Source organism: Rhizobium nepotum 39/7 (assembly GCF_000949865.1).
In the GTDB taxonomy this organism is placed as follows: domain Bacteria; phylum Pseudomonadota; class Alphaproteobacteria; order Rhizobiales; family Rhizobiaceae; genus Agrobacterium; species Agrobacterium nepotum.
On record NZ_JWJH01000017.1, the window covers coordinates 57,672 to 113,551 of the forward strand.

The 55,880-nt window shown below is 58.6% G+C and carries 59 protein-coding genes (2 of these 59 cut by a window edge); 37 read left to right on the plus strand and 22 right to left on the minus strand.

Annotated elements, in window-relative coordinates; translation table 11 throughout:
• The 8 genes from RS75_RS17445 to RS75_RS17480 form a co-directional block, all read left to right on the plus strand.
• A protein-coding gene (locus RS75_RS17445) for a DUF58 domain-containing protein (RefSeq protein ID WP_045022577.1) crosses the window boundary here: on the plus strand, window positions 1-255 show its end. The gene continues 687 nt to the left of window position 1, outside the view; the window shows 255 of its 942 coding nt (coding positions 688-942); the start codon falls outside the window, past its left edge; its stop codon occupies window positions 253-255.
• Window positions 255-770 carry a DUF4381 domain-containing protein gene (locus RS75_RS17450; protein ID WP_045022578.1) on the plus strand — a complete coding sequence of 172 codons (516 nt, stop codon included), beginning with the start codon at window positions 255-257 and terminating at the stop codon, window positions 768-770. Before RS75_RS17445 ends, RS75_RS17450 begins: the two co-directional genes overlap by 1 nt.
• Window positions 757-1,746, plus strand: a complete 990-nt coding sequence (locus RS75_RS17455; protein ID WP_045022579.1) for a vWA domain-containing protein — start codon at window positions 757-759, stop codon at window positions 1,744-1,746. Before RS75_RS17450 ends, RS75_RS17455 begins: the two co-directional genes overlap by 14 nt.
• Complete coding sequence (locus RS75_RS17460; RefSeq protein WP_045022581.1) at window positions 1,743-3,305, plus strand: VWA domain-containing protein; 1,563 nt, start codon at window positions 1,743-1,745, stop codon at window positions 3,303-3,305. Before RS75_RS17455 ends, RS75_RS17460 begins: the two co-directional genes overlap by 4 nt.
• Complete coding sequence (locus RS75_RS17465) at window positions 3,292-4,614, plus strand: BatD family protein (RefSeq protein ID WP_045022583.1); 1,323 nt, start codon at window positions 3,292-3,294, stop codon at window positions 4,612-4,614. Before RS75_RS17460 ends, RS75_RS17465 begins: the two co-directional genes overlap by 14 nt.
• Window positions 4,615-4,678: 64 nt before the next feature.
• On the plus strand, window positions 4,679-5,656 hold the full coding sequence (locus RS75_RS17470) for a formylglycine-generating enzyme family protein (protein WP_045022585.1): 978 nt from the start codon (window positions 4,679-4,681) through the stop codon (window positions 5,654-5,656).
• Entirely contained in the window at window positions 5,653-6,666 is a 1,014-nt protein-coding gene (locus RS75_RS17475) for an HAD family hydrolase (RefSeq protein WP_045022587.1), read from the plus strand. The genes RS75_RS17470 and RS75_RS17475 overlap by 4 nt, the downstream gene beginning before the upstream one ends.
• Before the next feature lie 55 nt (window positions 6,667-6,721).
• On the plus strand, window positions 6,722-8,599 hold the full coding sequence (locus tag RS75_RS17480; RefSeq protein ID WP_045023165.1) for a mechanosensitive ion channel family protein: 1,878 nt from the start codon (window positions 6,722-6,724) through the stop codon (window positions 8,597-8,599).
• 198 nt (window positions 8,600-8,797) lie between these two features.
• Here the strand turns inward: RS75_RS17480 and RS75_RS26670 are convergent, their stop codons facing one another.
• The 5 genes from RS75_RS26670 to RS75_RS17500 form a co-directional block, all read right to left on the minus strand.
• Window positions 8,798-8,938 carry a hypothetical protein gene (locus RS75_RS26670; RefSeq protein WP_162484812.1) on the minus strand — a complete coding sequence of 47 codons (141 nt, stop codon included), beginning with the start codon at window positions 8,936-8,938 and terminating at the stop codon, window positions 8,798-8,800.
• A gap of 64 nt (window positions 8,939-9,002) precedes the next feature.
• Window positions 9,003-9,149 (minus strand): autotransporter domain-containing protein, encoded by a 147-nt coding sequence (locus RS75_RS25765; RefSeq protein WP_084687067.1) that lies wholly within the window; start codon window positions 9,147-9,149, stop codon window positions 9,003-9,005.
• Between the two features lie 306 nt (window positions 9,150-9,455).
• Window positions 9,456-11,324: an AAA family ATPase gene (locus RS75_RS17490; protein WP_045022590.1), complete on the minus strand. Its 1,869-nt coding sequence runs from the start codon at window positions 11,322-11,324 to the stop codon at window positions 9,456-9,458.
• Between the two features lie 10 nt (window positions 11,325-11,334).
• A complete protein-coding gene (locus RS75_RS17495) occupies window positions 11,335-11,961 on the minus strand; it encodes a hypothetical protein (RefSeq protein ID WP_045022591.1) in 627 nt (208 codons plus the stop codon).
• Between the two features lie 359 nt (window positions 11,962-12,320).
• A complete protein-coding gene (locus tag RS75_RS17500) occupies window positions 12,321-12,524 on the minus strand; it encodes a hypothetical protein (protein ID WP_045022592.1) in 204 nt (67 codons plus the stop codon).
• A gap of 110 nt (window positions 12,525-12,634) precedes the next feature.
• On the opposite strand from RS75_RS17500, the gene RS75_RS17505 reads away from it, so the two are divergent.
• From RS75_RS17505 to RS75_RS17530, 6 genes are all read left to right on the plus strand, one after another.
• Window positions 12,635-13,231: a type II toxin-antitoxin system VapC family toxin gene (locus RS75_RS17505; RefSeq protein WP_162484813.1), complete on the plus strand. Its 597-nt coding sequence runs from the start codon at window positions 12,635-12,637 to the stop codon at window positions 13,229-13,231.
• A 442-nt stretch (window positions 13,232-13,673) separates the two neighbouring features.
• Complete coding sequence (locus tag RS75_RS17510) at window positions 13,674-14,495, plus strand: DUF3800 domain-containing protein (RefSeq protein ID WP_045022593.1); 822 nt, start codon at window positions 13,674-13,676, stop codon at window positions 14,493-14,495.
• 591 nt (window positions 14,496-15,086) lie between these two features.
• Window positions 15,087-15,506: an IS66-like element accessory protein TnpA gene (gene tnpA / locus RS75_RS17515; RefSeq protein ID WP_084687069.1), complete on the plus strand. Its 420-nt coding sequence runs from the start codon at window positions 15,087-15,089 to the stop codon at window positions 15,504-15,506.
• On the plus strand, window positions 15,487-15,840 hold the full coding sequence (tnpB, locus tag RS75_RS17520) for an IS66 family insertion sequence element accessory protein TnpB (RefSeq protein WP_045022594.1): 354 nt from the start codon (window positions 15,487-15,489) through the stop codon (window positions 15,838-15,840). Before tnpA ends, tnpB begins: the two co-directional genes overlap by 20 nt.
• Before the next feature lie 53 nt (window positions 15,841-15,893).
• A complete protein-coding gene (tnpC, locus tag RS75_RS17525; protein ID WP_045022595.1) occupies window positions 15,894-17,483 on the plus strand; it encodes an IS66 family transposase in 1,590 nt (529 codons plus the stop codon).
• A 53-nt stretch (window positions 17,484-17,536) separates the two neighbouring features.
• Window positions 17,537-19,726: a DNA cytosine methyltransferase gene (locus RS75_RS17530; RefSeq protein WP_045022597.1), complete on the plus strand. Its 2,190-nt coding sequence runs from the start codon at window positions 17,537-17,539 to the stop codon at window positions 19,724-19,726.
• Here the strand turns inward: RS75_RS17530 and RS75_RS17535 are convergent.
• Entirely contained in the window at window positions 19,680-20,399 is a 720-nt protein-coding gene (locus RS75_RS17535; RefSeq protein WP_045022598.1) for a hypothetical protein, read from the minus strand. The two genes, RS75_RS17530 and RS75_RS17535, sit on opposite strands and share 47 nt — an antisense overlap.
• Window positions 20,400-20,915: 516 nt before the next feature.
• Here RS75_RS17535 and RS75_RS17540 point away from each other — a divergent pair.
• The 10 genes from RS75_RS17540 (at window position 20,916) to RS75_RS17585 (ending at window position 30,098) form a co-directional block, all read left to right on the plus strand.
• Window positions 20,916-21,308, plus strand: a complete 393-nt coding sequence (locus tag RS75_RS17540) for a hypothetical protein (RefSeq protein WP_045022600.1) — start codon at window positions 20,916-20,918, stop codon at window positions 21,306-21,308.
• A 10-nt stretch (window positions 21,309-21,318) separates the two neighbouring features.
• The gene (locus tag RS75_RS17545) at window positions 21,319-21,630 is read left to right on the plus strand and encodes a hypothetical protein (protein ID WP_045022602.1); all 312 of its coding nucleotides are present in this window, start codon (window positions 21,319-21,321) and stop codon (window positions 21,628-21,630) included.
• 138 nt (window positions 21,631-21,768) lie between these two features.
• Complete coding sequence (locus RS75_RS17550; protein WP_045022604.1) at window positions 21,769-22,128, plus strand: hypothetical protein; 360 nt, start codon at window positions 21,769-21,771, stop codon at window positions 22,126-22,128.
• Between the two features lie 27 nt (window positions 22,129-22,155).
• On the plus strand, window positions 22,156-22,404 hold the full coding sequence (locus tag RS75_RS17555) for a hypothetical protein (protein WP_152643152.1): 249 nt from the start codon (window positions 22,156-22,158) through the stop codon (window positions 22,402-22,404).
• A gap of 22 nt (window positions 22,405-22,426) precedes the next feature.
• Window positions 22,427-23,173, plus strand: coding sequence for a Tn7 transposase TnsA N-terminal domain-containing protein (locus RS75_RS17560; protein WP_234704296.1), 747 nt, complete (start codon window positions 22,427-22,429; stop codon window positions 23,171-23,173).
• Window positions 23,170-25,407, plus strand: a complete 2,238-nt coding sequence (locus RS75_RS17565; RefSeq protein WP_045022610.1) for a DDE-type integrase/transposase/recombinase — start codon at window positions 23,170-23,172, stop codon at window positions 25,405-25,407. Before RS75_RS17560 ends, RS75_RS17565 begins: the two co-directional genes overlap by 4 nt.
• A gap of 15 nt (window positions 25,408-25,422) precedes the next feature.
• A complete protein-coding gene (locus RS75_RS17570) occupies window positions 25,423-26,496 on the plus strand; it encodes an ATP-binding protein (RefSeq protein WP_045022611.1) in 1,074 nt (357 codons plus the stop codon).
• Between the two features lie 11 nt (window positions 26,497-26,507).
• A complete protein-coding gene (locus RS75_RS17575) occupies window positions 26,508-28,412 on the plus strand; it encodes a TniQ family protein (RefSeq protein ID WP_045022612.1) in 1,905 nt (634 codons plus the stop codon).
• Between the two features lie 316 nt (window positions 28,413-28,728).
• The gene (locus RS75_RS17580; RefSeq protein WP_045022613.1) at window positions 28,729-29,736 is read left to right on the plus strand and encodes a DUF4238 domain-containing protein; all 1,008 of its coding nucleotides are present in this window, start codon (window positions 28,729-28,731) and stop codon (window positions 29,734-29,736) included.
• A 74-nt stretch (window positions 29,737-29,810) separates the two neighbouring features.
• Entirely contained in the window at window positions 29,811-30,098 is a 288-nt protein-coding gene (locus RS75_RS17585; protein WP_045023169.1) for a helix-turn-helix domain-containing protein, read from the plus strand.
• Window positions 30,099-30,106: 8 nt separating this feature from the next.
• On the opposite strand, the gene RS75_RS17590 is transcribed toward RS75_RS17585, so the two are convergent.
• Complete coding sequence (locus tag RS75_RS17590; RefSeq protein ID WP_045022614.1) at window positions 30,107-31,432, minus strand: Nramp family divalent metal transporter; 1,326 nt, start codon at window positions 31,430-31,432, stop codon at window positions 30,107-30,109.
• A 301-nt stretch (window positions 31,433-31,733) separates the two neighbouring features.
• Here RS75_RS17590 and RS75_RS17595 point away from each other — a divergent pair, with 301 nt between their 5' ends.
• Entirely contained in the window at window positions 31,734-31,961 is a 228-nt protein-coding gene (locus RS75_RS17595) for a hypothetical protein (protein ID WP_045023171.1), read from the plus strand.
• A gap of 25 nt (window positions 31,962-31,986) precedes the next feature.
• Here the strand turns inward: RS75_RS17595 and RS75_RS17600 are convergent, their stop codons facing one another.
• Entirely contained in the window at window positions 31,987-33,720 is a 1,734-nt protein-coding gene (locus tag RS75_RS17600; RefSeq protein WP_045022615.1) for an ABC transporter ATP-binding protein, read from the minus strand.
• 229 nt (window positions 33,721-33,949) lie between these two features.
• On the opposite strand from RS75_RS17600, the gene RS75_RS17605 reads away from it, so the two are divergent.
• Window positions 33,950-35,191: an AI-2E family transporter gene (locus RS75_RS17605; RefSeq protein WP_045022616.1), complete on the plus strand. Its 1,242-nt coding sequence runs from the start codon at window positions 33,950-33,952 to the stop codon at window positions 35,189-35,191.
• A gap of 254 nt (window positions 35,192-35,445) precedes the next feature.
• On the opposite strand, the gene RS75_RS17610 is transcribed toward RS75_RS17605, so the two are convergent.
• Complete coding sequence (locus RS75_RS17610) at window positions 35,446-35,901, minus strand: GNAT family N-acetyltransferase (RefSeq protein WP_045022623.1); 456 nt, start codon at window positions 35,899-35,901, stop codon at window positions 35,446-35,448.
• Window positions 35,902-36,008: 107 nt separating this feature from the next.
• Here RS75_RS17610 and RS75_RS17615 point away from each other — a divergent pair, with 107 nt between their 5' ends.
• On the plus strand, window positions 36,009-36,434 hold the full coding sequence (locus RS75_RS17615) for a hypothetical protein (protein WP_045022624.1): 426 nt from the start codon (window positions 36,009-36,011) through the stop codon (window positions 36,432-36,434).
• Between the two features lie 3 nt (window positions 36,435-36,437).
• Here RS75_RS17615 and RS75_RS17620 read toward each other — a convergent pair whose 3' ends face one another.
• From RS75_RS17620 to RS75_RS17630, 3 genes are all read right to left on the minus strand, one after another.
• A complete protein-coding gene (locus tag RS75_RS17620) occupies window positions 36,438-37,592 on the minus strand; it encodes a DUF2336 domain-containing protein (protein ID WP_045022625.1) in 1,155 nt (384 codons plus the stop codon).
• 106 nt (window positions 37,593-37,698) lie between these two features.
• On the minus strand, window positions 37,699-38,316 hold the full coding sequence (locus RS75_RS17625; protein WP_045022626.1) for a flavin reductase family protein: 618 nt from the start codon (window positions 38,314-38,316) through the stop codon (window positions 37,699-37,701).
• Window positions 38,316-38,897 (minus strand): nitroreductase family protein, encoded by a 582-nt coding sequence (locus tag RS75_RS17630; RefSeq protein ID WP_045022628.1) that lies wholly within the window; start codon window positions 38,895-38,897, stop codon window positions 38,316-38,318. Before RS75_RS17630 ends, RS75_RS17625 begins: the two co-directional genes overlap by 1 nt.
• Before the next feature lie 110 nt (window positions 38,898-39,007).
• On the opposite strand from RS75_RS17630, the gene RS75_RS17635 reads away from it, so the two are divergent.
• Window positions 39,008-39,988 (plus strand): hypothetical protein, encoded by a 981-nt coding sequence (locus RS75_RS17635; protein WP_045022630.1) that lies wholly within the window; start codon window positions 39,008-39,010, stop codon window positions 39,986-39,988.
• 207 nt (window positions 39,989-40,195) lie between these two features.
• Here the strand turns inward: RS75_RS17635 and thrS are convergent, their stop codons facing one another.
• The 4 genes from thrS to RS75_RS17655 all read right to left on the minus strand — a co-directional run bounded on the left by thrS (window position 40,196) and on the right by RS75_RS17655 (window position 43,658).
• On the minus strand, window positions 40,196-42,199 hold the full coding sequence (gene thrS, locus RS75_RS17640) for a threonine--tRNA ligase (RefSeq protein WP_045022632.1): 2,004 nt from the start codon (window positions 42,197-42,199) through the stop codon (window positions 40,196-40,198).
• A gap of 131 nt (window positions 42,200-42,330) precedes the next feature.
• Complete coding sequence (locus RS75_RS17645) at window positions 42,331-42,852, minus strand: DUF1697 domain-containing protein (protein WP_045022634.1); 522 nt, start codon at window positions 42,850-42,852, stop codon at window positions 42,331-42,333.
• Entirely contained in the window at window positions 42,849-43,208 is a 360-nt protein-coding gene (yidD, locus tag RS75_RS17650; protein WP_045022636.1) for a membrane protein insertion efficiency factor YidD, read from the minus strand. Before yidD ends, RS75_RS17645 begins: the two co-directional genes overlap by 4 nt.
• A 3-nt stretch (window positions 43,209-43,211) precedes the next feature.
• A complete protein-coding gene (locus RS75_RS17655) occupies window positions 43,212-43,658 on the minus strand; it encodes an iron-sulfur cluster assembly scaffold protein (protein WP_045023173.1) in 447 nt (148 codons plus the stop codon).
• A gap of 285 nt (window positions 43,659-43,943) precedes the next feature.
• Between RS75_RS17655 and folE the strand changes: the two genes are divergently transcribed.
• From folE to RS75_RS17670, 3 genes are all read left to right on the plus strand, one after another.
• Window positions 43,944-44,570 carry a GTP cyclohydrolase I FolE gene (folE, locus tag RS75_RS17660; RefSeq protein WP_003515674.1) on the plus strand — a complete coding sequence of 209 codons (627 nt, stop codon included), beginning with the start codon at window positions 43,944-43,946 and terminating at the stop codon, window positions 44,568-44,570.
• Between the two features lie 25 nt (window positions 44,571-44,595).
• Window positions 44,596-45,048 carry a phosphoribosyl-AMP cyclohydrolase gene (gene hisI, locus RS75_RS17665; protein WP_045022638.1) on the plus strand — a complete coding sequence of 151 codons (453 nt, stop codon included), beginning with the start codon at window positions 44,596-44,598 and terminating at the stop codon, window positions 45,046-45,048.
• Window positions 45,049-45,146: 98 nt separating this feature from the next.
• Window positions 45,147-46,073: a patatin-like phospholipase family protein gene (locus tag RS75_RS17670; protein WP_045022639.1), complete on the plus strand. Its 927-nt coding sequence runs from the start codon at window positions 45,147-45,149 to the stop codon at window positions 46,071-46,073.
• Window positions 46,074-46,207: 134 nt separating this feature from the next.
• On the opposite strand, the gene RS75_RS17675 is transcribed toward RS75_RS17670, so the two are convergent.
• Entirely contained in the window at window positions 46,208-46,642 is a 435-nt protein-coding gene (locus RS75_RS17675; protein ID WP_045022640.1) for a CBS domain-containing protein, read from the minus strand.
• Between the two features lie 154 nt (window positions 46,643-46,796).
• Window positions 46,797-47,570 (minus strand): rhomboid family intramembrane serine protease, encoded by a 774-nt coding sequence (locus RS75_RS17680; protein WP_045022642.1) that lies wholly within the window; start codon window positions 47,568-47,570, stop codon window positions 46,797-46,799.
• A 358-nt stretch (window positions 47,571-47,928) separates the two neighbouring features.
• Between RS75_RS17680 and RS75_RS17685 the strand changes: the two genes are divergently transcribed.
• The 3 genes from RS75_RS17685 (at window position 47,929) to RS75_RS17695 (ending at window position 50,649) form a co-directional block, all read left to right on the plus strand.
• Entirely contained in the window at window positions 47,929-48,477 is a 549-nt protein-coding gene (locus RS75_RS17685; RefSeq protein ID WP_045023175.1) for a PAS domain-containing protein, read from the plus strand.
• 194 nt (window positions 48,478-48,671) lie between these two features.
• Window positions 48,672-49,289, plus strand: a complete 618-nt coding sequence (locus RS75_RS17690; protein WP_045022643.1) for a PilZ domain-containing protein — start codon at window positions 48,672-48,674, stop codon at window positions 49,287-49,289.
• Between the two features lie 751 nt (window positions 49,290-50,040).
• Window positions 50,041-50,649 carry a transglutaminase-like cysteine peptidase gene (locus RS75_RS17695; protein ID WP_045022645.1) on the plus strand — a complete coding sequence of 203 codons (609 nt, stop codon included), beginning with the start codon at window positions 50,041-50,043 and terminating at the stop codon, window positions 50,647-50,649.
• Window positions 50,650-50,745: 96 nt separating this feature from the next.
• Here RS75_RS17695 and RS75_RS17700 read toward each other — a convergent pair whose 3' ends face one another.
• Together RS75_RS17700 and RS75_RS17705 are read right to left on the minus strand one after the other, a co-directional pair.
• A complete protein-coding gene (locus RS75_RS17700; protein WP_045022646.1) occupies window positions 50,746-51,183 on the minus strand; it encodes a DUF1489 family protein in 438 nt (145 codons plus the stop codon).
• Between the two features lie 65 nt (window positions 51,184-51,248).
• Complete coding sequence (locus tag RS75_RS17705) at window positions 51,249-52,652, minus strand: L-serine ammonia-lyase (RefSeq protein WP_045022648.1); 1,404 nt, start codon at window positions 52,650-52,652, stop codon at window positions 51,249-51,251.
• 655 nt (window positions 52,653-53,307) lie between these two features.
• Here RS75_RS17705 and RS75_RS17710 point away from each other — a divergent pair.
• Window positions 53,308-53,658 (plus strand): hypothetical protein, encoded by a 351-nt coding sequence (locus RS75_RS17710; protein ID WP_045022650.1) that lies wholly within the window; start codon window positions 53,308-53,310, stop codon window positions 53,656-53,658.
• Between the two features lies 1 nt (window position 53,659).
• Here RS75_RS17710 and RS75_RS17715 read toward each other — a convergent pair whose 3' ends face one another.
• Window positions 53,660-54,412, minus strand: a complete 753-nt coding sequence (locus tag RS75_RS17715) for a phosphodiester glycosidase family protein (protein ID WP_200893648.1) — start codon at window positions 54,410-54,412, stop codon at window positions 53,660-53,662.
• Between the two features lie 135 nt (window positions 54,413-54,547).
• Window positions 54,548-54,709 carry an entericidin domain-containing protein gene (locus RS75_RS17720; protein WP_045022653.1) on the minus strand — a complete coding sequence of 54 codons (162 nt, stop codon included), beginning with the start codon at window positions 54,707-54,709 and terminating at the stop codon, window positions 54,548-54,550.
• Between the two features lie 191 nt (window positions 54,710-54,900).
• On the opposite strand from RS75_RS17720, the gene RS75_RS17725 reads away from it, so the two are divergent.
• Window positions 54,901-55,677 (plus strand): formyl transferase, encoded by a 777-nt coding sequence (locus tag RS75_RS17725; RefSeq protein ID WP_045023177.1) that lies wholly within the window; start codon window positions 54,901-54,903, stop codon window positions 55,675-55,677.
• A 131-nt stretch (window positions 55,678-55,808) separates the two neighbouring features.
• A protein-coding gene (locus RS75_RS17730; protein ID WP_045022654.1) for a methylenetetrahydrofolate reductase crosses the window boundary here: on the plus strand, window positions 55,809-55,880 show its beginning. The gene runs 822 nt beyond the window's last position; 72 of the gene's 894 nt are visible here — the first part of the coding sequence; it begins with the start codon at window positions 55,809-55,811; its stop codon lies off the right edge, out of view.

Below are 55,880 nucleotides of genomic sequence, written 5' to 3' on the forward strand. Positions count from 1 at the left end.
GATCCTTTCCTGCTCGAACTGCCGACCTCGGGCGACATCATTGTCAGTGGCGGAGGGCCACAGGCGGAGCTTGCCCTCCGATCGGCAAGCATCCGCTCGTCGGTCGATGCGTTCGCGCGTAACCGGGGACGGGAGTTACGGGCATGGCAGAGCGAACTCGGGCTGCCGATGCTGCCGATCTCGACCGCTGAAGAGACCGCTCCGCAGCTTCGTCGCCTTCTCGAACAATCGGCCTGGCGGCAAAGGAGACGCTGATGGATCCGACCGTAAAGCTCGATCCGATGACGGAGGCGGCGCTGCAAACAATGCGCGACATAGCAATGCCTCCCCAGGTGTCCTGGATGCCTCAGACCTGGGGATGGAGTGTTCTTGCCGGCGCCTTGCTGATCATGTTGGCTGTCGTCGGGATCCGGTGGTTTTTGCGCTATCGTGCGAACGCCTACAGGCGCGAGGCGGTGGCCCTTGTGAATGTCATCGAGGAACAGCTTCGTGATCCTGCAGCACGGCGGGATGGCCTTCGAAGCATCGCGGAAATCCTGAAACGCACGGCGCTGGCGGCATGGCCTCGTTCAGAAGTCGCTTCGCTTTCCGGCAATGCCTGGGTGCGCTTCCTCGAAGAGCATGACGACGGCGGACGCATGCTCCAGCGGCTTGTCGACGACTTCGAATATCGCGGAGCCGGGCTCGACACCGATTTGCCTTCGGACGTTTGCAGCGAGCTGGTGGTCGCCGCCCGCAACTGGATCGAGCGTCACCATGTATCAGCTTGATCTCCCGTGGCTTCTGATCGCCCTTCCCGTTCCGCTGCTTGTCTGGTGGCTGCTTCCGGCGCACAGGGAGACGTCCGCCTCGATCAGGTTGCCCTTCTTCACGCAGGTCGCCGAAGCGGCCGGCGTCCGGCCGACGGAAGGCTCGGTAATCGCCCGCAGGACATTGCCACAGGTGGCGTGCGAGGGCGTCGCCTGGTGTCTGGTGGTGCTGGCCCTTGCCCGCCCTCAATTCGTCGAGCCGCCGATCGAAAAAGTTCAGCCGCAGCGCGACATCCTGCTCGCGCTCGACCTGTCGCAGTCGATGGATGCGAAGGACTTTCCCGGCGACGACGGCAAGCCGCTGGCACGCGTCGACGCGGTCAAGCAGGTCGTCGCGGACTTTGTGAGCAGGAGGCCAAGCGACCGAATCGGCCTAGTCGCCTTCGGCGATGCGCCCTACCCGCTCTCACCCTTCACCATGGATCACGGACTGGTCGAGACACTGATTGCCGACGCCGTACCGGGCATGGCAGGACCGAGAACGTCGCTCGGTGACGCGGTGGGACTGGCCATCAAGATGTTCGAAAAGACGACCATGCCGGAAAAAGTACTCATCGTGCTGACGGACGGCAACGACACGGCGAGCCGGATGCCGCCGCTGAAGGCAGCAGAGATCGCCAAGTCGAAAGGCGTCATCGTCCACGCCGTCGGCATCGGCGACCCGCTAGCGACCGGCGAGGACAAGCTCGACACGGTGACGCTGCAAAAAATCGCGGAGAAAACAGGCGGACGCTACTTCTTCGGCGGCAACAGGGTTGAACTTGCGTCGATCTACCAGGTGCTCGATCAGATCACGCCGGAAGATCAGAAGAACCTGTCGTGGCGGCCGCGCGTCGAACTGTTCCATTGGCCGTTGCTGGCGGCCGTGCTGGTGCTCGCAGGTTTCCATGCGTTTGCCGGAGCGGTCGGGTTCCTGCGCCGGAGGGCCGTCGCATGATCGCCGACTTCCATTTCATTCGTCCGTGGCTAGTTGTCTTGCTGGTGCTCCCGATCCTGATCCTGTGGCTGGCATCACGTTCGGGCGACGTCCGCTCGCAATGGAAGGGCATGATCGCGCCGCATCTGCTCGACAACCTCGTCGTCGACGGGTCGCCAGGATCGAAGATCCGTCCGTCCTGGTTGCTGGCTGCAATTCTGGTCGCCGGGATCGTCGGTGCTGCCGGACCGACATGGCAGCGCGAGCCGCCTCCCTTCGTCGAGGACACCGCGCCACTGGTCATAGCGGTTGACCTGTCGCAGACGATGGACGCCATCGACGTAACCCCGTCAAGGATCGAACGCGCCAAGCTGAAAATCAAAGACATCCTCGCCGCTCGCCAGGGCGGGCATACGGCCATTGTCGCCTATGCCGGGAGCGCCCACCTCGTTCTGCCGCCGACAGAGGACGCGACATTGCTCGAAAGCTATTCGGATGCGCTGTCGACGCGGATTATGCCGAAACCGGGAAAGGACACTGTTGCCGCCCTGGCGATCGCCCACGGCCTCCTCGATAAGGAAGGATCGACGGGCACGATACTGCTTCTGACCGACGGCGTCGAGGAGACGGCAACGAACGCCATCAAGTCAAGTGCGAACGGGATCGTCATTCTCGGTGTTGGCACGTCGGCAGGCGGTCCGGTGAAGACACCGGATGGAGGATTTACATCCGATCTCTCCGGATCCCGTCTGTTCGCGAAGCTCGACGTGGCGAAGCTGGAGGAGATTGGAAAGGAGACCGGAGCCGCCGTCGCGACGGTGACCGACGACGACACGGACGTCCGGTGGATCGCGCAACGGGTTCGTTCGAATTTCGCGCAGAAGACGGCATCGGACGGCGACCGCTGGCGCGACCTGGGCTGGTGGCTGACCGCTCCTATGGCGATCGCCATGGCGTTCTCCTTCCGCAAGGGCTGGGTGGTCCGTACGAGCGCGCTGCTGCTGGCGCTTAACCTCTCACTGCCGGGAAATGCACATGCAAACGGACTGGTCGACATGTGGCTGACTGCCGACCAGCAGGGGCGGATTGCATTCGAGCGAGGCGACTACCCGGCGGCGGCGGACGCGTTTTCCGACCCCATGTGGAAGGGTGCCGCCCTGTATCGTGCCGGAAAGTTCCAGGAGGCGGTGGACACCCTCGCCGCCGTCGATACGCCAGAAAGCTGGTACGATCAGGGAAACGCCCTTCTGCATCTCGGGAAGTACGACGAGGCTGTCGCTGCCTATACGAAAGCGCTCGAAAAGCGGAAGAACTGGCCCGATGCGACAGCGAACCTCGCGATCGCACAAAAGCTTCTCAAAGTTCAGGAGGAGAAGCAGGAAGAACAGCCTGAGCAGCCGAGCGAGGCTCCGGACAGCGTCCAGTTCGACGACAAGGGGAAGCAGGGTAAGGAAGGTACAATCAACGTTGCCGAGCAAACATCCGAAATGTGGATGAAGAACATCTCCGTGAGTCCGGCGGATCTGATGGCTCGCAAATTCTCGATCGAAGCCGGGAGGACGTCGAATGATCGCCTTTAGATTTCTCACCGGCCTGGTCGGTCTCCTTGCATGTGCGCAGGCCTTCGCGGCCGAGCCGTTCGGGCGGGCGTCGATCGAAGACGCCGAAGGAATCGTTCCGGGCCAGCAGGTTCATGTCGTCGTTGATGTCTTCGCGCCAGACTTTTTTACGTCACCGCCGCAGTTTTCTCTGTTCGACATGCCGGACACTCTCGTCACGCTCTCGGACGACCGCGCTCAGAACCTGGTGCAGACGATCGAGGGCGTTCAGTATTCCGGGATTCGGCGAACCTATGCGGTCGTTCCGGAGAAGCCCGGATCCTTTGACCTTCCTTCGATCGAAGTCGACCTCGGTTACTCGGCCAATGGAAGTCCGGTGAAGGCAACGGTGAAAGTCGCCCTTCCCTCATTCGAGGTCGCAGCCGATACTCGCCAGGACGCGACGCCCTTCGCGGCCCGCAATCTCACCGTCACCCAGTCCTTCGACAGGGATCCTTCCAGCCTCGAGGTTGGAGATGCGGTGGTGAGGACAATCGTCATCTTTGCAGAAGATACACAGGCAATGCTGATGCCACCCGTGGACCCTGGCGACGCTGGAGGGATTGCTCGATACATGAAGCCAGCAGTGCTTGCGGACGGCGTGGAGGAGCGCGGGATAGGCCGCAGTGTCGAGACCGGAAGCACAAGAACGGAAACTATCGTCTACACGACGTCCAGCGAGGGACGTTTTTCTCTACCGGCCATCTCCTATCCCTGGTTCGACGTCGACGGCCACGACGGTGCTTCCGCGATACTTCCGGCGATCACCCTGGTCGTCGCGCAGGCGGCGGCGGGCCAGCGTCTTCCTCCAGCACTGGAAGACCAGTCCGCCCATTCGAACGGAACAAGAAAAGGCTTGCTGGCTATGCTGTTGCCCGCCGCGGTGGCTCTCGCGGCAACCTTGTGCGCGTGGTGGCGATATGCGGATATCCGCGCAGGGATGAGAAGCTTGCGCGAGCAACACCGGAATTCCTCGCATCGGAGGTTGCGCCGGATGCGGACAGTGATCAAGGCAGCGCCAGAAGAAGCCATCTATCGCACGCTTCAGGACTGGAGCCTGAATCTTGGCTTCAGGACCGTCTCGGCATGGGTAGACGCGCAAGAAAACCCGAAGCTGGCGGCGCAGGTCGCCATTCTCGAACGGCGGCTCTTCCGGTCGCGCGACGCACCGTTGGATCGGACGGCGCTGGTATCTGCAATCGAACTGCCGAGAGCAAAGCGCAAGGCGGCAAAAAGTGCGCTGCCGGATCTTAATCCTGCTGCCGCAAGGCCGTTGTTACCCCCATTGTAACCGTAACAATCTTCCCTCGCGCGTTGCGGAAGCTAAGGTTGAGGCATCAGTTCCGGAGGTGGCTATGGGAATGGCATTCGAGCGCGCGACGGGCGCCCGTCGGGAGGAGGGCCTGGTCTGGATCCCCGGCCGGACGTTCACGATGGGATCGGACGACCACTATCCGGAAGAGGCTCCGGCCCATCCCGTGAAGGTAGACGGCTTCTGGATCTCGGAAACGCCGGTCACCAACCGACAGTTCAAGCAGTTCGTCGAGGCGACGGGGCATGTCACCGTCGCCGAGAAGGCACCCAATCCCAAGGATTATCCGGGCGCGAAATCAGAGATGCTCAGGGCGGGGTCGCTCGTCTTCGTTCAGCCAAAGTCGGTCGACGGGCCGGACATCTCGCAATGGTGGACGTTCAAGTTCGGCGCGACATGGCGGCGGCCACTCGGGGGGATCAGTGACCTGCGCGGCAAGCTCGACCATCCTGTCGTGCACGTCGCTTATGCCGACGCGCTCGCCTATGCCACATGGGCCGGTATGAGCCTTCCGACCGAAGCGGAATGGGAACTGGCCGCACGGGGAGGATATGGCGATACGGAATTTGCCTGGGGGGATGAGTTCATGCCCGGCGGTATCGCGATGGCGAACACGTGGAGCGGCACGTTTCCGACCCATTCCACCAAACCAAGGGGTCAGGAGCGGACCTCGCCTGTCCGGTCATTCCCGCCGAACGCGCTCGGCCTCTACGACATGATCGGCAACGTCTGGGAATGGACGAGCGACTACTGGTCCACCCGCCATCCGGAACCCGTAAGACATTCGTGCTGCATTCCGGTCAATCCGCGCGGCGACCTGATCGAGGCCAGCTACGACCCGCGGCAGCCTGCGATCCGAATTGCGAGGCGGGTGCTCAAGGGAGGCTCCCATCTCTGTGCGCCGAACTACTGCCGCCGCTATCGCCCCGCCGCCCGCCATGCGGAACCGGAAGACACCTCAACCAGTCACGTCGGATTCCGCTGCGTGATGCGGCCGATCCACGAAGGAGAGACGAGATGAGAAGAACAATATTTTCAGGAGAGCCAGTTGTCGCCGCGGTCGCGGTCGCCATCGTCCTGCTGTTGAGCGGTCTGATACGTCCCGCGTTTGCGCAGGAGGTTCTCCCCTCGTGGAACGACACTGCTGCAAAGACCCGCATCGTGGAATTCGTCAAGGCGACTGTAACCGAGGGTGGAAACGGCTACGTCGCTCCGTATGACCGTATCGCCGTGTTCGACAACGACGGGACGCTCTGGTCGGAACAACCGATCTATTTCCAGTTCGGCTTCATGCTCGATCGCGTCAAGACGCTTGCCCCGCAGCACCCGGAATGGAAGAGCAAGGAACCGTTCAAATCAATTCTCGCCGGGGATCCGATGGGAGCACTCAAGAGCGGTGAAAAAGGAATCGTTGATCTGGCCATGACTACGCACGCGGGAATGACAAGCGACCAGTTCTCCAGGATCGTGACCGACTGGTTTGCCTCCGCCAGACATCCCAAGACGGGCAAACCCTATGACGAAATGACCTATCTGCCGATGCGCGAACTTCTCGACTATCTCCGTTCCAATGGTTTCAAGACCTATATTGTCTCGGGCGGCGGCGTAGAGTTCATGCGGCCGATGACCGAGAAGATGTACGGCATTCCACCCGAACAGGTCGTCGGCAGCACAATCCTGACGGAATATGCGATCGTCGGCGACGTACCTGTATTGAGACGTTTGCCGAAGATAGATTTCGTGGATGATGGCAAAGGCAAGCCTTCCGGCATCAACAAATTCATCGGCAGAAAGCCGATCTTCGTCGCTGGCAATTCCGATGGTGACTACGAGATGCTGCGCTGGGTCACGGCTGCCAAGGGCCCCGGGTTCGCGATGATCGTCCATCACACCGACGACGTGCGGGAGGTCGCATACGACCGCAAGAGCCCGATTGGCAAGCTGGACAAGGCTCTGAACGAGGCTGAAAGGCGGAACTGGCTGGTCGTCGACATGAAGGCGGACTGGAAGAAGGTGTTCGCCTTTGAATAGTCGGTGGAGACGCGCATGCGGGAGCTGGATCGGCGCCTTGATCCTGCTCCTTGCAATGTCGGCGACGGCCTTCGCACAGGATGCTCTCCGGCCGCAGAAGATCGACGACCTCGTGCGTCTTTTGCAGGACCCGGAGGTGCGCTCCTGGCTGGAGAAGGCGCCTGCGGCACCGCCCGCGCCAGAAGCCGACGGCGGACTGGCGGCATGGGAGGCGTCGACCCGAGGAAGAATCCGTGCCGTAACCACGGCGATTCCCCGGATTCCAAGCGAGGTCGCGGCCGCAGCCTCTCGCATCAGGGCGGATGCCACATCTCAGGGCGGGCTGCCGGTTTTCATCGTCTTCATTGCGCTGACGGCCATCGGGCTTCTCGCCGAACGTCTGTTTGCGCGCTCCAAGCTACGCGGCGGCGGCCTGCAGGGGCGCCTTCTGGCGATCGGAGCCTTCGCGACAGCCATGGGCGCGGCGTTCTTTGCGTTCGACTGGCCGCCTCTCCCGCGCATCGTTCTCCTCGTATCGCTGGTGGCGCTTATAGCCTATCGGGCAATCGCCACGCTACTGGATGCAGCCGTCCCAACTGCTTCAACGCGTAGACGCACGAAAAGCGTCCTAAGAGTGTTCGTAGTCGCCATAGCGGCTGCAAGCCTCGGTCGTCCGGTATCGGTCGAACCGGCGGTGACACAGGCGATATCTTTCTGTTTCTCCATCGTACTCCTCGCTCTGGCGATGGAAGGCGTCGTCTCTTCGACGCACAGATCCCGCCGTTCGCGTATCGCACTCTGCCTCGCCCTCGTCCTCTTGTGGATGCTTTGGTGTGTCGGCCTGCAGGGGCTGTTCTGGCTGGGAATCTACGCCATCGCTCTTCCTTCGGTGTTACGCTTCACCGCTCGCGCTGCGGCCGAAGCCTATCCTGCCGCGCCCAACAGTACGCAACGTGTCCTTGTTGTTCGCGGTGCCCGCGCGATAGTGGTCGCGGCCGCGGCTGCGTGGCTGGCGCTTGTGTGGCGTCTCGATCCGAATTCACTGGTTCACATCAGTCCCGCCGTCGAAGCGCTGTCCTACGGGCTCCTGAAAGGAGTCGTCATAATTTTGCTGGCAGACCTCGTTTGGCATCTGGCAAAGTCCTGGATCGACCGCGAACTGTCGTCGTCGGATAATTTCTCCGATCCGGCGCAGGTCGCGCGGCAGGCCCGTCTGCGCACCCTGCTGCCGATCTTCAGGAACGTCCTGGCAGTCGCAGTAGCTGTCTTTGCCGGGCTGATCGTGCTGGCGGAACTCGGAGTAGAGATCGGCCCGCTGCTGGCGGGAGCCGGAATTTTCGGGGTTGCTCTTGGCTTCGGATCACAGACCCTGGTGAAGGACGTGATCGGCGGCGTCTTCTACATGCTGGACGACGCGTTCCGCGTGGGTGAGTACATTCAGGCAAAGAGCTACAAGGGCACAGTGGAAGGATTCAGTCTGCGCTCCGTGCGCCTGCGCCATCATCGCGGTCCCGTCTACACCGTCCCTTTCGGTGAACTCGGCGCCGTCGAGAACATGAGCCGCGACTGGGGCGTGGTGAAGTTCCGCGTTTCTGTGACCTACGACGCGGACCTGGAGAAGGCACGAAAGCTGACAAAGAAGATCGGTGCAGCCTTGCAGGAGGATCCTGAACTGGGACCGATCTTCATTGAGCCGCTGAAGATGAAGGGCATTGAGGAATTCGGCGACTATGGCGTTGTCATCAGCTTCGGCATGACGCTCCGTCCCTCTCCGCTTCAATCAATGATACGCCGGAGGGCGAACCTGCTGATCCGCGAGGCCTTCCAGGCCAACGGGATCGAGTTTGCTACGCCCTCGGTTCAGGTCGGTGGCGACGACCGAGGTGGAGCAGCCGCGGCCGCAACCGCCATCCGGGCGCAGCAGGTGAAGACGGCTGCATCCACAGAGGTATGAAATGGCCGACGTGGAAAAAGACGACGTCCACCTCCGCTTGATGCATGGCGGTCCCTTCCGAAAGCTGATGGTATTGGTCGGGCTCCGTCGACTCCGGCGAAGGGCGTTCGTATTCGCTTGGCTCTGCTGGGGTCTGCTGTGTTGGGCGATGCTTGGAGGCGATGGCGAAATTCATTACTTTCCATTCTTCGATGAGTTTCAAGCTCTCTCAACAACGATCGTGCCAGCACTCAAATACTTCGCATTCGTGTTACGCGACAACCCGGTGCGCCGGTTGATCTCGCGGATTGACTGCTTCTCGTGCAGCGCCATCCGGCGAATGATGTTTAAAAGTCCCATGTGGATCACTCCATTGCCCCCCGTCGCTCGCCGCGTTGGAGGGAAGGTTCACATGGCTCAATTCTCAATGGAAATTATGCGCCGGCTCAGTTCCGTGCGGAAACCAACACGTGCCGCCACAAACACCGAGATGGTAGCTGTCGACCGAGGCGGAAGACGACCGGCTGTCAACCTTGAAAGTCGAGTGGCTGTAGCCGGCGAGGACGCCCATCCTCTAGTCGTCTGTAACAAGACCATCCAAGCCTGTAATGAAGCTAATGGCGCTCTAGGCATCCGATGCGGGCAAAGTGGCGTCTTGAGGTTGCGGCATGCTGGATGGCTTAGAACGGGCGATCTCGGAGTCGGGCGCGATCTCACCATCGTCTCGCCGCAGGCTCGAGGCTGGCGATGATTTCGTCCTTAAGATGAGAGGACTCGCACGTGAAGCCCTGGACGGCTCGCCGCCGGAGGTGAACGAGTCGCTGTTACGCAGACCTGATTGCACCGGGTTGGGGTCGGCTTTCTGGAAAATACCGCTCTACCTACCTTCTTTTGGCTTGGAAACGATATCCATCACCTCACATCCGCTCATCAAACCGCGGTTTGCGATAGTTCGTGCGATCTCTTTCGCCTCCGGCCTCCGTGCTTGGATGATTGTCTTCGCTCTCAACAGCTCCGCCTCCAGCAATCGTTCAACCCGACGACGCAGAACAGGATCATTACGCCGCAATTCGTCCAGCTCCCTGGAACTTGAGACGTCGCAGTATTGAAGTGACTCCAGCCCCAGACTTGCAAGCATGATCGTGGCAATATCCGAAGCTCGCTGAAGATCGGATCCAGCGACGCCGCCGGAGCCATCGAACACATCCCCGAGGATGACCTCCTCGGCCGCCATTCCGCCCAGCAGCATCGCAATCTCGTCCAGATAGGACTGGCGGCTTCGATTTGGTGTGTAGCTCCGCCGCCATTGCACGTGCCCGATACTCGCGTCTCGGTGGCTGGCCTCCCTCACCACGACAATCATCTCGATCTCGGCCACGGATAGAACGGCGCCGACGATCGCGTGGCCGGCTTCATGTACAGACGCTGACCAAAGCTCATCGTCGCCAATCGGTGCGGCCGCTGGCACAACTGAAAGCACATCCGACATTCGGACTTCCCTACCCTGGCGACGGGCCAACCGACGAGCATCCTTCGCGACCTGCGCAATGTCTGCGCCGGAATACCCACTTGTTGCCAGAGCAGCTTTGGTGAGGTCCTCCGGAGCGCTGGCTGTGCCCAGATGCATTGCGAGCATGCGCTCGCGAGCCGCTTGATCGGGCAGATCGATCGCGACGTGGCGGTCAAGGCGGCCAGGTCGACGCAATGCCGGATCGATATCGTTCGGGAAATTCGATGCAGCGATGACGATCACGCCTTCCCTGCCTGCGGATCCATCGAGCAACTCAAGCAGGGCGTTTACGACTTGCAGGTTATAGCCCGCATTGTCACCTCTGAACGTTCGCCTGTCGCCGATGCTGTCGAACTCATCAATGAGGAGCACCGACGGAGCTGCGGCGACGGCGTCGCGGAAACTCTTCCGCATTGCGCCCAGCATGTCGCCGAGATGTCCCTTGGACTGCCATTGCGCGCTTGACGTACCGATGAACGTCGCCCCGCAGGAGCGCGCAAGCGCCGATGCGAAGAGCGTCTTGCCGGTCCCGGGAGGGCCGCTGAGGAGAAGCCCTGCATCCACGTCGCGCCATGCAATCTTGCCAGCACTCCAGTCAGCGAGATCAACAATCAGGTTCTCCGCCCAGTCACGCGCCTCGCTGTACCCTTCGAGCTCCTCCACCAAAGGCTCCCAGGCCGTAGTTGCGGGAGCCTTCGATGCATCAGCAAGCTTCTCCAAGACGATTTCGATCGGCCGGCCTTTTCGCAACGCGCCGAACAATAGGTTTGGAGTATATTGGCAGAGCCGGCTGGCCGCGTCGCTTGCAATATCGATCTGCCATACATTTTTCGCGGCAGAAATCAGGTGGTTCGGCTTGACGGATCCCACGTCAACAATGCGGTCCAAAGTGATTGCGATCTCCGGTACAAGCTTGGCTCCGTTTTCGATCAGGACGACGACAGCCGATTTTTGCGCCAGGACTTTCCCAGCGTCCTCGCAATATGTCTCCCCCCGCCTGCCCAATTCGATTGTCGTAACTGCATAGCGGATCAAAACGCTGGTCTCCCGCAGGACCAGTTTAGCCGCCTCCCGATAGGCTTCCATGCTGGCCTCGGCTGGCAGTACGAGACCGACTGCATGATCGATCTGTCCTTCGCTCAGATAGACACCACACAACCTCAAAGCATTTTTGAGCGCGACGGCATAGGTGGCCGCTTCGAGCGAGGGTTCCCGCTCGGCAAATCTGTTTGACATCTTCGACCCCCTACTTCGCCACGCGCCTGACGACCGTTTCCGGTCCCAGCAGAGCTTCGTCGAGGTCGACTTCAAGGATGTTCCTGAGGATCATCGTTGCGATTGTTGGCATGGGCTTGCTTTCGCGGACGACAGAGAGGCATTCCGCAAGCGTTAACGTCCCCATTTCCTCCAGCGCCGCGAGAATTCGGATACGGTCGCCCAGCGGTGCATCATATCCAGCGTAGCGCATGAGATCCTTGGCATTCTGAATCCGGGGCGCGCCGACGAACTCGGAGAAGGACACCGCCAGATAGCGGTAGCCCTGTTTTTCGGCTAACCTGGCAATCCAACCGACGGTGCCGTTATCTCGTCGCCGGATATCCACGAGTAAGGCTTCGTTCTCCGTCTCGACAGCGAAATCGACATAGTGGTGTCGGGGATTGCGGGCGCCGGAGTCATTGATGATCGGCTGCGGCATGCAGCGCCATGCTGACACCTTGGGATCCAGGTCCAGCAAGCAGGCATAATCACGCGCCTCCCGCGAACGATAGAGGGGACGACCGACGCATTTGAGCGTCGCAGACGGAATGAACGGACGGTATTTCGCAAAAACGCAGGCTTCATCACCCGCGACATGAGTGGACTCGGTCTTCATGACCTCACCTCCGACGAATAGCAATCTGGGCGGCACCGGGAACGGTCCCGGTCTCCGTCAGCGTATTCGGAAGGTAGGTGCAAACGTCTTGCTCATCCGAGAACAATTAGTGAACGTCATTCTCGACGTCAACTAGAATTCGCCTCCACGCTGAGAGCGCCTTTCACACGCCGGGAACCGCCCTCGCCCTTATGCCGCGAGAAGCGGAGATTTTTCCCGGATTTCGTCCCTGATGGCCTCGACGATTAAGCTATATCAATCAGTGCAGTAGTCGGAAGTAACCGAAATTCGACACGTCATATCTTGTTGGTTTTGTCATCGCCGGTTACGGTTTCTCACCGTAGCTGCAGAAATCTCGATCAGGGATTGGGATCGTCATCGTCGGGGAGAGGACCAGGGCGGGAGAACAACTCTTCCAGTGTCTTCTTTCCGGGTACGAACGTCACGTCAAATCTGCCGTCGGTGTCGATCAGTCTCTGAGTGCCGCGCGCTTTAGCCGCGTCCAGAACTTCCTGGATGCGAGCCTCGGCCTCGTGTCTCTGCCAATCGGAATCACGCGTCATCTGGGCCTCTCTCGGACGACATCATATCAGCATGCGTAATATAGCGAACGAATTGGATCGCACCTCGAATTTTTCAAGAAGAAAGTTTCTGACCACAGAAAGATGTGAAAGTGCGGACAGACCCTATTCTTTTACTGGATACGGACATCGTCAGCCTTATGGGCCGCGTGAAGCCTCCTCCCGGGCTGCGTCCATGGCTCTTGCGTGTCGGCATACATCGGCTCGCACTCTGCTATCCGGTCATAGCAGAACTGCTGCGCGGAGCCCATCTCAAGGTGAAGGACGATCCACAGAGAGCGCTTCTTATCACAAACTGGGTCGATGAGCTCATCTCTATGGCCTTTCCGTTTCCGGAAATGACGACTACGGTGGCAACAGTCTATGCCGGGATGACATCCGTTCCCGCCTTGCGGCACATGTGGACCGTTCAGCGCGGACAAAAAAGCAACAGGCTCGGACACGATTTGATGATATCCGCCGTCGCCATCGCGCACCGGATGCCGATACTTACGGCGAACGTCGATGATTTTGTTGAGATCAACGAGCATTTCCCGCTGCCAGGCGTATACCATCCGATGGAGGCGCATTGGTACCTTGAGCCCAGTTTCGATGTGCCGCTTCCGTATTTCGACGCAGCGGAACCCGACCCGCATGAGGAGTCCCTACCCAAGCTTCCGAATGCTCCCGACATCTCTCCATCGGTATGACCGATGATCCACCAATTTCTGGCGGCGCACGATCCCATGTTCAGCCTCGACCACCGGAACGATCAGGGAGACTTGCCTGATATCGTCGTTTACCCGGTATGAGGCCAAGGCCAAGGCCAAAGCCAAGAAACCTATTCCCGGGAACACGCAGATGCCATTTGCCAGTATGGCTCAAACCTCAACCGTCCGGACATGGTGATCTCGAATTCCGGGAGTGCATACTCAGCACCCCTCTTGTGACCGTTCGATTATTCAATGTCGAATGAGGAGCGGTTCCTGCTGGCGACACATGCAACACTGACTTCTGCGAGTTCGCAGCAATTGGCAAAGATATTGGCAGCGTTCAATGCCCCGGGGAGCATTCGATACGTCTTGAAGGCGATATCCGAAAAAAGATATGATTATTCAGGATTTATAGCACACCGCTCCACATGAGGCAGTCTTGGTCGCAACACTAAATTTGTATCTTGATGATTCCGGCACCAGGCACCCAACGCGGAAGATTGGAAAGAAGGCGGCGCACGGCTATGACTGGTTTTCTCTCGGAGGAATTCTCGTTCATAGCGAGGACGAAGAGGAAGCACGTTCCGCTCACCGCATATTCTGCGAAAAGTGGGAATTGAAAATCCCGCTGCATTCCTCGGAGATCCGTTCGCAGAAGGAGAATTTCGAATTCCTCAGGGGGTGGGCGAAAGAGAAGCAGAATCTCTTTTACGAAGAACTCTATCTGTTGATGCGGGATGTTCCTGTCGTTGGCATTGCCTGCGTGGTCGACCGCCCCGGCTACAACAGTCGCTATCTTGAGCGATATGAGCAGAATCCCTGGATGCTGTGCAAGACAGCCTTCTCTGTCGTCGTCGAGCGCGGAGTGAAGCATGCGATCGCTCAAGGAGTGAAACTCCGGGTGCATCCAGAGCGATGCAACAAGGAAGAAGATGCCCGGCTGGATGGCTACTACAAGGCGTTGAAGGCCGACGGCATGCCATTCGCAAAGGACACATCGGAAAAGTACGCACCGTTGTCGCAGGAGCAGTTCACGTCGACGCTGTACGAGTTCCAACTGAAGAACAAGACATCGCCGATGGCACAATTCGCAGATCTTTACCTGTGGCCCATGTGCATGGGTGGGTATCACGCCGGTAACAAGACCTACGCACGTCTGATTGCTGACGGCAAGCTGATCGAGTGCAGACTTTCCGAGGAAGATCATTCCACACTCGGGTCAAAATATAGCTGCTTCGAGAATGTGGAGCGGAAGCCATAATACACAAAAAGCCTCCGATGTTTCCATCGAGGCTTTTGGGCGACCGCAAAGGCGATCTCGTGGGCTAGGCCCGCTCATATAAATATCGCAGTGATCAAAAAGTTGCAACACCTTTTGTGGCCGATCTATTAGCGGTGAATGCTAACATGAACTCTCCGGATTTCGAAATGCTGATGAACCAGCGCCTTTACGGGCATTCCGCTCCCATACCAGGCTGCCCGACTGATCTTTGAGCGAGCGGACGTAGCGTTGAGTTGTCGCAAGGAGGCATGACGCTACACGAGATTGGGGACTTCGTAGGCAACAGTCCGCTGCCCGCCCTGCCATAAGACTGTCACGCATTCGTTAAAATCAGAGCAAACCCCTTTCCGGGATATCAGGACTTGGCTGATACCGGTTCCGTGACAGGGATGAGCGATAGGGGCGCTGACATGGCAAGAACGAGTTTCGATGACGAGCGTTTGCTTGTCGAAAAAACAGACGTCATCCAGCGGAAGATGGTAAAGCTGTAAGCGCGAATTTCTATGCGCCTTCTGAAGCGCAGTGCTCTGATGCATGAAGTGTCCACCAAAAACAGGTGGACACCAAATCATGGACGATGCTCCTAAACTGCAGGTGCGGCTTGTTGGCCGCGACGGCCGCCGTCGATATGACCCTGCTTCTCGTGATCAGCTCGTCGCAGCGTGTTTAGAACCCGGCGTTTCGGTCTCTCGGCTAGCACGGGAATACGGTGTGAATGCCAATCTCGTTCGTAAGTGGATAAAGAAGGCCATGGAGCAGCGTCCTTTGCCATCGGTCTCGGCCTTCGTTCCGGTTCAGATTGCTCCAGCTATGCTGCCGGGTTCCGGCGGCGATTTAATGACGAAGAGCGTGGCGGTGGGCAAGCCGTGTCATTCGTCCAAGGTGAGCGCACTCCTACCCAACGGGATCAGCGTGACCGTTGAGTGCGGCGATGAGAGTGGGCTGATCGCAATCATAGGAGCGCTGGGTCATGTTCAGACTGGGCGCTGATCTGAAGGTCTACCTCCATCGGGAGCCGATCGACTTCCGCGCGGGCATCAACAGCCTCGCGGTCCTGGTGCAGGAGACGATGTCGATGGATCCGTTTGCTCCTGCGGTGTTTGCCTTTTGCAATCGGCGTCGTGATCGGATGAAGCTGTTGTTCTTTGATCGGTCCGGCTTTGTCATGGTGCTGAAGAAGTTGACGGAAGACAGGTTCCGCTGGCCCCATCGAGAGACTGCGGTGGTGATGCTCTCGACCGAGCAACTGCACTGGATTCTCGACGGCATCGATATCGACGCGATGGTGCGCCATCCGGTGCGGCAATATCAGATCGCCGGCTGAAGATGGCGAATTGAGCTGTTGACGCGCGGGGGCGGTTCAGATTCAAGAATCTGATGACTCGGGCCAGCGAACCAAGCGTTGCAGAACTGATGGCGCAGTTGGCGGCAAATGCCGCCGAAATCGCTGCGCTTAAAGCCGAGAAGGAAGCGCTCTCGCAACGGGTCGTCAAGCTGGAAGAGGAGCTGGCGCTCGCACGGCTGCACCGTTTTGCCCCGCGCAGCGAAAAGCACATTGACCGCCTCTTCAACGAAGCCGAAGAAGCCGCGGACGAGAATGATCGTGATTATGGCGACGACGTCGCCGATCTCCCGGATACAGGCCTGCCAGCAGTCGATGGCGCCGCGGGTAAAAAGCGGGGCCGCAGGCCTCTACCAAAAGACTTGCCGCGCGAGCGTGTCGAATACGACCTTGCTGACAATCAGAAGGCGTGCCCGTGCTGCAAAAGCCAAATGCATCGCATGGGCGAGGCCGTTAGCGAGCAACTCCATATCGAGATCAAGGCAAAGGTCCTGCAGAATGTGCGGTTCAAGTACGCTTGCCGCCACTGCGATCGTACCGGGATCAACACGCCTGTGGTCATCGCACCGATGCCACCGCAACCCTTGCCGGGCAGCATCGCTACCGCTTCGACGCTGGCGTTCGCACTCGTCCACAAATACGTCGACGGCACACCGCTCTACCGCGTGGCTCAGACATTCGAGCGTGCTGGCGTTCCGATCAGCCGTGGCGCTCTTGCTCATTGGGTCATTGGCTCGAGCGAGAAGCATCTGCACCGCATTTATGACGCTCTGAAGCTGCGGCTTCGATCGCAGCCTCTTGTTCATGGCGATGAGACGACAGTTCAAGTCCTCAAGGAAAAGGACAAGGAGGCCACCAGCACGTCCTATATGTGGGCTTATCGAAGCGGCGAGGACAGTGACGAGCCAATCGTGCTTCTCGATTATCAACCGGGCCGCGGCCAAGTCTACCCGCAGGCCTTCCTCGGTGACTATCGCGGCATATTGGTGAGCGATGGCTACACAGCCTGGCGCACATTGCATGGCGCAACCCATGTCGGATGCATGGCTCATTCACGGCGGCGCTTCGTCGAGGCTCTCAAAACCAGGAAGAATGGAGGCGGACCGCCGGAACAGGCACTCCGGTTCTTCGAGCAGCTCTACCGGATCGAAAAGCAGGCGCGAGACAGAAAGCCCGACGCCGGCGAAACGCAGGCCGATTGCATTCGCCGTTTCCGGCAACAGCACAGCTTGCCTGTCCTCAACGCCCTTAAGACGTGGCTCGATACCATCGCACCAAAGGTCTTGCCGGATACCAAGCTCGGCGATGCCGTGTCCTATACCCTGAACCAATGGGATTACCTGACGCGCTACACAAACGACGGCAGGATGCCGATCGATAACAACATTCTGGAACGCGAGATCAGAGTTTTTGCCACCGGAAGAAAATCGTGGCTGTTCAGCGATACCGCCGACGGCGCAAAGGCCAGCGCTGTGATTTACAGTCTGATGCTGACCTGCCGCGCCTGTGGCGTTGACCCGCTCTCTTGGCTGCGCCACGTCCTCACTGAGTTACCTCAGCGCGAAGAAACTGCCGACATTGGCGACCTGCTGCCGTTCAATTACTCCAAGACCACTGCGGCCTGATAAAGCTGGGTACTGCTACCCAGCTAAGCGCGAGCATCCGTCAACTGCCGTCAATGCGCATCGAAAATCGCGCTTACGTAAAGCTGACCGAGTCCTTCGGTGAAATCTCAAAACTCGTGCGAGAGCTCCACGTTGCGGCTGGCGATCCAATCCTTGTCGAGAACCTTCTGAAGGTGCGGGCCAACATCGCTCCTGCTGACACCCGGTTGTTCACCAACATCGCGGAGTTGCTGAAGGAAAACAGTCTGAAAGATACGGTGGTTTCGCCCGAGACGCTTCGGGCCTTGTCAGCGATGCCCCACGAGGCCCGGAGCATCGCGGTTGCAGCCGTCGCTGCGGGTCAGCTCTCCGACGCCGAGAAGCTACAGGAGATCGAATCCTTTTCCGAACAGTTGCTGGACCGCCGTCAAAAATCTGCGGCGCGCGAAAGAGATGAATATTTGAAGGGGTTGGCTCAGGCACTCGTTCCACAGGCGGTCGAGGATTTCGAGCAACTGGCCGAGGAGCTCGTGGAAGCTATCCGTGACTTCCTCTACATCTACCAGTCTCAGAATTCGTTCGAGGGTTTGGAGTTCTATAGTGAGCATGATTATGCCAGCGCGCACAGGGACATCCGGATGCTGGCAGGTCTGGTGCTGGCGGATTTCGAGACCATCTTCGGAAAGGTCGAATCCTTCCTTACCCCCCCGGAGAACGACAGTCAGGCAGGTATGCTGGCCAACGCATGCCGGGCACTGCTCAGATTTGTCGAGGGACAGTTCGGCCACGACGGCGGTCTTGCTCTCGACGAAACCAATGCGGGTTTCTCCCTGGAGCTGTTCGACGCGGTTCGATATCTCTGTACCTGGCCTTCCGAAGGCTCCGTTTCTGAAGCGCACAGACAACCGTCAGAGCAGCTAAGAGTGCTCGAGTTCGGAGCCGGCGCGGGCGGGATGGCAATAGGGCTCATGGCAGCAGGCTTCCAGCATGTCGGGCTGCTTGAAAATATGAATACTCGGCTAAACACGCTGAAGACCAACTGGCCGAGCTGGCCGATCCGCAAGGGCTTGATTACAGAGGTTTCAGACAAGGAACTCAAACGTCATCAAGGGATCGACCTGCTTGCAGGAAGCATTCCAGGGTACTCCTTCGCCCGCAGCTCGGGTCCGGAGAGTCGAGTATCAGGCGACAACCATTTCCCTGCTGCAGTCCGCGCAGTGCGGATCATCAAACCCCGTTCCTTCGTGTTCGCGATCGTTGAGACGGCCACATTCGCTCAGCACGCCGCCTACCTGGCTGAGGTCTGCTCTGATCTGACGCGCTTGGGATACAAGGTCGAACAGATCCGGCTCGTTAAGAACGACTTCGGGATCCCAATACAAGGTACCCAGCTTTTACTCGTTGGCGTCAGGGTCAGCGAAAGTGGAACGTTTATCATCCCGTCCCTCATCAGCCCGGTTCGCCGTCCCGTATCCGAAGTGGTCGAACCCGCCCTCATTAAATATGAGACATTCCCGGAATTCGTTGAACGCAAGGATTCGTATTCTCATCAGAACAGGTACAATCTTTGGGCGACGGCATGGCGGCGATGCGGCAGCGGAGAAAAGTTGCTACCCTGCATACCGGTGTCTCAACCGAGCAAAAGCGCCTTGGCTGCTATGCTGGAAGCCTATATCAAAGGCGACTTCTATCGCGATACCCCTCCACAAGTCGGGGAAGTCGATGACCAACATTTCCGACCGAGGCTAACGGTATCCGCGATCGCTTTGCTTCAGGGCTTTCCCGTCGAGTGGTCTTTCGAAGCCGAACTCTCCGGAAATGTTGATATGATAGCCGAAGCCATGCCTCCGGTCCTGGCACGCGCGATTGGCCTGAGCATCTATCAGGCCCTTACTGGAACGCGCGTCGATCTGGAAACTGCCGTTCGGGACCCGCTCATCGACAGGGAGCGGATCGGGCGCCCTCGGCCGGAGCGCGTCTCTCTGACGCCAAAGTGGTACACGGCTTCACGGATTCTGAAGGCCGCCAAATTCATGGATCGTGAGGACGAGCTGAACAAATTGAATCCTGACGAGGCTGGGCGTGCTCTCGATACATACCTGGAAGAACTCGTCCCAATGAAACGCGGCAAAGGCGCAGCGCTTTCCAGGAAGGAACGCGCCGCCGTCGCACGGATCGCAGCGGCGACCCGTTTGCAGCGAGATCGGGACTGCTTTCCTACCGAGGATTCATACCCGACACGACAGGATCATACAGCTCTTTAACCCAACTGCTTCCGGTCTTCAGGCTCTCCGCGAGCCGTGTTTTGAAAGGTGTACGCTTGTTGAAAGTGCCAACCAACTCGCCATCGATCATCAGTTCCCCTACTCCGGCGTACACCATGTGGATTCGCCGACCTAGGTGATCCTGGAATGTCAAAGCATCGTGGTTCCAGCGCTCACTCTCAATTGTTACGATGTCAAGATCCTTGATCTTGCGTTCACGGAAGAGCTCCCAGTACGTGTCCGCAAGTTCTTCGGAACTTACATGCCCTGAATCTGATCCGTAAATGAATGCGCCATGCTTGCGGATCGTTTTTTCCATCCATGCGAACATCTCCTTGCCCGTCTTCTCGACCGGAAGATGCTTATATCCCCACCACCTTCTATGGACCCGGCCTGTTCTGCCCAGAGGTTTTGGGCGCCAGTCCTCAATGCAGAGATGGGCATCTTCCCACTGCGCCTCCTTACGGCCAGCGGGAGTGATACTTCGATTGAAATGGATTGTCACAGGCGACCATAGCCGCTCCCCGTAGAAACGCTCGATAGGTTTTCCGGCGAAGTAAATTTCCTCTTGGTTCTCCCTATCCGAGACCATGAGATTGAGGCCGAGTTCCTTGAGCACTGGCTGGAGATGCTCTCTGGCTTCGGCGACGCGGTTTCGAATGTAGTGACGCATGACGGGTTCCCTGTTGACCCCGTCAGGATTCGATGTCGCCGTGCATGTGACAAACCTGCACCTGCCGGACGGCCGATCTCACGGCCGCAGTCCCGCGCGCGAGCGCATTCAACGGCGTCGCGCGATCGACGTCAACACCCACCGGTTGAAATAAATCTATGGACAAACTTTGGCGTCGGTAGTCTAATTTAGGAGCCTCAATATGGATTTCCGACGGAGACCGCTGATGCGCATTCGGATCATACGCCAATCGGCGAACATAGCAGCCCGCTTCTAACACCCGAGACAGCGCCGTTTACGACGAGTTTTCACGTCACGGTCGCATCATCGGATCGCTGCATGTGCCAGTCCGAACTGCCCGGATTTAATTCGGAAAAAACTTCCCTCTAAAATTTTCGCGTCTCAAGCTTAGCCATCTCCGCTGCCGCCCCTTACACGGGCTGGAAACCGGAGATGTGTCCTTTCCCAAGACAGGGACGCGATCCGGTTGAAGATCAACCGCCGAGGAGTCGCGCCATGACGCATAGCCATCACACCATCATGCCGGCCGGGAATATTCCCGCTGATTATCGCGAAGACATCCGCATCTGGAGCAACAAACACCGTAATCCGTCGTATCCGGACGACCAGGTGACCCTGCACCAATGCGTGGCACTTTTCTACGCCGATCCTCGCCGCCCGTCGATCCGTCAGCTTCACAAGGCACTCTGCGAGATGCTGGACCGCGACGGTTTCCTTGCCGGTGGAAACCCAGTTCATCCGAAGCTGTCCGAGTTCCGCAAACTGGTCCTGACTCTTCCGACAAAGTTCATCGATGACATGCGCTACGGCCCCACCTGGAACATCTGGGACGTTCTCGCTTCCGCGGCCGAAGTCGGCGGTGCATCCGAAACTACTTACGCCAACTAAGGAGCGGCCCATGGACATCGATCATATCGCCTCTCTGCTGAATGAGATCAGCATGCGCCTCGACCGTATCCCCACCTGGTCGGCTTCCAACGGCTCCCGTCCCTATGAGTACGTGCATATCGAAGCCGTTGCGATGGATGGTGCCCTTGAAATGGCAGAGGAATTCCCGGGCTTCGAGTGGGATATCTGGAAATCGATCGCGGAGTCATTTCAGGTGATGAACGCTACGCTTCGCTCGAACGGGGCACCGGAACTCAAGTTCGTTGAATACGCGACGTTCCTGGAGATCCTCAAGGAAGGTGATCTTCCGTCCGCGTCATGACGGGTCGGTCAGGTCGGCATCGGGCTCCGACCTGACCGATATCTGAAGCGCCCATTCCCTCGCATTCTCAAGGTTCTGCAACCTCGGTCACTCCGGGGATCGGGAACCTGTGTTCGCACGCAAGAATCGGAGACTACAATGATCATCGCATCCCGTTGCCATAAAAAGCTCAACTCAGCAGTCGCCTGGGACCAGACCCGCTATAACTCCGAAGAACTGAGCCTCCACGATCGTTTCGCTAAAGCCGCCGCTAAAGGATCGAATTTCGACCACACCTACAAACAGTTCCAGACCTTGCGCATTGAATGCGCGCGGCGTGGGCTGCGGGCGTGCGGATTCCGGCAATTCTGCAACCGGGTCAATGCCTCGCACAATTACCGGTCCGATTTCTTCCGCGCCAACACCTGGAAAGACCACCCGAAGTTCTGGCCTGAAAATTCGCGTCCAGCGGATCTCAAGACTCTGCTCCTGTGCCTCGATCACACGGTCGAGGACTGAGCGATGGCGATCGAACAGGAGACTTCCATGAAGACAAGCAACGACGTCGCCACGATTTCCGTAAAGTCTCGCGGCCATGAAATCCTGCCGCTGGAACTCTTGCAGGAGCTTCCGCCTGAACTGCGAGAGACACCGCTGCACATCTACAGCGAGCTCGAGGCATCACATCGCCTTCTGTTGGCCAGCCTGCAGACCGTGCTCGACCCGGCTGACCTGAACCCGGCCCTCGTCACCCTCGCCCCACGGGAAATCCGGAGTGTGACCGATGAGACCTGAGCATCACATCAAGCAGCATCTCATGGAGAAGCGCGCCGGCTTCGTTCCTGATCACCGTATCCCCGCCGTCGTGACACACCTGCGGCCGACAGTGATCGAAACGTTTGACACCATGCCGAAACCGAGCAGTGCCTCCCGTGTTCCGTCGGCTAAGTCCCCATTCAATACCCGGGCGACTGCGGTGAACCCGCTCAACGACACGATCATCCTTATGGAGAGCGCACTCGAGCTCAAGGCAGGTAAAATCCTGAAGACCATGGACGTGGTCGAGCTCCGAGAGCAGGTGAAAGTCGAATGGGTCGATCTGGACGGTGTCGTGCACACCCACACTTTCGATTTCTGGATCCGAAAACGCTGCGGGAAACGCGTCGCTATCGCCGTGAAGCCTTTCGAGAAGCTGGCCTCGAAACAGTTGATCGACATGCTCATCATGATCAAGGACCAAGGCATCGGCGGTATCGCGGACGACGTGAGCTTCATCACGGAGCACTTCGCCAGCGAGTACGCGGCCGCCAACGCCGAGGAAATCCTTTTCGCGCGCCGCGCCCGCAACGATGCCGATGTCGAGGAGGCAAAAGAGCTTCTCCGTCAGGTCAAAGGACGCATCCGCTTCGGCGAACTCCTCAAAGGACTTGATATCCAGGCGTTCCGGCGCACCGCCCTCTGGGTTCTCATCGGTGAAGGCTGGTTGCGCCCCGTCATTCCGGCGCTCATCGAAGACCACACGCTGATGGAAGTCTGTCCCCCTGAATTCCGTGAATACGCATGAACGACCTGCCGCTTCAATTCGATGACCTTGCTGTCGTACCGATGTTTTATCTGGGCGACGCGACGAAGATCCTGATCAACGACCAGGAATACCTTCTGGTGTCGCAGGACATGAAAAAGACCACGCTGCGCAACCGACAGGGCTTTGACGAGGAGTTCTCGCACCAGCACATCTTCGCGCTCCATAGTGCACGCTGCCTCAAAGTCGAACGCGGCGGTTCGGATTTTACTCTCGGCATGCCTGACCTCGGAGACTTTTCGGAAAAAAAGGTCGAGCGGGCCTTCTTTCTGGCCGACTGCCTCGATCTCTTCCTGGAGATCCAGGCGGTGGGACCCTCCTACCCTGGACTGGCAGAGTTCGGATTCACCCGGAAGAAGATTACGACCGGTTCGACTTGCCTCAAGGAGCTCCTGCCCTTCATTGAGCGAACGGTGAATGACAACGCTCGCAAGGGAAACCAGCGTGGCGGCAAGACCTACAAGTATGTGTCGATCGTGGGCCCGCGGCACTTCTTCCGCCTTTATGACCGGTATGCGGAGAATGGCTTCCGCGTCGAGGCGCTGGTCAGCACCGCCAACGGCCCAGGCGCAATGCCGTCGCAGTTTGATCGCGAGGATCTTGCTATTTGGATGGAGCACGCGAGACTGTATGCGGCCTCCAAGCGACCAAAGATCAGCGGTGCGCTCCTGATGCTGCAGGCGAAGATCGAAGAGTTGAATGGAATTCGTGCGATCCACGGCCTGCGTCTGCACGAAATGCCAAAGCCTAAGTTCTTCAACAAGATGATCAAAGGGCTCGGTCGCTACTTCCTGACTGCGTCTCGGCTTGGTGACGATGTGGCGAAGGCCACGCTATCCAAGACGGGAAACGGTCTGCAGATCAGGCGTCCGGGCGCGCGCGTCGAGATGGACGAATGGAAGATCGACCTGCTCGTCCTGCTGATCTTCGCGGGTCTCGCGCAGAAAATGACGGACGAGGAACGCGAACTCATCAAGAGTGCTCGCATCTGGGTCACGGTCGTCATCGATGTGGCAACGCGTTGCATTCTGGCCATGCGCTTCAGCGCCCGCGCACCATCCGAGGATTCCTCGATGGCTGCTCTCGAGATGGCGGTCTCCGACAAGACCATGCTGTCGGCCGTGATCGGAGCAGGCACACCTTGGATCTACAACGTGCTGTTCTCAAGTCTCGTCACCGACTGGGGACCTGCATTCCGCGCCACTCGCCTTCGAACCTCCGTCGCACAGTTGCGCGCTACGCATGAGTTCACCGCCGCGGGTTGGGCCGCCGGTCGCGGCACGATCGAATCCGTCTTCAAGACGCAGGGCATGCGGTTCATGCACTGGTTCGAAGGCCGCACCTTCTCGAACATCGTCGACCGTGGCAGCAATGGGACCGAGGCCAGACTGAACATTGACGAACTCAACCGCATGCTCGTGCGCGCCGTCGTGGACATCTACCACCACACGCCGCACGACGGTCTCAACGGCGCCACGCCCCACAACGAGTGGCTGCGCCTCACTGCGAAATACGGCATCCTGCCGCCCCTGCATCCCGACCAGCGTCGCCACATCTTCGGCACCAAGATCGTCAAGGCGATCGGGGACAAAGGCGTGCGCTTCCTGGGGATTCACTACCAGCATGCGAGGCTGCAGGAGATGCGCCGCGACCAGGCAGCGCTTCCCGGATCCAAGAGCCCCCGCACCGAAATTCGCGTGGATCGGTTCAGCCTCCGCAAAATCTCGTTCTGGGACGGAAGCCGATGGCTAGAAGCCGAGGCCACCATCGGTCTGCCAGAGGACGTCTCAGTATGGGAGTGGGTCGGAGCGACCAAGGAACTGCGTGCGGTCCACCGCGCTAACGCAAAGCTCTACCTGTCCGTCCTGCTCAAGGCTGTGAATGACCTCCGTGCCGCAGGAAACGCTGCCAGCGCCCGCGCCGAGCTCGGCACCGACATCCCGTCCGCAAAGCAATACGCCGTCATTGAGAAGAACTACTTCGATCTCGATGTCGACGACGATCTCGAAGGCACGCAGCCTGATCTGTCGGAGCTCCGTATTCCGCACGATCCCACCACCGTCGGTATCGACGCGTTCCGTCACCTCGGCGCCAGCCGCCGTGCGGCGCAGGCGGCGGCAGAAGCCGAAGACGTAGTCCGCCCGGCAGATTCGGGATTCGCAGGGATGGGAGGCAGCACCGACGAGGCAGATGACGGACTAGATTTCGATTATTGATATAAGGAGAAGCCCATGCAGAATTCCTATGATTCCTATTTCCTAGAAGCCGCGGAAGCCCTCCTCGGCTCGATGGATCCCAAGCTCCGCGATCGTGCTGCCCAGGTCGGCAAGATGAACAAGGCCTATATTGGAACGGCGCGCGATATTGAACTCGATGAGGCCTTCGAGGCGCTAATCGTAAATTCGGCGGCCGAGCTGTTCGGCAAGTCCGGAAAGCGCCGCGCTCTTTTCGTCGTGGGAGAATCCGGTTCAGGCAAGACCACAGCAGTTGAGAAGCATATCTCCAAGCGGTCGGAGTTTGCACCGAGGGTTGCTGCGGACGGCACCCCCTACGACCTGCTGATCGACATGGAGGCCCCCAAACCACTCACCGTCAAGGCTTTGGCTACAACTGGCCTCAAACGGCTGGGATATCACGTGAACAATCCCCGCCTCACGGCTGCCGAGCTCTTTGAGCTTTGGAAGGATCAACTTCGCCAGCAGCGCGTCCTGTTCCTTGCCATCGATGAGCTGCAGCATGTTCTCAACGGCGACACAGTCAAGGAACTCCAGACGGTCGCCGACGTGATCAAGAGCCTGCTTCAGATCCCCGGGTGGCCACTTCATCTCATCCTGAGTGGCGTACCCGAACTGGCTGGTTTTCTCCACCAATCCGGCCAGACCAACCGCCAGCTCAAGGAGCGTAGCAAAGTCATCGAATTCCGCCCCATGACCTTCCCCGAGGATATCCCCATCATGACGAAGATCGTGAACAAAATCGTCACCGTCGAAGCCAGTCTCAAGGCAGATCCAGTGATCCTCAGCGAGGAATTCGTTCATCGCCTTCTTCACGCCTCCTGTGGTGCATTCGGGTCGATGATCCAGACGACCCGGCACGTTTGTGAAGTCGCATTGCGACGAGGAGCAGAGACCGTCGGCCCAGAATTATTCGCCTCAGCTTATGCGCTCGAGAGCGGTTGCCGTCCGTCACAGAACATCTTCACCGCAAAGGAGAACTGGAAGGATATTCTGCCCGCGAACTCGTTGCGAGAGCTCGTCGACGAAGGCCGGAGCGCGCAGCAGAAGCGCGCCAGGGCGAAAAAATAGGAGGGGATAGCATGCAGAAACTTGAAATTGCGAGCGATGAACCGTTGTCAGGATATCTGTCGCGTCTGGCAGAATCACGCGGCGTACGTCTGTGGGACTTCCGCATCCACATGGGCATTCGGTCTCGACGCGTTACAACGCGCTACTACGAAACCATTTCGGCCATGACCGGGATCGACCCTGCAGTTCTTAAGCGGCACGACCTAGTGAGGATCGGCGGAACTTTCGAAGTGTTGGACATGACCTTTGACGTCAACGACATCTGGGCGAAATCCGCGCGAGCCTGCCCCTGTTGCATTCAGGAAGACGTTGAACAGGGAACTGGGCGTGTGGAGGCCCGCCCCAGACTCAGGTTCGGATGGATGCTGCGCACTCTGGGACGTTGCGCCATTCATGGTGTTCCTCTGATCCAGATTGGACCCGACTACGACAGATTTTCGATCGGAGATTTCAACGGGGTGCTTGGCCGGAACCGAGACACCTGGAATATGGGAAAAAGTGCGGGGGTCGCTCGTGAGACTGATCGTGTCGATCCTCTCGGTGCCACCGGACGACGGGCGCCGGATGTTTACTTCCAGGATCGTATTGCAACGACGGCGTCACATAGTGGCATCGCAGCTTGCAGCCGGGATCAGGTCGATGTCAGCACTTTGGGTCCGATCGACACCCCCAAAGGTGATGACCTCCAGATGCTAGATGACATGCCCGTTCCAGTGGGGCTCCTCCTCACCGAGGTCGTTGGTGGCATGGAATTGTTTGGTGATCGATACCGACGAAGCGATGCCACCGACGAAGAACGGCAGGTGGCGGTAGTTGCCGGCTATGAATTCACCCGCTGCGGCTATGCCGGCTTGTCTCAATTCCTGAAGAAGCGTGATCAAAGCCATTGGCGCGTGCAACGACGAGGCAGCTTCAGGCAACTCTACGGTACGCTCCAGGAGACGCTCTCGAGCCGAGTGGAATCCGCAAGCTTCGAGAAGGTGACAAGCTTCGTTGCCGAGCATGCGTACGCTAATCACGCTCTCGGACCAGAAGACATTTTTCTAGGATACAGTCTGCCAAGACGTCTTTACAGCATCCGGACAGCGGAGGTTGCGCATGGCATCCACCGTGTCACCCTGAGGCGCATCTTGAAATCCGCTGGGCTTCTTCCGCCGGGTGCAGCTCGACTGGGCGATGGTCGCGTAGTTGTGGAGGCAGAGGCTCTCGAGACGCTTATTGCAGGCTGGCAGGAGCGCCTTCCGACCGAAGAGGCCAAAGCACGTCTTGGCATCAGCGGAGCTGCGCTGAAAGCCATCGTTGAGAGGGGCTTGCTACTTAAAGACGACAATCCGAATCGACAGAGCAACATCTCGCGGAAATCCTTCGAAGAATTGACAAGCTTCCTCGAGCGACTACCGCTTGGCACTCCCTGCCGTGGCATGAAAAGACTAACCGAGATGGTCAAGATTGGAAGACGCACCTATGGCGAAGTTATCGGGCTGATCATTGATGGAACCATCAAAAACGTGATTCGGGACGCACATCACGATGAGCCATTGCGCTTTGACAGCATCTTCGTCGACCCAGTCGAAGTTAAGGCAGCATCGCCTAGGCTTTCTCCCCCCGGGATCACATTGCAGCTCGCGGAAGCCCAGCTAGGCACGACCAGGAAAACCGTGGAGCAGCTTGTTGCTTCAGGTCTCCTGGAATCCATTACCACCGAAAATCCAGCGACAGGAAAAAGTCAGACCTTCATCTTGCCCGACAAGCTTGAGGAGTTTCAAAAAAACCACATCTCGCTGTTCTTGTACGCCAAAGGGCGTGGTCAGATCGGTGACGTGAAGAAGAGACTGGCAGACGCGGGGGTCATGCCCGCCTTCGAGAAGGCTGGGGTGGCTACCTTCTACAGGAAGGATTCGATGCCGTCAGAGTAAGATTGGGCGAGAAAATTCGGAAAATTGAAACCCGCTTTGGCGGGTTTTTGTTTGCCCGCAATCTATGTGGCGTCCGCAATGCCGAAAATATGACTCAGCAGAGCGGCAAAATATGACTCTGAGTATGCAGTTGAACCTCATGTGCTCTGAAATCGTTGACTAATCTTCGTCCGTGACTGGATTTTATGACTTTTCAGTGGGGTCCATCCAAAAATATCCATGCTATTTCACTAAACGAAAATTATATAACGATATCCCCGTGACAAATAATACTGTTACGGGGATATTATTTTTTGACTTAGTATAGATGATATGTATGCAAAAACAGCAGCACTACATTCCAAAATGCTACTCTAAGTATTTCGCAAACAACGATGGGTACGTTTATTTGCGAGACATGTGGCAAGATAGCTGTTTTCCAATCAAACCTATCAACGCGCTAAAACAGGGATATATTTACACCCAGCCCGTTCACGCCGAACAACGATTTGATAATGCTATCGAAAATTTCTTCTCAATGGGGATTGAATCAACTTGGCCTTCTATAGTCGAGGCGATCAAATCTAAAAAACCCCTTGATAACGACCTCTGGGGACAATTGATCCAATTTATGCTCTCTATGAGAGTACGTGTTCCGAACACGATGAAAGCTGTTTTATTCGTGCTCCGCGCCTACGCAATTTCAGTAGCAGATCAATTACCGTTGAGTGATTCTCTGAAGTCACTCTTCAAAACACTTAAGCCGAGTTTCGATGGAGAACCTACTTTTGCAGATCTTGTAAGTGAGCGAATAGTTAGCGTTCCTATCGACCCACACAGGGCATTGATTTCATTTGAAAAATTAATTCGAAGCAATCATGCAGTTCTATCAATTTGGGGAAACCCAAAGTTTCTTCACAACCTCACTAAAGTGGATTTCATCAGCTCAGATAATCCATTCGTCAGCCATATATACCGTAGAAATATCAGAGAAATTGTTCCTTACTCATATAGCAACCAAGAAGACATCGAGATAATATTCCCTATAACATCACGGATTTTACTTCTCCTGAACACAAGAAAATCTAACGATACCCAGCATTACCCAGTTAAAAATGAAGACACCATTCATGGGTTAAACGAAAAAATATCATTGTATTCAGACAGATATATATTTGGAAGGAACCGTGAGCAGCTATTAACAACTGCGGATTTTAGTACTACGGCACCAGTTCCTCGACAGCAACGAGCGATTATCAAAAACGGTGTGGTTCACGATATGGAGTTTACTTTTGGCGATCCTTTACGAGAGCGTGCCAAATGGCGGTATGACTTCGAAAAATGAATATTAAAAAAAGAATAATTAAACAAAAAGCGCTCTGCAAGAAACATGTGACCGACTGGGTCCGTCTTAGCACCATGACCGACGAAGAAGCGGAGGCAAATGCGCTTGCCGATCCCGACAATCCACCACTTTCCGCCGAACAACTCGCTTCCGCTAAAAAAATGCCGCGCATCAAGATCATCCGCCGAGCGCTGAAGCTGACGCAGGAAGAGTTTTCCGCCTGTTACCATATTCCGCTCGGCACCCTGCGCGATTGGGAACAGGGCCGCAGCGAACCGGACCAGCCGGCCCGCGCCTATCTCAAAGTCATCGCCGTCGATCCGGCAGGCACGGCGGCCGCGCTTCGAAAAGGCGCGGCCTGACCTTTTTCTCACCCGATAAAATCAAACAACAATTTCACATTCAGCGCGGCGATGACGATGGCGATGAACCAGGCAAACGCCGAGAGCCATCGCGGGGCGCACAGTTCGCCCATCTTGGCGCGGTCGGCGGTGAACATGACCAGCGGGAAGACGGCGAAGGAGAGTTGCAGGCTCAGCACCACCTGCGTCAGGATAAGAAGTTGTCCTGTGCCGCTGTCGCCGAAGGCGATGGTGACACCGGCGGCCGGGATGATGGCGATGCCGCGGGTGATGAGGCGTCGCAGCCAGGGGGCGAGCCGCATCTTGAGGAAACCCTCCATCACGATCTGACCCGCAAGCGTTGCCGTGACGGTGGAGTTGATGCCGCAGCACAGAAGCGCTACCCCGAACAGCGTCGGCGCGATGGCAAGGCCGAGAAGTGGCGCAAGCAGACTATGCGCTTCACCCAATTCGGCAACATTCGTCTGGCCCGTTTTGTTGAAGGTGGCCGCTGCCAGGATGAGGATCGCGGCGTTGATGACGAGGGCGAATGTGAGGGCGATGGTTGAATCGAGCGTCGCAAATTTGAGCGCCTCGCGTTTTTCGGCCAGTGTCTCGCCAATGGCGCGCGTCTGCACGATGCCGGAATGCAAATAGAGATTATGCGGCATCACCGTCGCGCCCAGAATGCCGAGCGCCAGATAGAGCATTTCAGGGTTGGTGACGATCTCTGTCGTCGGCGCAAAACCGCGGATCACCTGGCTCCAGTCAGGGTCAGCGAGCGCCAGCTGAATGGCAAAACACACCGCGATGACGCCGAGAAGCGTGATGACCAGCGCTTCCACCCAGCGGAAGCCGAGCTTTTGCAGATAAAGGATCAGGAACACATCAAGCGCGGTGATGAGGACACCAAGTTCGAGCGGAATGCCAAAAATCAGGTTGAGGCCGATCGCCGTGCCGATAACCTCGGCGATATCGGTCGCAATAATGGCGATTTCGGCCATCAGCCACAGCACCATCGCCACGGGTTTCGGATAGGCATCGCGGCAGGCCTGAGCCAGATCGCGGCCGGAAGCAATCGCCAGACGGGCACAGAGCGCCTGTAGAACGACGGCCATGATGTTCGATATCAGCGCGACCGTCAGCAGCGTGTAACCGAACTTGGAACCGCCGGCGAGCGAGGTCGCCCAGTTTCCGGGATCCATATAACCGACCGCGACGAGATATCCGGGGCCGAAAAACGCCATCGCCCGGCGAAAGGTGCCGGCATTCGGGTTGACCCTGATCGTGCTGTGAACGTCGGAGAGCGAGAGATCGTCGCCGTTCCGCCGCCATCCAAAGACAGGCTTGTCCATATTCTGACTTTCAACTGGGAGAATGATTTGATGCAATTGCAAATCATTCTCATAAAGAGCAGAGACTGGCAAGCGGACTTTTGTTGCGGTGCACTCGCGAAAGGCATAGCGCCCGTCTCCGGCGTGAAAGCGGGCGTGTAAGGATGCGACGTCACAAGCGCACGACCGTTCAAACGCAATTCGTGCCGGTTAGGTGGAAAATCTCACGGGCTTGTCATCGCCCCGGCCCTCGCCGTTGCGGAACAGCGGCGCGCATGTCCGCGTTTATCTTTCACGAAGCAACGACAGTCCGGGGAAGTTCATGCGACACGGCAATAAATTCAGCGTGGTGAACCATCCGAGCCGATGGCCGAAATATATCATGGCGCACCGAAGACCACGCGACTGGCTGATGACGATCAGCGGCATCGTGCTGCTGTTCATCGTCGCCGCTGCGGTCGCCATGGGTTATCTCGTCACCAGCCATCCCGGCAAGCCGGAGCCGAACCCCGGCATCGTCGAGGAAACGGCAGCCGAAAACGGCAGTTAAGCGGCGGCGCAGAAAGCGCCACCCATCAGCTCAGGCCTGCAAGATGCCCGCTGAACTGCGCCTCATGCAGGCGGCTATATTGGCCCTTTGCAGCCAGAAGCTCGGCATGCGCGCCGGTTTCGGCGATGCCGGTCTGGTCCACCACCACGATGCGCGAAGCATCGCGGATCGTCGCCAGCCGGTGGGCGATGACCAGCGTGGTGCGGCCCTTGGCAAGCTCCGTCAGCGATTGCTGGATGGCCCGCTCGGTTTCCGTGTCGAGCGCCGAGGTCGCCTCGTCGAGAATGAGGATCGGCGGGTTCTTGAGGAACATGCGGGCAATGGCGAGGCGCTGTTTCTGGCCGCCGGACAATTTCACGCCTCGCTCGCCGATCACGGTATCGAGCCCGAGCGGCATCGCCTCGATAACGCCATCGAGCCGGGCGCGCCGCGCCGCATCCATGATTTCGACGTCAGACGCGCCAAGCCGGCCATATTCGATATTCTCGCGGATCGTGCCGCCGAACAGGAACACATCCTGCTGTACAATGCCGATCTGGTTGCGCAGCGAGGCGAGTTTCATTTTTCGAATATCGATGCCGTCAATGGTGATTGCACCGCTGGTCACGTCGTAAAAACGCGGCAGCAGCGAGCAGAGCGTCGTCTTGCCCGCCCCCGAAGGCCCGACGAAGGCAACCGTCTCGCCCGCACTGATCTTCAGGTCGATATTATCAAGAACCTGCTTGTCCTCGGCATAACCGAAACCGACATGGCGATATTCGATTTCGCCGCGAAGAAGCGGCGCTTCCACCGCATCCGGCACATCGACGATGTCAGGCGCGGTATCCAGAAGCTCGGTAAAGCGGCGGAAACCGGCAATGCCCTTCGGATAGGTCTCGATAACAGAGTTGATCTTTTCCACCGGGCGGAAAAACACGCCGACCAGAAGCAGGAAGCCGACAAAGCCGCCTTCGGTCAGGCTGCCGGTCAGCACGAACCAGGCACCGCAGATCATCACGATCATCTGCGTCAGCCGCATGCTCATGTAGCTGAGCGAGGTGCTGGCCGCCATGATCTTGTAGGCGTCGAGCTTGGTGCGGCGGTATTTCTGGTTGTCCCTCTCAAACAGCGCGCGCTCGTGGTCCTCATTGGCAAATGCCTGAACCACCCGCATGCCGCCGACATTTTCCTCGATACGGGCGTTGAAATCACCGACGCGACCGTAAAGCGCGCGAAAATTCTGCGTCATGCGGCCGCCGTAACGGCTCGTCACCCAGGCGGTGACGGGCACGACGGCGGCGGTGACGAGCGCCAGCTGCACATTGACCGACAGCATCAGCAGAAATGCGCCGATGAAGGTCATGATGGCGATGAACAGGTCCTCGGGGCCGTGATGGGCCACCTCGCCGATCTCTTCCAGATCCTTCGTCAGCCGCCCGACCAGATGGCCGGTTTTCTGGTTGTCGAAATAACGGAAGGAGAGCTTTTGCAGATGATCGAAAGCCAGACGCCGCATGTCGGTCTCGATATTGATGCCGAGCATATGTCCCCAGTAGGTGACTGTCGCCATCAGCCCGGTATTCAGCACATAAATAACCAGCAGCCCGACAGATGCGGCGAGGATGATGGCCCATTCACCGCCCGGCAGAAGCACGTCGACGAAGACCTTCACCGCCATCGGAAAGCCGAGTTCGAGCACGCCTGACAGCACCGCGCAGGAAAAATCGAGAATGAACAGACCGCGATAGGGGCGGTAATAGGCGAAGAAACGTCGCAGCATGGCATGACCTGGAGATCGGACGCGGCAACCTTGCGCCGCAATAAAAACGGAGCTCAATTGTCATATTTCAATGCGTGCGCCAAGAGCGATGTTCTATTTTTACCAAAATCGTTCAATAGACTAGACGATAAACACACAACGGTAATGTGATCCAATTATATTGCACCTATATGTATCCGTGTGACAGAGTGAATGCACCCTTCGGGGAGAATGCGAGAAAGAGCCTGCCGTGAGTAACATTGACAGCCGTAAGCCAAATGGCGAACCGAGATGGCTCGGTCCCGCCAGCCCGACGCGGATCGCCCTGATCCCGCCTATATCGGCTGCGCGCTGGCTGCTCGTTCTCGTCGCCCTCGCCGGCATCTATTTCTTCCACGGCTTTCTGGTTCCGGTTCTCGCTGCCCTCGTCATCGGTTTTGCCAGCTGGCCGGTCTATACGCGGCTGCTGCGGCAGGTCGGCGGCAACACCACGCTCGGCGCCACCATCGCCATCATCCTCATCCTCGCCTTCCTCGTGGTGCCGATCTTCATCGCCGCCTCCTATACAGCCAGCGAAATCCGCGAATGGTTCGGCTGGGCGGTGCATGTCAACAAGGTGGGCGCACCGGTGCCGGACTGGATTGCGGCGCTGCCCGGCGTTGGCGCCTGGCTCGGCGAGCAATGGGTGAAATATGTCGGCACACCGGGCGCCATCGGCGAAGTGATCCAGCTCGTCAGCGGCGCGAATATCGGCAATATCTACCGGGCGATCCTTGCCGCCGGCAACGGCGCGTTCCACCTCGTGCTGACCCTGCTGTTCATGTTGATCGCGCTGTTCTTCGTCTATCGCAACGGTGCCGGCTTCTCCCATCAGGTCGATCTCGTGGGTGAGCGTATCCTGCCGACGCGCTGGGAGCGTATCTCCCGCGTCGTGCCCGCCACCATCAGTTCCACCGTCACCGGCATGACGCTGATCGCCATCGGCGAAGGCATCATCCTCGGCATCGCCTACTGGATCGCCGGTGTGCCCTCGCCCGTCACGCTCGGCGTGCTCACCGGCGTCATGGCGCTCATTCCGGGCGGCGCGCCGCTCTCCTTCACCCTCGTGTCGATCTATCTGGTCGCCAGTGGTTCCCCCGCCTTTGGGCTGGGGCTGTTCATCTGGGGTTCGGTCGAACTTTTCATTGTCGACAAGACCATCCGCCCGAAACTCGTCGGCGGCCCGATCAAGCTGCCCTTCCTGCCGACGTTTTTCGGCCTCGTCGGCGGCGTCAAGACAATGGGCTTCCTCGGCCTCTTCATCGGCCCGGTGCTGATGGCGCTTCTGGTGGCGATCTGGCGCGAATGGGTGCGCGAAGTGGAAATCTCCGCTGGCGCCACCAGCGCCGAAGTTCCGCCGCCGCCTCCGGCTGAAAAAGACCCGCTCGATGATATCGCCGCGCATGAAGACGACAGCAACGAAACGACCGCGTTTCGCAAAGCGGCGTTCTGATCGCAAAAGCTTGCGGTGAAGGGCGTTTACCTAAATGCCGGACTACCGATCAAGGTCGATTCTCTCTTTCGTCATGCCGGACTAGATCCGGCATCCAGCCACGGCGCGTCAGCGCCGTGAAAAGACTCTCTCGCGATCGAAGACTCGATCGCGCTGGACCCCGGACCTAGTCCGGGGTGACGTAGGGTGGATGCTGCGGCTTATACCTCAAACATCCGCATCGCCGGACTGCCCGATCTATCTACGCTTTCGCGCTAAAGCGCCTTCTCCATGAACATGCTCAGCGGATCCGGCCCGTAGGGCGCAAACGCCTCGATCTCGACGAAACCCGCCTTGCGATAAAGACCGATCGCTTCCGGCTGGCTGATGCCGGTTTCGAGCCGAATGGCTGATAGGCCAAGCTCGATGCCGCGCGCGACAAGCGTATCCATGATCAGCTTGCCAATCCGCAGCCCCCTGGCATCGGGATCGACGAACATGCGCTTGATCTCCGCCGTGCCGTCGCCCGCCTCCACCAGCGCGCCGCAGCCGACGACGCGGCCCTCATGCCGGGCCACGAAAAAGGAGACATTGTCCTTTTCCAGCTGGCCAATATCGACGAGATGATTGCTCTCGGCGGGATAAAGCGATGCCATATAGACATTCGACAGATCGATGAGGCGCAGAACCGCTTCCTGCCGGGGTGTTTCAAGCTTGATGTCGGTAGCCAATGCGATGCCTGCTTTCTATCGGAAAAATGCGTATTTCGTCGTAATGTCACTGCAATCCGGATAAATGAGTTTCTAGAGCACAATTCCCGACAGAGGCAACACACACCATGAAAACAGCCCTCGTTCTCATGACCTTCCTCGGCTGCGACGACAGCGCGACCGATTGCCATTACCTCGCCACCTCGCAGCAGCGCTGGGCGAGCATCGAACTCTGCGACGCGGTGTCGGAAAAGGAGCTGGAACGCTACGCCAACGCGTCCTATCCCGTGGTCGTGGCCGTGTGCCAGACACCGGGCGAACAGACCCCGGAAACGGCGGGCAATACGCCCCCGCCGCCAGCCACGGCACCGACCGGGACGCCCTTGGCCGACGAACAGGTGACGCAGAAGGAAGAGGAGAGCCTGACACGACAGGCGATCAGCCGCGTCAGCCGGATACTGCCCTCCACCGAAGGCGTGAAGCACCTGCTCGGAACGCCGGTCAGAATGGTGGAAAACAGCTATTCGTGGATTGCCAAACGCTTCGAGAAGTAACCCTCAGGCCGCCTCGACCGTCAGCGCTTCCGCATAGTTCCGCGCCTTCTGTCGCTCTTCGGCGATGGCGAGCTTGCGCACGGCATGCAGCAGTTCGAAAAGCGTTTCGGAACCGTCGACTTCGCGGAAATGTGCAAGCAGTTCGGCAGAGACGGAAGCTGCGGCCTGCGCCAGATGCGAGCGGGCAGCACGGCGCCACATCAGCGTCGCTTCCATGAAAACGTCGACGACATCGCCGAAAAGACCGACGGACTGAAACAGCGCTTTCAGCGCATGCGGTCGTCCGGTTGCGAGGATAGCGCGCACCTTGCGGTCGTCGAGGCCTGAGAGATTGACCATGGCCGCCGTGAAAAACTCCAGCCTGCCCGAACAGACGGCGTGGATGAGCAGCGCCGGTGTCAGTTCCAGCTTCTGCCGCAGATGCTCCACCAGCACCGGCAATTCAGGCGAAGAAACATTGCCGGCGATGAGGATGGTGGCGGAATCTTCCGCTTCGCGGAAAATGCCGTTGGCGCGGTTGCGCGCGATCAGGGCATGGACCAGCGCCGAACCCGCCAAGGCCTCGCTTATGCGCCCCATCAGCAGATGGCGGGCATCGGCCGGCAGCGCCTCGCGGTAAAGCAGCAGGGCGCGGATATCGGCGTCCGAGCCGTGGCGTTGGGCGATACGCCGCAACGAAAACGGCGTGATGAAGGCATCTTCGTTTTCAAGAAGGATGATCGTTTCCGGCAAATCCCCGACTTCGGCGAGCGCTGCGCAGACGCCGCGCGGCAGACGCGGCCTTGCGGCGATGAGGGCACGGGTGAGGCTTTCGCCGCGCCCGGCAAGATCGACCAGATCAGCCTCGGTGAGAACCGGCGAACGGGCGATCACGGTGCAGGCGATTTCCGGCTGGTCTTCGGCAAGCGAAACGAGAATGGCGCGCGGGGCATCCTGGGCATCCGCCAGCGCCTCGGCAAGCGCCAGCCGCACACGCGGCGAAGGATCGTCAAGAAGATAGGTCATCGCCATATAGGCGGCATCGCGGTTTTCCCGCGCCATGTCGGAATGCAGATAGGCGCGCCCGAGAGCATTGGCAGCCTTCGCCCGCTCGGTCGATCCAGCCTTTTCAGACCAGCGAAGAAATGCCTGTACGATCACCTGAGCCTCGAAACACATTCGCAACAATGGATGACGGCATCATTGCCGCCACCATGTATAAAACTTTAGGCGCAAATGGTTTACGTTTGGTTCACCATAAAATTTAACCGTTGCCGGCGAAGAACTATATTTGCGGCGTAGTAGAAGGACGCTGCAGCTGAAAGACATCGCTGCCGCCGTCGCAGTAATCCATATAGCCCATGCGCGCCACCGGACGCGCGAGCCCCATATCGATGCGGCCATCGCGAATGATCGCATCGTCGATATGGATCGCCATGACCTGCCCCAGCACCATCCAGGAATCCGACGGCTTGCCGTCGATGTCCTTCAGCTGGATGACCTCGGTCATGCGGCACTCCAGAACGGCCAATGCCTCACCCACGAAAGGCGCATCCACCGCCCGCCCGTCCACTGCCGTCAGACCGGCCAGCCGGAATTCATCGACATCATAGGCAACCGGTGCGGAAGACGCGTTCATCCGGTCGATCAGGTGGCGGCTGACGAGGTTGGCGGTGAAGACGCCGGTCTCCTCGACATTGCGCAGGCTGTCTTTCCGTCCACTGGAGGAAAACATCACCAGCTTCGGTCGGTCCGAAATCGCGTTGAAAAACGAATAGGGCGACAGGTTGAGAGAGCCGTCCCGGCCTTTCGAGCCGATCCAGCCGATCGGCCGGGGCGCGACGATAGCCTTGAAAGGATCGTGCGGCAGGCCGTGCTGGTTGGTGTCGGTGGTGTAGAACATCAGACGTCCCCAACCCAGGTGACCACGTCGGCAAGCTCCGGCCGCGGCCGCTCCACCGGCGGGAATGTCGTTGAACCGATGTGGATATATCCAGCGACCTTTTCGTCTGCGGCAACTCCCAGTTCCAACAGGAAGGCCGGGTCGAAAGCAAGCCATTCCGTCAGCCAGTTTGCCGCAAAACCATTGGCATTGGCGGCGAAGATGACGTTGAGGCACACCGCACCTGCGGACATGACCTGTTCCCATTCCGGGATCTTGAAATGCGGTTTGGCAGTGCTGATGACGGCGATGACGACAGGCGCGCGGGTAAACCGGGTGCGCTCCGCGTCCTGCTGCTGAAGGTCCAGTTCGGGGTTCTTCTCAAGCGCGATCCGGAGCGCCGCCTCGCCGAGGCGCACACGATCTTCGCCGCGATAAACGACGAAACGCCAGGGTGCCAGCTTGCCGTGATCCGGCACGCGCACGGCAAGGCGCAGGATTTCCTCGATTTCCGCTTTCGACGGTCCCGGCTCGCTCAGTTGCAAAGCGGGTGTGGAGCGGCGAACCTTGAGATAGTCGAGAAGCTTGATATCGCTTGTCATGATCAAAAATCTTCCATTCTGCTGTCTTCGCGAAATTATGGGCCTTGAAATAGCCACGGCATTGGTTTTGAAGTGGTCCGGGAAAATCAAGAAGTCAATTGGTATCGAAAATGTCGGCAATCAAATTCGCGGCACGTCTGACCATTGCGTTCGCCGCGATCGCCGTTTTATCACAGGCAGCGTTTTCGCAAGACGCTTTCAAGGATTTCAAGCAGCTCGGCGGCACGCCGAAAATGCCGAAACTCAATGCTTTCACCGCCCCTTCCGCCCCGAATGCCCCGGCAACCACCAGCCGCGATATCGCCATGGAAGCCAAGCTGACAAGCGAAGGCGAAGCGGTGAAGGAAGGCCTTTCCTGGCGCGTCTTCAGCCCCATTCCCGGCGCTGACGGAAAATTGCCGATGCTGGCAAGTTCCGAGGGCGGTTCGGCGCAGTTTCATCTGGTGCCCGGCGAATATTTCGTCAACGTCGCCTTCGGACGCGCGGGCGTTACCAAGAAACTCAATGTTCCAAGTTCCGGCAATGTCCAGAAACAGGTGCTGATTCTCGATGCCGGCGGTTTCGTGCTGAATGCGGTCGCAGGCGCCGACAAGCAGATTTCCGGCAACCAGCTCAAATTTTCCATCTATTCGTCGGACGCCCGGCCGGATGGCGAGCGCGGCCTTGTGATGGCCGACATCAAGCCCAACACCATCGTCCGCCTCAATGCCGGCACCTATCACGTGGTTTCCGAATACGGCAACGTCAATGCGGTCGTGCGCGCCGATATCCAGGTGGAAGCCGGCAAGCTGACCGAGGCGACCCTCCAGCATCAGGCAGCGCAGATCACCCTCAAGCTCGTTTCCGAAGAGGGCGGCGAGGCCATTGCCGATACGGCCTGGTCGGTGCTGAACGGCGGCGGCGACGTGGTGAACGAAAGCGTCAGCGCGTTTTCGACCATGGTTCTGGCGGAAGGCGAATATACCGCCATCGCCCGCAACAAGGAAAAGGTCTACCAGCGCAACTTCAAGGTCACGTCCGGTCGGGACTCCGATGTGGAAGTGCTGATGAAGGATCAGGCACCGGAAGACATGACCGGCGATTTCGAGTAGCCGTCACTACAGCTTATCCGTCATGCCGGACTTGATCCGGCATCCAGCCACGGCGCGTCTGCGCCGTGAGAAGACTCTTTCGCGATCAAGGACTTGATCGCACTGGACCCCGGATCAAGTCCGGGGTGACGGAAGTGAATGCGCTGCCTATGCCAGTGCCGCACCACATCCAAACGAAAACGGCCCCCGAAGGGGCCGTTGTTTTTGTCAGGCAATCCGCTTTTTCGCAGCAAGCTTGCGCTTCACATCCGGCGGCGTCGCCTCTTCCACGAGGCTTGTAATCGCGTCTTCGAGCGACATCGGCGTCTGGTTCTGCGAACCGAGACGGCGGATGTTGACGGTGCGCTCTTCCGCTTCCTTGCGTCCGCAGACGATGATGACCGGAACCTTGGTCACCGAATGCTCGCGAACCTTGTAGTTGATCTTCTCGTTGCGGAAGTCGGTCTCGACCGCCATGCCAACCTCGCGCAGCGCTTCGGCAACCTCGCGGCCGTAATCGTCCGCATCCGACGTGATCGTCGCCACAACGACCTGAAGCGGCGCGAACCACAAGGGCATGTGACCGGCAAAGTTCTCGATCAGGATACCGAGGAAGCGCTCCATCGAGCCGCAGATGGCGCGATGGATCATCACCGGCTGCGTCTTTTCGGAATTCTGGTCAATATAGAATGCGCCGAAACGTTCCGGCAGGTTGAAGTCCACCTGCGTCGTGCCGCATTGCCATTCACGGCCGATGGCGTCCTTCAGCGTATATTCGAACTTCGGCCCGTAGAAAGCACCCTCGCCCGGCATAATGCCGGTCTTGATGCGGCCGCCGGACTGTTCCTCGATGGTCTTCAGAACCTCCAGCATCACGCTTTCGGCACGGTCCCACAGATCGTCGGAACCGACGCGCTTTTCCGGGCGGGTCGAAAGCTTGACGACGATCTCGCTGAAACCGAAATCTTCATAGACCGAGAGGATCAGGTCGTTGATACGCAGGCATTCCGCCGCCATCTGCTCTTCCGTGCAGAAAACATGCGCATCGTCCTGCGTGAAGCCGCGAACGCGCATCAGCCCATGCAGCGCACCCGACGCCTCATAGCGATGAACATTGCCGAATTCCGCAAGACGCACGGGCATTTCGCGGTAAGACTTCAGACCATGCTTGAAGATCTGGACGTGACCTGGGCAGTTCATCGGCTTTAAGGCAAAGACGCGCTGATCGGCATCCTCGTCATCGGGATGGGTAAAGGCATGGGCGGATTTCACCGCGAACATGTTTTCCTGATACCAGCCCCAGTGACCGGAGGTTTCCCACAGCGACTTGTCCAGCACCTGCGGCGCGTTGACTTCCTGATAGGTATTGGCGAGACGCCGGCGCATATAGGCCGTCAGCGTCTGGAACATGCGCCAGCCCTTGCCGTGCCAGAACACGACGCCCGGACCTTCTTCCTGAAAATGGAACAGGTCCATTTCGCGGCCAAGACGGCGGTGGTCGCGCTTTTCGGCTTCAGCCAGAACGTGCAGATAATTGTCCAGCTCTTCCTGCGTCGCCCAGGCGGTGCCGTAGATGCGCGACAGCATCGCGTTGTTGCTGTCGCCACGCCAATAGGCGCCGGCCACCTTCATAAGTTTGAAGGCGGTACCGATCTGCCCCGTGGACGCCATATGCGGGCCGCGGCAAAGATCGAACCAGTCACCCTGGTAATAGATCTTCAGATCCTGACCTTCGGGAATGGCGTCGACCAGCTCGACCTTGTAGTTCTCGCCCTTGGCGGCGAAGACTTCCTTCACCTTTTCGCGCGGCCAGATTTCGCGGGTAAACGGCTTGTTGCGCTGAATGATTTCCTTCATCCGCTTTTCGATCTTCGGCAGATCTTCCGGCGTGAAAGGCTCGTTCTTGGCAAAGTCGTAATAGAAACCGTTCTCGATAACCGGGCCGATCGTCACCTGCGTGCCGGGCCACAGTTCCTGCACGGCCTCGGCCATGACGTGGGCGGCATCGTGGCGGATGAGTTCCAGCGCACGGCTGTCCTCACGCGTGACGATTTCTATCTTGCCATCGGTGATTGCTTCGGACAAATCGCGCAGAGTGCCGTCCAGCCCAATGGCGACAGCCTTCTTCGCAAGCGATTTGGAGATGGATTCGGCGACCTCGCGGCCGGTCGTGCCGGCGGGATAGCTGCGTACGGAACCATCGGGGAATGTAAGGGAAACGGTCTGTGACATGGTCTACTTCTCCTGATCCAGTCCCGCCAACGAATGCGGGTGGTGTTGGAATAAAATGAACGCCCTCCTCGCAAGACGGGCAGGCAGGCTGATAAAGAATTTTCCCGTTCCAGTCAAAGGCGAACGGCAATTCAACGAAGCATTTCGGCAATTCCCTTGACGGTATTGGCGTTGCGTGTCGTGCCGATGCCAAGCCTCTTCGTGGTCAGCACCGAGAGAAGCCGGCTCTCGCTCGGCTTGCCGCAAAAGTCGATCCAAAGGTCGCCGCCGACAACGGCGATCCTCTCCTTTTGGCGATACGTCTCCAAAAACCCGAGAACATCGTCGTTCAGCGGCTCGCGCATCACCCGAACGCAGACATCGGGCGGATTACCCTCCGGAAACGGGTTAGCAGCCGTCAATGCCAGCCAGTCGCCATCCGAACGAACGAGAATATCCACATGTTTGCCGAAACGTTCTTCAAAGGCACGCTCCAGCACATCCTCGATTTCGCGCGCAGGGGCCGCCGGTGCATGAAAGACCAGATTACCGGTTGCGACCAGCGTCCTGCATTCGCCAAAACCCAGCTCCTGCGCCATTTCACGCAGATCGGCCATGATGAGCCGCTTGCCGGCGCCAAGCACGATGCTGTGCAGGAGGGCGACATAAGTCATCGGTGCAGCGTCCAATAACGCCAGGGCGTCCACCAATGTTTGTTGACGGCCAGCGTTTCCGGAACGGGGTCCAGCCCGCTCGTGCCGCCGGGGCCGCAACGCGCGACGCGGAACAGCGTCATCCAGCCGCCCGGCCATAGCCCGTGGCGCGCTATGGCCTCATAACCATATTCGGAACAGGTGGGGATATGGCGGCAGGAATTTCCGACAAAGCCCGACAAAGTCAGCTGATAGAGGCGAATGAAGCCGACGCCGAAAAGACGGCCCGGCGTCTTCGCAAAGGCCCCGCCCCAGTTACGGGATCGTCCGACCTTTTCCGCCGTCTTCTGATGTCCACAATCCGGTTCGCCGCACATCGCCTAACCCGCAGCGTTCAGAACCGGCCGCTCTTCGATCTGGTCGAGCGCGTCGACCACGGCTTCGAAGGTCAGCATGGTCGAGGCGTGGCGGGCCTTGAAATTCCGGACGGGTGAAAGCACCCGCATATCCTCGAAACGGCCGCTCGGCCCCTCGCCGCCCTGTTTCAGCATGGCGAGCATGTCTTCGCGCGCCTGCCGGATTTCGCCACTGGACGCGCCGATAACATGATGCGCCATGATCGAGGCGGAGGCCTGGCCGAGCGCACAGGCACGAACCTCATGTGAAAAAGCCGTGACGATGCCGCCTTCGACCTTCAGATAGACCTTGAGTTTGGAGCCGCACAGCCGCGAGTGTTTTTCCGCGCTGGCATCGGCATCATCAAGCACACCGGTCAGCGGAATATTTCCGGCGAATTCCAGAATTCGATTGTTGTAGATATCGTCCATCGTCAGGTATCCGGCGCGTTCAAGAATGCCCAAAAACGGGACAGGTCGAATTTTTCAAACACAGCGTTTGTCGCAGTGAAGCTTTCCTGCCCTTCATTCTCATTATATGCTAACGAGCTTTCTGGACATCAAGCTGTTGTCTTATTAACGGCTCCGATACCGAAATATTAGCATCGGACTTGCCAAAATGCTGTAAAACAACCAGATAGCAGCAATGGCGGGCAAAGTCCCCGCGACGAAAAACAAAGTTCAGGTGCGGCCTTGACCCGTATCGGGAGAGACGAAATGGATGCGATCGTGAAGAATTTCCCCGGCGCTGGCGCAAAACCCGATGTGGCCGAGGCTCGCCCAAGTCAGACAGAAGCGGAAGAAGCAGTTCGTGTTCTTCTGCGCTGGGCAGGAGAAAACCCCGCCCGCGAAGGACTTCTGGATACGCCCAAGCGCGTCGCCAAGGCCTATCGCGAGCTGTTCGCCGGTTATGAGCTGAACGTTCAGGACGTGCTCGGCACGACGTTTGAGGAAGTCGGCGGTTATGACGATGTGGTGCTGGTGCGCGACATCCCCTTCTTCTCCCATTGCGAACACCACATGGTGCCGATCGTCGGCAAGGCGCATGTCGCCTATCTTCCGGCCGGGCGCGTACTCGGCCTGTCGAAGATCGCCCGCGTCGTCGAAATCTTCGGCCGCCGCCTGCAGACGCAGGAAAACATGACCGCGCAGATCGCAAGATCCATCGAGGAAACGCTGAAACCGCGTGGCGTGGCCGTCATGATCGACGCCGAACATATGTGCATGTCCATGCGCGGCGTAAACAAGCAGGGGTCCACGACCCTCACCACCAGCTTCACCGGCACTTTCAAGAACGATCCGGCCGAGCAGGTGCGCTTCATGACCATGGTGCGGAACCGCTAGTTTTCCGTCAGCTTCTGGGGTTGCCATGTCCATTCCCTTTCCATCCGCCTCCGCGGACAAGGAAGTGCTCGAAAATGCGGGCCTGTTCTCGCCGAAATTCGATGCCCACGGCCTTGTCACCGCCGTGGTCACCGATGCGCGCGACGGCGAATTGCTGATGGTTGCCCATATGAATGCGGAAGCCCTGTCGCTGACGCTGGAAACCGGCATCGCGCACTATTACAGCCGTTCGCGCGACAAAATCTGGAAGAAGGGCGAAACCTCCGGCAACTTGCAGACGGTGAAGGAATTCCGCACCGATTGCGATCAGGACGCCGTGTGGCTGAAGGTTTCCGTCGCCGGTCATGACGCAACCTGCCATACCGGCCGCCGCTCCTGCTTTTACCGCACGGTTGAATTGGCCGACGGCGATGCTGTGACCAAAATCACCGACGATACCCGCCATTTCGATCCGGCGAGCACCTATTCGGGCACATGAACGGCGACCTTTCATCCGCCGCACCAATTTGCTACCAATAATTCAGGATTCGGGAACGAACTGACCGGGTCCGAGGAGTTGGCTGGGAGTGTACGATCATGTTGGGCTGGGGAAGCAATCGTCACAATCCTCTCGCGCCGCGAAATCCCGAGAACATCGTCAACGAAATCGTTGATACGCGCCGGATCGCCCTTGCGCTCGGCGGCGGGGCCGCGCGCGGCTGGGCACATATCGGCGTCCTGAGAGCGCTCGACGAGGCCGGTGTGAAGATCGGCATGATTGCCGGCACCTCGATCGGGGCTCTGGTCGGCGGTTGTTATCTGGCCGGCAAGCTCGATGAACTGGAGGAATTCGCCCGCTCGCTGACGATGCGCCGCATTGCCGGCCTGCTCGATCTGACGATCGGCGGTGGCGGTCTCTTCGGCGGCATGCGGCTGACCAAGCGCATGCAGGAACATCTGGAAGGCCTGCGCGTCGAAAACCTCGAGCATCCTTTCATCGCCGTCGCCACGGAATTGCGCACCGGCCACGAAGTCTGGATCCATCAGGGCGACCTCGTCACCGCGCTTCGCTCATCCTATGCGCTGCCGGGCATTTTCGAACCGGTGCAATGCAACGGCCGCACCCTGATCGACGGCGCGCTCGTCAATCCCGTGCCGGTTTCGGTCTGCCGGGCCTATGAGCAGGCGCTCGTCGTCGCCGTCAATCTCAATTACGACCTCTTCGGCCGCTCCGCCGTGGTCAAGCACGCCTCCTCTCCGCCCAATGGAGCCGCGCCGTCACTGGACAGCCCACCACGCCCCGGCCTGCCCGGCGTCATGGTGCAGGCCTTCAATATCATTCAGGACAGGATCTCGCGCTCGCGTCTGGCGGGCGACCCGCCCGACCTCATGCTGCATCCCCGCATCAACGATATCGGCCTGTCGGAATTCCATCGCGCCAGCGAAGCCATCGACAGGGGATACGAGGAAACGCGCTCCCGCATTCCCGAACTGGAGCGTATGCAGCAGGCTTTCCGCCGCTGAAGACACCCCAAGCCCTCATCCATGTGCTTGTCACAGGAATGAGGGATGTGAGAAGTTTCGGCATCAGAAATCTTTGCCGATTACAAGACAACGGAGATCAAGAGCCACCGAGATCGCTGCGAGTGCTGCGGGCCTCATCCAGCGATATAGGCCTTGATATGTTCGGCCTCGGCCTCGATCTCGCCGATCCGCGCCTTCACCACGTCACCGATGGAGACGATGCCGGCAAGTCGGCCATTCTCTTCGACCGGGATATGGCGGAACCGTCCGCCGGTCATGATCTCCATCAACTCGTCGGTGGTGGAATTGTGATGACAGCGGATGACGTTCTTGGTCATGGCTACAGAGACGGATAGCTGGAGAGCAGCGGCACCCTGGCCCGCCACGGCCTTCACTAGATCACGTTCCGTGAAAATGCCGAGAACGACGCCGTCGGCATCCGTCACGACGACGGAACCGATCTTGTGTGCGTGCAGCGTTCCCGCCGCCTCGCCGATGCTTACGCCCGGACCCACGGTCACGACATCCCGGCCCTTGCGGTCGAGAAGATCTTTTACGAATGTTGCCATGCTTTCCTCCTCCTGTCAGCAATCCGCAGCGCGACGAAGTCTCCCCGCGGTTGCAAATCATGCAACATGGTGCGCTGAGGCCTGTTTGATTGCAATCCCGGATGGGACCTGCGCAAGCAAATTTGCGCCACGGCCGACAAGGAACGTGATCGCCCTAGAGCCGGTATTCGGCACCTTCACCGGAAATACTTTCCCGGATCGGACGATCGAACAGGCCGAAAAAGAGGAAGCCGAGCAAGAAGCCGAAGACATGCGCATCCCAGGCGATTTCACCACCGACATCGCCGACCAGCGGCACGCCGACCGCGATCAGGACATTGCCGAAAAGCCACATCAGCGTGAAGATCAGGACGGTCCTGTTCGAAAGCGCCGCCAGAATGCTCTGCCTCGGCATCAGATGGCCAAAGGAGGCGCTGTAGCCGCCGCGCGAAGGGAAAGCGAAGCGGCATGCGGCGCCCATCAGCGCCGAAACGACGCCGGACGCCCCGATCAGAACCGTGGCATCGCCCCAGTTCAGCGCCGCGTGGCCAAAGGCCGAAACGGCGGCGGATATGCACCATAACAGCACGAAGCGAAGCGTTCCGATCCGGCGCAGAACGGGCGCGCCGAAGGCCATCAGCCACAATCCGTTAAAAAGAATATGCTCGATGCCGCCGTGCAGGAAAGAATATGTCACCGGCGTCCAAAGCCATTCCAGCCCCTGCTGGGAAAAAGGCACTGCGTAACGCAGCGGAATGAAGCCGAAGGTGAAGATGGACCAGCCGTTGCCATCGTCCGACAGAAGATAGGCGGGAACCACGAAGGCGGCGAACAGCGCCACCAGTATGCCGACCAGAAGCGGCGGCAGGTTGAAGACGGGATTGTGTGCGTCCTCTCTCGGTTCCGAAGTTTCCGAAACCGGCGGCTGTTCGCCGTCGCCATTGGACATGATTCCATCCCTGTCTTCGTGGAAATTTGCGTCCTCCGAGCAATATAGGAAGCCCGGACAAAAAAAAAGCCGTCCTGCCTTTGGGAGCGTCCGATGCGAAACCGCAAGCGGTTCCAGCACCTGTACCCGAGGCAGTCCGGCTTGCGCTCCAGCCGTAAAGCCACGGCGGGAGGCATCAATTGTGCTGACCGGAGCCTGTCCCCGATATGGCCGTAGCGATGCCATGCCCGGTGTCGCCACGCAATCTCAACCATTTGTTAACCTTAACAAAATCGCTTGGCATGAAATTCGCTACACCACAAGGAACAGACGTTCGGGTGGACATGATGTCCCAAAAACGAACATGGAGAACGATGCCATGAAGAGCATGGGCGGACTGGACATATATGCCTATTGGGACGAGTTGCGCGGCAAGAAGTCCGCGCCTCGCCGCGAGGACATCGATCCCGCGAAATTGAAACATCATCTCGGCGACCTCTTCATCCTCGCGGACAAGGGAGAGAAGGTGCCGTTCTTCCGCCTTGCCGGCACGCGTCTCTGCGACCTGTTCGGCCGGGAATTGCGGGATCGCCCGTTTTCGGAATTGTGGCCGGCGGCAAACGCCACATTCCCTTGCCGTGTCGCACGCGGCATCCTGCAACACCAGTTACCCGTGGTGTTCGATATCGAAGCGGAGGACGACTATGGCGCCGCGCCGCTGGCATTCGAAATGCTGCTGTTGCCGCTGCGCTCCGATAATGACGCCGCGCCGAGGCTGCTTGGCGCGCTGCTGCCGGAACGGCCGCGCCACGAATTCGCCGCGCCCATCAACTGCCTTTTGATGAAAAGCAGCCGCCTGCTGCGCATGGACCTTGCGCCGAAAGAACGCCCTGCAAATTCGGAACTGCTGCAAAGCCGCGCGCTGTAACCCCATTTGACGGGCCCATCCCGCCCCGCATGGCGAAGGTGCGTGGCGTGCAGCCACCTCGCAATTTCGCATGAAATACGTCAAAGCTGTAACGATTTTACTGATCCGAAAAATTGTAAGGGTTAAACAATACAGTCTGTTAACCCGGGCGGAGTAGAGATTTCCCATCATCATTCTTTACAATTGCGCTGTCCATGTTCTCATCCCGTTCGGTCAACACTGCCCAAATCTTGCGTCCAGTTGAAGAAGCCCACTTCGACGATCCCGTCCGTGTGTCCTTCACCGGCCGCCTGATGTTGCCCGACCACGAGGAATATGATTGCACGGCGACCGAGATGACCGCCGAAAGAGCGCAGTTCAGCTGCTCGGGTATTACCCGCAATGGCGATCGCGTCATCGCCTATCTCCAGCATATCGGTCGCATCGAAGGCGCGGTGACATCGCTCACCGCATCGGGCTTCGTCATCGCCATCAATGCGCCGGAGCGCAAACGGGAAAAGCTCGCCGCCCAGCTCGCATGGATCGCCAAGCGCCAGTTGCTCGGCCTGCCGGAAGACCGTCGCCACGACCGCCTGACACCGCGCAACACAAGAGCACATCTCGTGCGGGAAGACGGCGTGCTTCTCGCCTGCCGCCTGATCGACCTGTCTCTGTCAGGTGCAGCCATCGAGATCGAAAACCGGCCGCCGCTCGGAACCAGGGTCCAGCTCGGCAAGAACATGAGCGGCAAGATCGTTCGCCACTTCATGGAAGGCGTCGCGGTCGAATTCGACCGGGTCCAGTCGCCCGACGCCCTGATCGAATTTCTCTAGATCATTTCCAGTAGCACTACCGAGCAATGTATCTGTGCGGCAAATGCTGCGTTTGCCAGATAACGTCACGGCTATCGCTTTCCGTCATTCCAGCCTTGAGCCGGAACCAACCAGCCCAATCTTTGGGCTGAAAGAACTTTTCCCGCCACGCAGACGCGCGTCGACCGCATTCCGGTTCAAGGCCGGTATGACGGGAGGAGAGTGCTCCAGTCTACAAAAAGCAGCTCGTGCATTTGCGCCGACAGTTTAAAATACAACTTTCCCGCAGTGTGGATTCCATTGAAATCGAATGCCGTGCTGTCCGGTCAAGGCGCCTGACGCGCTCCATTTCGCGTTAGTTCTCGCGCAAAACCGCACGGGAAAAACCGGCTCGAGGCACTTTTCCCAAGAAAAAACCAGTTTTTTGAAGTTTTTTTCGCAGCCTTTTCGCCCCGTCTCGACTTGAAACACCAATCCCAAAACGGGAAATCCGCGTCTTCGATACGCTCCTCGGCCTAGCCACCCAGGATCACAAAAATATCTCTGTGCCGAAAACCGCTTTTAATACAGCGGCCTAAATGGCTACCAAAAACCTAAGGTCGAGATGCGTAAAATTGTAATAAAACTTGCTTCAAACACGCGTAAAAACTCACTCAAATACTGTTCAAAATAGTGGCTAATTTGCTGAAATATAAGCTCAAATTGCCTCACCTAAATTTCCGCCGGGTCAAAATATACCTGCGAATGTCTCCTCAACACGGGGAGACAAGCAATGAACAAAAACAACCGTTTCGGTTTCTTTCTGATCGCATTCATCGTCAGCGCTTTCGCACATCAGGCCAGCGCATCGCCGTCTGCCGCCATGCGCGTGATCGGCAAGGCCAACCCGCCGATCGGCCATTACGAGTTCTGCCAGACCTATCAGAGCGAATGCCAGCCGACATCGCTGGATAACGGCCCCATGAAGCTGACCGAAGAGCGCTGGAAGACGATGCTCGACGTCAATTATACCGTCAACACCACGATCACCCCGATGACCGACATGGAAATCTACGGTGTCGAAGAACGCTGGGCCTATCCCACCACGGTCGGTGATTGTGAAGATTTCGTGCTTTTGAAGCGCAAGATGCTGATGAACAAGGGCTTCTCCGCCGGCAACCTGCTGATCACGGTGGTTCTGCAGCCGAATGGCGAAGGCCATGCAGTTCTGACCGTTCGCACCGATCGCGGTGATTTCGTCCTCGACAACATGCGCAACAAGGTCATGAACTGGTCGGAGACCGAATATACCTATCTGAAGCGCCAGGACACCGCCAATCCCGGTCGTTGGGTGAAAATTCAGGATGGCCGCGCCACCAATGCGGTCGGCGGCATCAACTGAAGCCAGTCAACCAAACGAAAATACCCGTCTCCCCCGATGAAAAAGCCGGCTCCGCGAGGAAGCCGGCTTTTTCATTTTCATCACATCCGCTGACCGTCAGAGCAGGCCAAGCTCGGCCAGTTCCCGCTTGAGGTCGGAGGGCATCTCCTCGCCGCCGAAATCACCGCCGCCGAGATCGCGTGGGGCCTCGTTGTCCTTGAGGTAACGCCAGCCCTGAAACGGCCGCTTCGGTGCGGGCGAGGTCTCGATCACCTCGGGGCCGAGAATGAGATCGCAGCGGCTAATCCCGTCTTCTCCCTTGAAGGAGCGGATATCGAGAAGTTTCTGCCGCGCCTGCACCTGCCCCTTGATGACCCAATAGAGCGAACCACCGTCCAGCAATTCTTCAACACGTTTTGGAAGCATCCGGGTGGTGTGAACGCTGTGCGGCTCAAGGCCTGCGGCAATCGCGGTCAGCGAACGATGCGCGACCCAGTCCCTCAAATCCTGGAGTGAATCCGCACCGACGCAAAGTTTTATAAGATGTAGAGGCATATGCTTATCAATGCCTTTTTGCAGCGGGCGTCAAGCATGTGGACCATGCCCGACGCCCTGCCCGCTCAGCATTCCACAACGTTGACGGCAAGACCGCCTGTGGAGGTTTCCTTGTATTTCTCGTTCATGTCGTTGCCGGTCTGGCGCATGGTTTCGATACAGGCATCGAGCGGCACGAAATGCTGGCCGTCGCCCTTCAGCGCCAGCGAGGCCGCCGTCACCGCTTTCACGGCACCTAGCGCATTGCGCTCGATGCAGGGTATCTGCACCAGCCCGGCGATCGGATCGCAGGTCATGCCGAGGTGATGCTCGAGCGCGATTTCGGCGGCATTTTCAATCTGCTCGGGCGAACCGCCCATGACGGCGGCAAGGCCTGCCGCCGCCATCGCGGCTGCGGACCCAACCTCGCCCTGACAGCCGACTTCAGCACCAGAGATGGAGGCATTGTGCTTGATGATGCCGCCGATGGCGGCCGCCGTCAGCAGAAAATCGCGGACGTCATCGACACTCGCATCCTCGTGGAAATGCCGGAAATACCGGACGGTGGCGGGAACGACACCGGCGGCACCATTGGTCGGCGCGGTGACCACGCGCCCGCCGGCGGCGTTTTCCTCGTTCACGGCCATGGCATAGACGCTGAGCCAGTCATTCGCCATGACGGGATTGAGCCGGTTGCTGCGCCATTCCTCGTTCAGCTTCTCATAGATGGAGCGGGCGCGACGACGCACCTTCAGGCCGCCCGGCATGATGCCGTCGACCTTCAGCCCCCGCTCGATACAGCCGTTCATCGCTTCCCAGATCTGGTCGAGCCGATCGTTCAGCTCGTCGCGGGAAACCACGGTTTCCTCGTTGGCGCGTTTCATCTGGGCGATGGTGCGGCCGGAACGGCCCGCCATGTCCAGCATTTCCCGCGCCGTGGCGAAAGGATAAGGCACGCGTGAACCGTTATCGATGGTTTTGCCGCGCTGCTTGATCGCCTCCAGTTCCGTATCGGTGACGACGAAACCGCCGCCGACGGAATAATAGATACGCTTGAGGAGCAGCCTGCCCTGATTGTCGAAGGCGGAAAAGATCATGCCGTTGGCATGGCCCGGCAGCGGGTTCTTCTTGTCGAAGACCAGATCTTCGGCCGGCCGGAACTCATAGGAAGGATGGCCGGGCGGCGACACGGTGCCGGCCTTTTCCACCTTCTCGATGATGGCGTCCATGGCGTCGGGATCGACGAGGTCCGGCCGCTCGCCCGTCAGGCCGAGAATGACCGCGCGCCCGGTGCCATGGCCGATGCCGGTGAAGGCCAGAGAGCCGTGCAGGCTGACTTTCAGGCGCGAAACAGCCGCACCCGCCGGACGCGGCCATTCATCGCCAAGGATCAGCGCGAGAAAGCGGTTCGCCGCCGTCATCGGTCCCATCGTATGGGAACTGGAAGGACCGATACCGATCTTGAAGACGTCGAAGACCGAAAGAAACATGAGGTTTACCCTGAGTGACAATGGATTTCGCCGCCATCATATCCAAAGCCGGGACGGATCGCCACAAAAGAGCGTCAGCGGTTTGTGCAGCTGCGACATATGGGTCGCAGAAACGAAAACAGCACGGTTTCCAGAGGAAACCGCGCCGTTTCAAAACCCGTCATTCAGGAGAAGTGCTTATGGGCTGCCAAAAATGTACGTCAATGCGAGAAATGCGGCAAAGCCTGCAAGCGCGCGCAAGGTGACGGCCCAACAGGATTTCTGAGCGGTTTCTTCCATGATTACTCCAGCTATTCACTCTCCGGGCGATCTTCAAGACCTAGCCCGTTGGGGGAAGCATTTATTAAAATCCGGCGCAGAACGCAAATGCAAAAAGCGGCTAAATGAAGGCGTTTTTGACGGGCTGCCATTCGCCAATTGCATAGGTATGTGAAAAAACAAGGCGTTAGAACGGGGCTTCCAGATCGCCGTTTTTGCCATCCGCCTCAATTTGAACCAAAGTATAACCGATTTATGAAGGCTTCGCACAAACGCCTGTTGAAAACCGCACTGCCAGACACGTTAAGGGGGAATTTCCCCGGCGGGATTGTTCTAGCTTGAAAGCTGGCCGCCCCTGGCTTATCGACTCAACGGAGGCAACGGGGTTCGTCATTTCATGCAGCAGACATCTTCCTTTCCCGATCGCGACACGGTCGCATCCAGACTTGTCTCGCTTGCAAGCGAGGACAAGGCGTGGGTGCTGCTTTTGATGGAAAACGTGCTTCAGGATGAAAACCTGCTCGCCGGTCTCAACCTCTATCTCGACAGGCAGGCCGACGCCCCCTTCCTCAACAGCCTGAAACTGGAGGCGGCGGGCGAATGGCTCGGCGGTAACGCACCCGTGCGGTTGCAGATCCGTCTGATGGAAGCGGCAAAAGCCAGCCAGCACCCCGCCTATCTGGCCTTCCGCAAGGGGCTGACGGCATCGGCGGGTCTCGAAAAAGCCTATCCCAAGGCGCCGATCTGACTTAGTCGGGCACCCGGTCGACGACAGCGATGATCGGCCCCATGGGAAACAGCGTATCCCGCCTTTTCATCGCGGGAATATCGACGCTGGAAATCGTGCCGTCGAGATAAAGCGCATTGGGCGCATCCAGCACATCCCTGAACAGCGTGGCGAAATCGTAAAAGCGCACGGTGTTTTCCGAAATCGCGAAATGCACCCTGCCGTCGCGCGAGACGCCAACGCCGTTGCGACGCTTCAGGCTGTCGCTATCGGGCAGAAATCGCGGATGCAGCTTTCCGTCGATCACCAGCATCGGCCCGGACTGGGTGGCGAAATCCGGTTTCAGGCCGGCCGCCAGATAGGCCTGCGTTTCCAGCACGCCGGCCGTGGCGTCCTTCAGATAAAAGATGCCGTTCGGCAGCAGATGAAAATTACCCCAGCCGCCGCCTGTGCTGATTGCCGAACGTTCGACGCCGTTTTCAATGAAGAGACCGACGGGCGAATAGTCGGAATGATACATGCCGCCATTCATGGCGAAGACGCTGAACATGTGCTGCCGCCAAAGGGCGGAGGAAAGATCGGAGAAGGAACGATATCCCTGACCGGAGACATGATCGCGGTCGTAGATCCGGATCGTGCTTTTCCCCGGATCGAAACTGCAGACGGTGTAACGCCCGCCCGCATGTTCCATGGTCGTGCAGAAATCAGCCTGACCGCCCGCCTCAGCCGAAAACGGCAACAGCAATGGCAGCAGCAACCTCATCAGTCTTTTCATAGATCGTCCGCTCATGCCTTCTCGCCCGCATAGATGGTGCGATTCTTACAACATGAACTTTGACGGTGAAATGCGGTCAAAGAAAAGGCGCCAGCCGAAGTTCGGATGGCGCCGGATTTTATGGGGAGATGCCCGTTAGCGACGCGCTGCACGATCGACGCGATGTCCGGCGTCCTGTGTCGCATCGACGGCGTTCGCCGTATCGCGGCCCATGCCACGAATGGTGTTGCCGCAGGAACTCAAGGTTACGACAGTCAGCAAAGCCACGAAAACGGTCGAAAGAATGCGTGTGATCATGTGAAACTACTCCCCTATGACTTGCCGTCCACGGCAAGCGCCGATGTAATATGCGTCACAATAACGTGAATCCCAAAAATCGGTTCCAGCGGCATTTCAAAAAATACCGTCGGTGAAAATTAACACGGTTTTGAAGTTAGCAGGGGACACTCGGCGCTTGGATCATCATTCGGGAAAATCGTGTGGGCGACATGACTGAGATAAACAATCGGCTACTGGTCATGACGGCAGGCGGCCTGAACCCCAATGTCATGATCAACGCGCTTGCCGCCCGTTTTCCGGATATCCATGTTCTTGTGGAGCAGCCGGAAAGCAAATCCACGATTTTGAAGAGACGGGCGCGGCGGCTCGGCTGGGTCGCGGCTGCCGGCCAGATGGCGACGATGATCGCCTCCCGGCTCGGCAAACGCCTCACGGTTCGCAGAACCAACGAGATCATCGCCGAACATGGGCTGTCTCCCGATCTTGGTCACACCGTTCCCGTCACGCATGTCGCCTCTCTCAACGATGAGGAATGCCACGATGCCGTCAACCGGCTGAAACCGGCGGCGATCTTCACCATCTCCTGCCGCCTGCTGACCCCAGCGACGCTTCAAGCCCTGCAATGCCCGGTCATCAATTTCCACGCCGGCATCAATCCGGCCTATCGTGGCCAGATGGGCGGCTATTGGGCGCTGGTGGAAAAGGACCGGGGCAATTTCGGCGCGACCGTGCATCTGGTCGACAAGGGCGTGGATACTGGCGCCACCCTGTATGAAAAGCGGCTGAAGCCCTCGCCTTCCGATACGATCGCCACCTACCCGCTGCTTCTGACCGCCGCCTCTGTCGATATTGCGGTCAGCGCCATCGAGGATGCCCTGTCCGGCAGCCTTGCGCCAAAGCCGCCCTCACCCGGAAAATCGGTTCTGCGGTTTCCACCGGCAATCTGGACCTGGCTGTGGAACGGCCTCACCAAACGGATCTGGTAAGGGAAATCAGCAATTCCATCAGGCGCACACAATAAGCCAAGCTTCGTCGCAGATGCAGGGCTGTCTTGCCGCAACAGGCAAAGACTTGGGCAAAAAACCGGTGCATGATGTGAAAAAGGACCAAATACAAATTGCCCGATATCTCTACCTCTCCCGCCATTGCCGCCTCCATCGAAGCTTCACCCGCGCAGGTGCTCGGCCCG

What these genes read in the sequence shown, in the direction of transcription:
- RS75_RS17725 (WP_045023177.1), top strand. Translation starts at nt 54,901, where the DNA reads ATGACTGAGATAAACAATCGGCTACTGGTCATGACGGCAGGCGGCCTG.
- hisI (WP_045022638.1), top strand. Translation starts at nt 44,596, where the DNA reads ATGTCCATTCCCTTTCCATCCGCCTCCGCGGACAAGGAAGTGCTCGAA.
- RS75_RS17490 (WP_045022590.1), bottom strand. Translation starts at nt 11,324, where the DNA reads ATGTCAAACAGATTTGCCGAGCGGGAACCCTCGCTCGAAGCGGCCACC.
- RS75_RS17720 (WP_045022653.1), bottom strand. Translation starts at nt 54,709, where the DNA reads ATGATCACACGCATTCTTTCGACCGTTTTCGTGGCTTTGCTGACTGTC.
- RS75_RS17535 (WP_045022598.1), bottom strand. Translation starts at nt 20,399, where the DNA reads ATGCGTCACTACATTCGAAACCGCGTCGCCGAAGCCAGAGAGCATCTC.
- RS75_RS17555 (WP_152643152.1), top strand. Translation starts at nt 22,156, where the DNA reads ATGAAGACAAGCAACGACGTCGCCACGATTTCCGTAAAGTCTCGCGGC.
- RS75_RS17550 (WP_045022604.1), top strand. Translation starts at nt 21,769, where the DNA reads ATGATCATCGCATCCCGTTGCCATAAAAAGCTCAACTCAGCAGTCGCC.
- RS75_RS25765 (WP_084687067.1), bottom strand. Translation starts at nt 9,149, where the DNA reads ATGGGCGTCCTCGCCGGCTACAGCCACTCGACTTTCAAGGTTGACAGC.
- RS75_RS17615 (WP_045022624.1), top strand. Translation starts at nt 36,009, where the DNA reads ATGAAAACAGCCCTCGTTCTCATGACCTTCCTCGGCTGCGACGACAGC.
- RS75_RS17500 (WP_045022592.1), bottom strand. Translation starts at nt 12,524, where the DNA reads ATGACGCGTGATTCCGATTGGCAGAGACACGAGGCCGAGGCTCGCATC.
- RS75_RS17530 (WP_045022597.1), top strand. Translation starts at nt 17,537, where the DNA reads ATGCGCATCGAAAATCGCGCTTACGTAAAGCTGACCGAGTCCTTCGGT.
- RS75_RS17450 (WP_045022578.1), top strand. Translation starts at nt 255, where the DNA reads ATGGATCCGACCGTAAAGCTCGATCCGATGACGGAGGCGGCGCTGCAA.
- tnpB (WP_045022594.1), top strand. Translation starts at nt 15,487, where the DNA reads ATGTTCAGACTGGGCGCTGATCTGAAGGTCTACCTCCATCGGGAGCCG.
- RS75_RS17675 (WP_045022640.1), bottom strand. Translation starts at nt 46,642, where the DNA reads ATGGCAACATTCGTAAAAGATCTTCTCGACCGCAAGGGCCGGGATGTC.
- RS75_RS17690 (WP_045022643.1), top strand. Translation starts at nt 48,672, where the DNA reads ATGTTCTCATCCCGTTCGGTCAACACTGCCCAAATCTTGCGTCCAGTT.
- RS75_RS17715 (WP_200893648.1), bottom strand. Translation starts at nt 54,412, where the DNA reads ATGAAAAGACTGATGAGGTTGCTGCTGCCATTGCTGTTGCCGTTTTCG.
- RS75_RS17710 (WP_045022650.1), top strand. Translation starts at nt 53,308, where the DNA reads ATGCAGCAGACATCTTCCTTTCCCGATCGCGACACGGTCGCATCCAGA.
- RS75_RS17685 (WP_045023175.1), top strand. Translation starts at nt 47,929, where the DNA reads ATGAAGAGCATGGGCGGACTGGACATATATGCCTATTGGGACGAGTTG.
- yidD (WP_045022636.1), bottom strand. Translation starts at nt 43,208, where the DNA reads ATGTGCGGCGAACCGGATTGTGGACATCAGAAGACGGCGGAAAAGGTC.
- RS75_RS17465 (WP_045022583.1), top strand. Translation starts at nt 3,292, where the DNA reads ATGATCGCCTTTAGATTTCTCACCGGCCTGGTCGGTCTCCTTGCATGT.
- RS75_RS17455 (WP_045022579.1), top strand. Translation starts at nt 757, where the DNA reads ATGTATCAGCTTGATCTCCCGTGGCTTCTGATCGCCCTTCCCGTTCCG.
- RS75_RS17585 (WP_045023169.1), top strand. Translation starts at nt 29,811, where the DNA reads ATGACCGACGAAGAAGCGGAGGCAAATGCGCTTGCCGATCCCGACAAT.
- RS75_RS17630 (WP_045022628.1), bottom strand. Translation starts at nt 38,897, where the DNA reads ATGACAAGCGATATCAAGCTTCTCGACTATCTCAAGGTTCGCCGCTCC.
- RS75_RS17540 (WP_045022600.1), top strand. Translation starts at nt 20,916, where the DNA reads ATGACGCATAGCCATCACACCATCATGCCGGCCGGGAATATTCCCGCT.
- tnpC (WP_045022595.1), top strand. Translation starts at nt 15,894, where the DNA reads ATGACTCGGGCCAGCGAACCAAGCGTTGCAGAACTGATGGCGCAGTTG.
- RS75_RS17700 (WP_045022646.1), bottom strand. Translation starts at nt 51,183, where the DNA reads ATGCCTCTACATCTTATAAAACTTTGCGTCGGTGCGGATTCACTCCAG.
- tnpA (WP_084687069.1), top strand. Translation starts at nt 15,087, where the DNA reads ATGGACGATGCTCCTAAACTGCAGGTGCGGCTTGTTGGCCGCGACGGC.
- folE (WP_003515674.1), top strand. Translation starts at nt 43,944, where the DNA reads ATGGATGCGATCGTGAAGAATTTCCCCGGCGCTGGCGCAAAACCCGAT.
- RS75_RS17560 (WP_234704296.1), top strand. Translation starts at nt 22,427, where the DNA reads ATGGAGAAGCGCGCCGGCTTCGTTCCTGATCACCGTATCCCCGCCGTC.
- RS75_RS17570 (WP_045022611.1), top strand. Translation starts at nt 25,423, where the DNA reads ATGCAGAATTCCTATGATTCCTATTTCCTAGAAGCCGCGGAAGCCCTC.
- RS75_RS17495 (WP_045022591.1), bottom strand. Translation starts at nt 11,961, where the DNA reads ATGAAGACCGAGTCCACTCATGTCGCGGGTGATGAAGCCTGCGTTTTT.
- RS75_RS17580 (WP_045022613.1), top strand. Translation starts at nt 28,729, where the DNA reads ATGCAAAAACAGCAGCACTACATTCCAAAATGCTACTCTAAGTATTTC.
- RS75_RS17545 (WP_045022602.1), top strand. Translation starts at nt 21,319, where the DNA reads ATGGACATCGATCATATCGCCTCTCTGCTGAATGAGATCAGCATGCGC.
- thrS (WP_045022632.1), bottom strand. Translation starts at nt 42,199, where the DNA reads ATGTCACAGACCGTTTCCCTTACATTCCCCGATGGTTCCGTACGCAGC.
- RS75_RS17475 (WP_045022587.1), top strand. Translation starts at nt 5,653, where the DNA reads ATGAGAAGAACAATATTTTCAGGAGAGCCAGTTGTCGCCGCGGTCGCG.
- RS75_RS17575 (WP_045022612.1), top strand. Translation starts at nt 26,508, where the DNA reads ATGCAGAAACTTGAAATTGCGAGCGATGAACCGTTGTCAGGATATCTG.
- RS75_RS17595 (WP_045023171.1), top strand. Translation starts at nt 31,734, where the DNA reads ATGCGACACGGCAATAAATTCAGCGTGGTGAACCATCCGAGCCGATGG.
- RS75_RS17480 (WP_045023165.1), top strand. Translation starts at nt 6,722, where the DNA reads ATGTCGGCGACGGCCTTCGCACAGGATGCTCTCCGGCCGCAGAAGATC.
- RS75_RS17600 (WP_045022615.1), bottom strand. Translation starts at nt 33,720, where the DNA reads ATGCTGCGACGTTTCTTCGCCTATTACCGCCCCTATCGCGGTCTGTTC.
- RS75_RS17470 (WP_045022585.1), top strand. Translation starts at nt 4,679, where the DNA reads ATGGGAATGGCATTCGAGCGCGCGACGGGCGCCCGTCGGGAGGAGGGC.
- RS75_RS17565 (WP_045022610.1), top strand. Translation starts at nt 23,170, where the DNA reads ATGAACGACCTGCCGCTTCAATTCGATGACCTTGCTGTCGTACCGATG.
- RS75_RS17655 (WP_045023173.1), bottom strand. Translation starts at nt 43,658, where the DNA reads ATGGACGATATCTACAACAATCGAATTCTGGAATTCGCCGGAAATATT.
- RS75_RS17590 (WP_045022614.1), bottom strand. Translation starts at nt 31,432, where the DNA reads ATGGACAAGCCTGTCTTTGGATGGCGGCGGAACGGCGACGATCTCTCG.
- RS75_RS17625 (WP_045022626.1), bottom strand. Translation starts at nt 38,316, where the DNA reads ATGTTCTACACCACCGACACCAACCAGCACGGCCTGCCGCACGATCCT.
- RS75_RS26670 (WP_162484812.1), bottom strand. Translation starts at nt 8,938, where the DNA reads ATGGGACTTTTAAACATCATTCGCCGGATGGCGCTGCACGAGAAGCAG.
- RS75_RS17635 (WP_045022630.1), top strand. Translation starts at nt 39,008, where the DNA reads ATGTCGGCAATCAAATTCGCGGCACGTCTGACCATTGCGTTCGCCGCG.
- RS75_RS17620 (WP_045022625.1), bottom strand. Translation starts at nt 37,592, where the DNA reads ATGTGTTTCGAGGCTCAGGTGATCGTACAGGCATTTCTTCGCTGGTCT.
- RS75_RS17695 (WP_045022645.1), top strand. Translation starts at nt 50,041, where the DNA reads ATGAACAAAAACAACCGTTTCGGTTTCTTTCTGATCGCATTCATCGTC.
- RS75_RS17680 (WP_045022642.1), bottom strand. Translation starts at nt 47,570, where the DNA reads ATGTCCAATGGCGACGGCGAACAGCCGCCGGTTTCGGAAACTTCGGAA.
- RS75_RS17705 (WP_045022648.1), bottom strand. Translation starts at nt 52,652, where the DNA reads ATGTTTCTTTCGGTCTTCGACGTCTTCAAGATCGGTATCGGTCCTTCC.
- RS75_RS17645 (WP_045022634.1), bottom strand. Translation starts at nt 42,852, where the DNA reads ATGACTTATGTCGCCCTCCTGCACAGCATCGTGCTTGGCGCCGGCAAG.
- RS75_RS17670 (WP_045022639.1), top strand. Translation starts at nt 45,147, where the DNA reads ATGTTGGGCTGGGGAAGCAATCGTCACAATCCTCTCGCGCCGCGAAAT.
- RS75_RS17460 (WP_045022581.1), top strand. Translation starts at nt 1,743, where the DNA reads ATGATCGCCGACTTCCATTTCATTCGTCCGTGGCTAGTTGTCTTGCTG.